This is a genomic window from Psychroserpens mesophilus (genome assembly GCF_000826645.1).
In the GTDB taxonomy this organism is placed as follows: domain Bacteria; phylum Bacteroidota; class Bacteroidia; order Flavobacteriales; family Flavobacteriaceae; genus Psychroserpens; species Psychroserpens mesophilus.
In genome coordinates this window covers 1-57,671 of record NZ_JXJP01000003.1, presented here as the reverse complement: position 1 = coordinate 57,671, position 57,671 = coordinate 1, and the positions used below count along the sequence as shown (strand labels likewise).

Sequence of the window (57,671 nt, the reverse complement as noted above, 5' to 3'; positions counted from 1 at the left end):
AGCTAATAACGCTATGAAATCTAAAGGAAACAGACCATATAATAAAAGCATGTCCCTCGTTAAAATAGAAAATTAAATAAATTACTAAGGCCCAATTTTATTTTTAATAATGCCCAAGTTAAAAATGGAATTAAAAAAATTAAGTATCATGAAAAGACCTACATTTTCTAGAATCGCCATAATCGTTATGCTATTATGTTTTGGCCTTCAATCACATTCGCAGAACTATGAACCGTTCACACCTAGATTTAATCAGGATTTAAAAGGAGATATTATCCTTATTGGTAATAATATTCTCGGACCAGACAATAATGCATTTAATGACAATTCAGTATATAATCATAATGTAAATATGACCTATATTGATATTGATGGTGATGCATCTACGTTTAGTTCTTCTAGTGCAGATTTAGATATTCCAAATCCAAATTGCTACCGAATTATTTATGCTGGACTATATTGGGGCGCTGTTAATCCAGGAAATGAACCTATAACTGATGTAAAGTTTAAAGGACCAATTGGTGGTTATAATGACATCTCAGGAACTATAATCTATGATGCAAATGGAACAACCGTCGATGGTGGAGATAGCTTTTCTTATGCATGTTTCGCAGATGTTACTGACATTGTAACTAGTTTCGGTTCTGGTACAGATTTAGGTACTTATACTGTAGCAAATGTGTCTTCTGGTGAGGGAGAAACTGCAAATTTCACACCTTATAACGGAACAGGGCAATCTGCTGGATGGTCACTTTTTGTTGTTTATGAGGATCCGACATTACCTGGAAAATCGATTACAAGTTTTGATGGGTTTAGTGCCATTAGTGTTGCAGGTGGAAATCCGAATTTAGACATTCCTGTGAATGGTTTTAGAACCGTTCCTGCTCCTGCTCCAGTACGTGCTAATTTTGCTTTTGCAACTTTAGAAGGTGACAGTCCGATTTTAGGTGACAGATTACGACTTAATGGTATTAGTTTATCAACTGCAGACCGACCAGCTTCAAACTTTTTTAATAGTTCGGTAACGCAGTTAAGCGCTATGCCAGTTAATAACAGAGTTCCGAATAGCACAAATACGTTAGGGTTTGATACAGGAGTCATGGCGATTCCTAATCCTGGAAATTCTGTGATCGCAAATGATGCAACTTCAGGAACCATCCGATTAGAAACCAGTGGAGATACGTATTTTCCTTACTTCTTCGCTTTTGCTGTTGATATTATAGAGCCAAATATCGTCCTTACAAAAATTGTTGAAGACGATGCAGGTAATAATATTGGAGGTGAAACTGTTGAATTGGGTGCATCATTAAACTATGTTATAGGTTTTCAGAATACAGGAAATGATAATGCGACTAACTTCCAGATTAGAGACATTCTTCCTGTGAATATTATCTTCAGTTATCCAGATGATTTAATACTTCCTCCTGGTGTAACGGTGAGCAGTTATAATCCAGTAACACGAGAACTTATTTTTGATGTAGAAAATTATCTTGTAGAGGAAAATGATCCTGTTTACGAAATCCGTATCGAAGCGCAAGTGGTTGATGGATGTAATCAACTAGCTGATGCTTGTTCAAATATTATTAGCAATCAAGCATTTGCTTCTTATAATGGTTTCTTTAATCCGACTTTTCAAATTACAGACGATCCAAGTTTAAGCAGTAATACTGGGTGTTTATTATCGCCTCAAGCTACCAATTTCTTAGCTGAACTTGACTGTGTTTTTACCGAAGAGATTGTTTTATGTGGTGATAGCGTAGATTTAACAGCTGCTGATGGTTATGATTCATATTCATGGTCAACGAGTGCGAGTGGAACACCTGTTATAGGAACGACACAAACCATTACTGTAACGAGTACTGGAACATATTATTCATTCAATACTGCAATTGCGCCATGTCAGTCAATTGAACAGGAATATGTAGTTGAATTATTTGGTTCTACGGTTGAAAATCCGGTAATCCCTTATGCAGATGAGGTTGTAACTTGTCCGAACGATGGAAAGCTGTTACCTAACATCTTTTTGTGTGGTGCCAATGATACGCGGTTTATTGAAACCAATATTGCTAGTGCAACTTCAATTATTTGGGAACAATTAGATGAAAGCAGTTGTGCTGCGGTTTCAAATTCAGATTGTGCTAATGAAGACAATTCTTGTACATGGAATGAAGTTGGAAATGGACCAGACTTTTTAGTCGATACTGCAGGTCAATTCAGATTAACCATCAATTATGAAGGTGGTTGTTTTGTTCAGTTTTATTTCAACGTTTATCAAAATTTACTGGAGCCATCAGTTATTGCCACAGATATTATTTGTACTACTCCAGGTTCAATAACGGTTTATGATGTTCCATCGGGTTATGAATATAGTTTAGACAATGTGAATTTCCAGACCAGCAATGTATTCACGGTAACTACAGCTGGAAATTACACTGTTTACGTAAGACAAATAGGTGTACCTACTAATCCATGTGTATTTACTGTTTTAGATGTTCTGATTAGAGATCGAGATTTTACAGTTTCGACAACAATTCTACAACCACTTTGTCATGGCGATTTGGGAAGCATTCAATTAGCTGCAAATGATGTTGATCCTCAATATTCATATGCGCTATATCAAGGAGCAACATTAGTTAATAGTGTTGGACCAATTGTAGAAAATACCTATATTTTTGAAAACTTAAATCCAGGAACATACACAGCAACCGTTGAAACTGAAAATGGCTGTACATTCTCTGAAGACATCACTATTATCGAACCTCCTTTACTAACAGTTACGGCTGCTATTACAGTTCCGTTAACATGTTCTGATGGTGAAATAACGGTGTATCCTGAAGGTGGAACGCCTCCTTATTTCTATTTTATTAATGGGTCAACAGATTTTCAAACCGTTCCTGAAATCGTAGTAACTACAGCTGGAATTTATGATATTACTGTTGTAGATTCGAATAACTGTAGCGCAAGCACAACAATTACAGTTGACGCTATTCCAGAACCTGTATTCAATATTACAACAACAGATATTACCTGTGCTGATGCAGGAAATTCTGGAGCAATTACCATAAATGTAACTGCTACAAACGGATTTAATTTAGAGTATAGCATTGATGGAGGTCTGACTTTCTTCAATTACAATACATTTAACGGACTTACAGCAGGAGATTATGATGTGGTCGTTCAGTATTCAACAAGTTCAACTATTTGTACTAGTATTCCTGAAACAGTAACTATTCTTGCTGGCGATGCTATTTCTGGAACAGCTGAACTTACATCAGATTTTACTTGTAATGGAACAGGTACAATAACAGTGACTGGTGTTACTGGTGGAGATGCTCCATATATGTATAGTATTGATGGTGTGAACTTTCAAACTAGTAACATTTTTACTAACCTAACCGCTGGAACATATACCATAACCATTCAAGATGCAAATATTTGTACATCTGTAACAAATGACATTACAATTGATGCTTTAAATCCACCAACAGATTTAGCATTTGATAACACACCTATTACTTGTCCGACAAACACTAGTACTGTCACTATTACTGGTGTAACAGGAGGAACTGGAGCTGTAGAGTATCAAATCATTGCTCCAGCAGCAAGTGCTACAGCGTATCAAACTTCAAATGTGTTTTCTGGATTAGAACCAGGCACTTACACGTTTCAGGTAAGAGATGAAAATGATTGTGTTTACAGTGAATCGTATACCATAGACCCTATACCAACGCCTACTGTCAATGTTATTCTAACAGAAGATTTAAATTGTACGGCGTCTCCTGATGCTGTTATAAACGGAACGATTACTGGACCTTCGCCTTATACGTATGCAGTATCAATTAATGGTAGTGCTTACAGTTCATTAGGAGCAACTGGAGCAACATTTAATTATACAACAGCAACAGCTGGCACCTATCAATTTGAAATTACTGATGCCAATGGTTGTACTGCTGAGTCTTCAGTGATTACGGTAAATCCAATTTCATTTCCAGACTTAAGTCTAATCGTTCAAACACAAAACATACAATGTCATGGTGATGCAACTGGAGCACTTGAAATTACAATTGACACTTCTGTAGGTACACCTCCTTTTGTAATTAATATTAATAATGATACTACTGCGACAAACTACGGAACACAAACTTCGGGTTTACCAGCAGGAACATATACGGTTACTGTAACTGATGCTAAATCGTGTACAGCAACCGAAATTATCACTATAGATGAGCCTGACCCAATAGTTTTAGATTACACAACTGTAGATATTACGTGTACTACAGGTGGTGTTTCTCAAGGTTCTGTGATTATAAATTCTGTAACTGGCGGAACTGCACCTTATAATTATTTTGTTACAGGAACAAATGGGTATTCAAATTCTGAATTAAATAATGCAGGATCAACTTCTGTAAGTTTTGATGTCGTTGATTTTGGTTTATATGAAATCAATGTGGTAGATGCTAATGGTTGTTCTGTATTGGTTCAGGATGTACTGGTTGCCTCTCCTCCAACAGATTTAGATATTATAATTACGTCATCAGTAGATTGTCTTACTGGTGGTGAAGCGGTTGTAAGTATAGGCTCTTCATTAAGTAGTGCTGGACCTTTCTATTTTGATATCTATCAAGGATTTATACCTCCTCCACCTCCAGGTGGCACATGGATTCCTGAAGATGCACCAAATAGTGAAACAGCTACTTTTACTGGTTTAACTCCAGGAATTACTTACACGTTTATAGTGTATGATGCATCAACAAATTGCACCTATTATGAGCCTGCAACTACGCCAATTCCAACAAATTCAACATTAACACTAAGTGCTGTAAGTTCAAATAATATTACTTGTACAGGTAGTGCTGATGGTAATGTTACCTTTACTATAAATAGTGTTTACGGAACTCCTGTTAATGTAGATTACGAAATATTTGATTCATTAACCCTAAATTCAACAGGTATTACTGGCTCAGGAGTTGTTCCTGCTGGTGGATCACTTGTAGTTTCAGATTTAGGTCCGTTACCATTTGGAAACTATTTTGTTTCTATTTCTGAAACATCAGGTCCAAACTCAGGTTGTGGTGTCGTAACGAGTCCGTTTAATATTACGGAATCTGCATTTCTTTTAGACATGACAGTTTCTATAGATCAAAATGCCAATTGTAATGCAAACTCAGGTGTCATTAGTGCTGTAGCACAAAATGGTATAGCGCCTTATTTATATCAGGTTACAACTACTCCTGGAGCTCCTTTAGCAACTGATGCAAACTGGGCTTCTGCAAGTGTTTTTAATTTAGATTCTGGAAACTATTATGTACATGTCATTGATGCTTATGGGTGTATTCAAAGTAGTCCTGTTGTGGTTTTATCAATGGATCCTACGCCTGTAATTTCAGCTACCGTTGATAATTTATGTACAACAACCGAAGGGAACTTTGAAATAGAAGTTGCATTAGATACTGCAGGTGTTGGACCATATAGTTTTAGCATCAATGGTGGAGCTTTCCAAACACAAACAGCTCCTTTTACAATTTCTAACTTATTTTCTGGAACACATACCATCGAAATTCAAGATGTTAATGGTTGTGGAAATTTAGTTTCAGTTGACGTTGCTGCTCCAATAGAAATTTCAGCAGACATTACTGCACAAACAACCTGTAGTGATGATGATGGTGAAATAACAGTTATTGGAAGTAATGGTTCTGGTTCATATACTTACAGTATTAATCCGAATCCAGCTTCTATCAACTTAACTGGTAACATCTTTACTGGAGTACCATCTGGAATATATACGATAACAATTACAGATACTGTAACGTCTTGTACAAACGAAGTGACTATCTCGTTACCGGAAGCTATACCTCCTACAGTTTCAATAAGTTCAACATCAGTGACATGCTTTGGTGATAACTCTGGATCGTTTGAAATGAATGTTAATGGCTATTCTGGTACTTACACCTATGAAGTATTTGATAGCTTAGGTAGTTCTGTAACTGGAGTTGTAAATGCTAACACATCAACAAATCCTTTAACTGTTACAGGAATGTCTGCAGGAAGCTATTCTGTTGTCATTACAGAAACTGATAATCCGTTTTGTTCTGTAACATCAAGTGTTATCATCTCATCACCAAACGAAGCTTTAACTTTAATAGCTTCTGAAACTTCTAACGTAACTTGTGATAACAGCGAAGGTACAATTTCGGCAGTTGCAAGTGGAGGTTGGGGAACTTATGAATATGAATTAACTGGAGATGCTTCAGTTGGATATTCCTCTAATGGAACATTTACGGATTTGTCGGCTGGTAACTATACTGTGAATGTTAGAGATGCTGAAGGTTGTATCGCTTCAGTAGATGTTGTTTTAGTTGCACCTACTCCTATTGATGCAACATTTGTTCCGAGTACTACACTTTTACCTTGTTTTGGTGATCAAAATGCTTCAATAACAGTTACTAATGTTTCTGGCGGACAAGGAACTGAGTATTTATATACCTTAAATACTATTTTACCTACAGTTAGTTCTTCAGGACCACAGACCTCAAACGTATTTACTGATTTAGGAGCTGGAACATATTCTGTAACGATAACTGATAGTTTAGAATGTTCATTAACTTCAGTAGAAATTGTGATTGCTGAGCCTACACCTATTGAGGCAAATTTAGTAGCTGCAACAACACAAACATGTTTAACTGAATCGACCTTAACCTTAAGTGCTTCAGGAGGAACCGGACCTTATACGTATAGTGCAGATAGTACATTCACTACTGTTTTAGGGACTTTTACTTCATCCACAACATTTTCGGTGCCTTCTGGAACGTATCAATATTACATTAGAGATGTGAACGGTTGTATAGCTAATGTGTCTAACGAGATTACTATTGATCCACTTCCTTCATTAATCATCAATTTAGAATCTACAAATCCATCAATAAACTGTAATGGTGATAATAATGGAACTATTATAGCAACTGCTGAAGGCGGATTAGGAAATTATGTTTATTTCTTAGAAGATTCTGCAGGAAACACAATACCTGCAACGCAAAACAGTCCTGGAATTTTCACAGAATTAGTAGCAGGAACGTATATCGTAAATGTGGTAAGTGGTGATTGTGAAACGGCTTCTGCACCAATTACTATTACACAACCAACTGCGCCTCTTGAAGTTGAATTTACAGTTAATAATATCACGTGTAGCGGTAATGATGATGGTGTTTTAATAATTAATGCTACTGGAGGAACAGGAGCCATTCAATATGCTATTTCACCACAGTTAAATCAGTTTTTTGAAACAAACGTTTTTGAAAATCTAGCTGCTGGAACTTATGATGTGATTGTTCAGGATCTACTAGGTTGTTACGTCACTTTCAATTTTACGATTACAAATCCAGAACAAGTTATTTTGAGTATTGTTCCAAATTCAATGTTTGAAGAAACCTGTGATGGCGAATTAAATGGAGAATTTAGCATCGATATTTCTGGCGGAACTTTACCATATAGTGTGAGTCTTGATACCTACGATGGTCCTTATACTACTGGAGCAATGAATCAAACCAACTTCGATTTCAACGGATTAGCTGGTGGAGATCATATTGTTTATGTACGTGATGCAGAAGGCTGTGAAACTGAATGGAATATTTCATTCCCGAATTCCGTGGTTATAAATCCTGAAGTTGAAATTGAATATTTATGTGAAAATAATACGCTGACTAATATCGTTACTGTAACTATTAATGAAGATGAAACTGATCTTTCACAATTAGACTATTCTCTCGATGGAGGACCTTTCCAGATAAGTAATGTCTTTACAAATGTGGTTTCTGGAGTTGATCATTACATTGATGTTCGTCATACCAATGGTTGTATTGTAACAACAGCATTATTCGATATTGAAGATTATGAGCCGATTTCCCTAATTCTTACTGAAGGTGATGAACCAGGTGAGATAATTGCTGAAGCTATTGGAGGAACTGGTAATTATACCTTCTATTTTAACGGTCAAGACTATGGTGATACCAATACATTTATTGTTACTACGGAAGGCGTTTACACCATTAGAGTTGAAGATAGTGCTGGTTGTGAGGCTGTTGCCAGTATTAACATTACCATTTTAGGACCTTGTATTCCAAATTATTTTACACCTAATGGAGATGGCACAACAGATACTTGGGCACCAGGTTGTGTTGAAGATTTCCCGAATCTTACCTTCGATATTTTTGATAGATATGGACGTAAAGTAGCCACTTATAACGTTGGTGAATACTGGGATGGAAGATATAACGGAACAGAATTACCAACAGGAGATTACTGGTATGTTGTTAACCCTAACAGTCCGATTTTAAAGAGACAGTATGTTGGACATTTTACACTTTACAGGTAATTGTACCTAAAGAATTATAAACTACAATGAAATGAAAAAAATTACACTATATATTCTTTTTTTGGTCTTTACTTCTAGTTATGGACAAGAATTAAATTTACCCGTTTGGACTCAATATCTGGCTGATAACGATTTTGTTATTTCCCCTACTTATGCTGGTATTGGAGATAATCTAAAAATTAGAGCTAACGGATTAACACAATGGGTTGGAATTAAAAACGCTCCAGACAACCAGTCGGTTTATTCAGATTTTAGAATTGCAAGTCGGTCAGGTGTTGGAATTTCAGCATACAATGACAGAAATGGAAATACACGTCAGAAAGGTGTGAAATTCTCGTATGCGCATCATCTTATTTTAGATTATACCTCGAAACAGTTTTTATCTTTCGGAATATCATATAACATTAACAGTTTCAGAATTGATATAGAAAATTTCCGTCCAACTGAAGAAATCCCAATTGTTGATCCGAGCATTACTGATGATAGAGCAATTTCAAACAATAACTTTGATGTTGGTTTCCTGTATCGTTATAAAGATTTCTATTTCAGTTTTAATGCGAATAACTTCTTGAGTAAAGACCTTGATGACTTTATAGGCTTAGAGCCTAGCAAACTATTAAACTACCAAGTATATACAGGTTATGTGTATTCTCCAAAACGAAATAATAGTGTGGAGTTTGAACCTTCGGTATTTTTTCAAATGTTTGACAGTGACAACCGTTCAAGTACTGATGTTAATTTTAAATATAGAAAATTTAATAGAGATGGCGATTACTATTGGATTGGAGCGTCTTATCGCTTTTTAAACGATCAATTTTTTAAACCTCTTAATGTTGGTCCGATGGCTGGAATTATGCATAACGGCCTCTATTTTGCCTATGCCTATCAAATGACGATGAATGATCTTTCCGGTTTTAATTCAGGAACACATGTGATTACTATTGGAATCGATTTATTACAGGGGATTAGCGAATGTGCTTGTACTAGAGGAACTAGTTACAGAAAGCATAGAAATAATGGAACAAACAGATAAGTATTACGATTATTAACTTATAAATATTCTGAAGTTAACTCTTCAACCCGTAAACCATCTTCCAATGCTAATATGAGTCCTTCAGCCGCACGTTGTCCAGATAACATGGCAGCATTTAGTGAACCGTTTAGCTGTTGATCACCTGCAAGAAATATGGTAGGTTTTAATTGGGTTTCCGTAGGCGAACAATCATATTGAAGATTATTTAGTTCTGGTAAAGCTTTTGTGATCTGATAACGTTTTAAAAAATGTGTATTTGAAATACCGCATAATTTTTCTAATTCAATCTGAACATTTTCAATAAGACGTTTTTCGTCAAGATTATGATTTTTAACAATCGTTACAGAAAGTAATTCTCGTTCAGTTTCCGAAGCTGTATTTAGGCTACTATGAAAAAACAGATTATTAATGAGTGCATTCCTGTCGGATATCAGTCCGATAATTGGTTTATCAATGGCTCTAGTTTCCATCGTAAAATACAAGTTATCACAAGACTTCCATTTCGTAGTTTGTTTTAAATTAGGAATAAGATGGCTTGCTTCTGTGGCGATAATTGAAAAATGAGTACGGATTTTATCACCATTCTCTAGAACCAAATGATCATCATTTACAGCAGTCACCTTTGTATTAAAACGAATTGATGTTTGCTTCAATTGTTTTTGTAGATATCTTGGTATTGCTTCAATGCCTGCTTTTGGTAAGACGGCATGACCTTCTCCAAACATTTTATAGACAAATTTGAACATCCGACTAGATGTATTCAATTGTGGTTCTAAAAAAATACCAGCAAAAAAAGGTTTATAAAACTTGTTAATAATATCCTCAGAAAATCCTTTAGATTCTAAATAACTTAAAGTTGTAGTTTCAGGAGAAGAAAAGATAGTTTCAATAGAAATCTTCTTTAAGGTCGAATTTAATTTTAAGATTTTAAGCTTATCACCAATAGTACCAATAGACGAGGATAATGTTGAAAATAGTAACGACCAGTCTCTCAAAGGATCACCAATTGTACTTCTTTTTCCATCAGTGAAAATAGTTGCACCTGGCACAAATTTCTGCAATTCCAATGCATTAAAATCAAGATACTTTTGCGCTTGTGGATAAGCATCTAATAACACTTGAAAGCCATGATCAAGCTGATAACCATCGATGACATCAGTTTTAACGCGACCTCCTACTCGATTTGAGGCCTCAATAATGATTGGATGATATCCGTTATCTTCTAGGACCTTAGCAGCTATTAGACCACTCACGCCTGCTCCAATAATATGAATTTTATAGCTTTTCTTTTCCATTTTGTAAAGATAATATATAATCTATTCAGAAGTAAGGGATGTACGATTTATCAAACGAAACTAAAAAATAGTATCACTAATAAGCTACCTAGTGGAAACCACTCCTGAATATCGAATAGGCGTACGAGTTGAACTGTTTAATAAGATCGAAGTATTGAGATTTGGAAATATCGTAATGGTAAACCAAAGTAACTCTGTTTGCGTTTTGGCATCAAATGAAATGATATAACTATGATCTTTAGAATTTGCTTCAACACTGTAATTCTGTAACATAGTTTCCATATTTATTGAAGTATCAGAACCATTATACCCAGCATTCATTCGACGTTCACCAAAATAAGGCAGTTCGGCATAAATACTGTCTCCTACAATTCGTAAGTAATTAACATTTCCAATTAAATTAATCTGATTAATAGTGCTTCCCTGAGGAAGTATACCAGAATTCTGAAGTGAAGCCATACCACTAGTTACTTGAGGATAAGCCCTATCTGACACTATTTCAAAATGTTTGTCATTAACCAATTCTGCAAGTTGATTTAGTTGTTCTGGAGTTACTTTTGTTTTGCTTGAACCACAAGAACTCAAAAGACTAAAACCAAAAACAATCAACACACAGAAACCTTTGTATATGAATTTCATGTGTTAAGAATTATGAATGTTAAAATTACCATTTTTATCATGGCTTAACTATTTTTAATGGTTGGATTTCAGGCTTAATCTTTTTATAGACCTGCATTTGGATTCTGGTCAAAATGTCATTCATGTCTAAAGTTTCTTGCGCTTGTAATTCTACTAATGCTGTGAGCTGCTTACGTCCTTCATACTTAGATTCAATGTTTTGCTTTCTTAATAAATAGTCTTCAACTTTAAGTTTAAACAATGCTTTTTGTTTTGCAGTCATAGACAGTTCTCTATCATAAGCATCAGTTATAGAATCTGCCTTAGCTTCAACTTTAAGGCTCCCATCATTAATTGGTGGATATTGTTGAGCAAAACCCAAGGTTAAACTTAATAACAGTAATAGTGTGGTGATTTTTGTTTTCATAGTAATTGTTATGTAATTGATTTATAATAATTTAAAAAACACAACCGACAAACGCAAGTGCTTTAAATAAACCTTAACAATTCATGATAAAAAAAATCAGCTACTAAGAATAGCAGCTGATTTTAATATCAATTAAAAACTTTACACTAGTCTTTATAACCACGTCCAGGAGTGTATCCTGCACCAGAAGCAATTAGTTTGTCCTCAAGTTGTTTAATATCTACATTATAAACAGCTTCAACTTTTTTCTTAATAGCACTTATTTCACGCTTAGCTATTGCAAAACTATTTTTGTGAGTTTCAGTAGGCGCTGAGGTTGAATATTTCTGCTCATAGCTAATGATTCCAATTCTATTTGCAGGTGATTGTGGCTGACTCACATCCAAACTACTTTTTACAGGATCGCCATACAATTCAACACTTATATTTTCAAGTTTATCTTCAATAGCCATTACTGAAGCTGTTAAAGTTTCAAAAGGTTGTTCTGAACGTTTAATCGCAGCTTTGATGTAACGCAATTTATTGTACGTTTCATTCATAATGGTTTGTGTTGCGGCATAATCGGCTTCAAGTTGTGAAACTCCTTTCTGAAAAGCTACTTTAGCTGCTCTGTCTTCCGCAGGCATAACTGTATTTTTAAGTGCTTTTACTGTAAACGATTTAGGAGCAACCAATGCGGTCATTGAACCATCCTTAAACAAATCCATTTGTACAGTGTATGTACCTGGTTCAACTAAAGTCCCTTCATCTATTGGTTCCCAAGGATTGTAAAATGAAGACGTACTTAAATTAATCGGATTTGGCAAAGTATACCTTAAATTCCAATGGAAACGTTGCACACCTTCTTTAGGGGTTTGGAACTCTTTTTTAACCACAGTACCAGAACTATTTTTAATGGTAAAAACCAATTGTGGGTCTTCCTCGCTACGTTCAGCTTTTAATTGATCATAATTAGGGTAAGGTGTGTCCTTTCTATTTTTAATCAGTTCTTTTTCTTTTTCTGAACGCTTGTCTTTTAAGGATTCGTAAGTTTCATTGTAGTAGTAAGTAATCATCGCTTCAGGACCTAAATTTTCAGAAGTATAAAAATTATCACCTTGGAATGCTTTTCCTGGCAAACCTAATGGCGAACTACGCTCCCAACTTAAGGCTTCACGAATAGGAAACAAAATTGCTGTTTCTGAAGGCTTACTGTTTTCAATAGTACGTAATGCTGAATAATCATCAAGCACATAAAAACCTCGTCCGAATGTTCCCAAAACCAGATCGTTTTCACGTTCTTGAATTGTCATATCTCTGACTGCAATTGTTGGTAATCCAGCCGATAATTCTTTCCAACGTTGTCCTTGATTCGGAGAGAAGAAAGCACCATATTCTGTTCCACAGAAAATTAAATTTTTGTCCACATGATCTTCTTCAATTGCATACACACTTCCTTTTGGTAAGTTATTGCTAATGTTTGTCCATGTTGCGCCTTTGTTTGAAGACATAAATATATACGGTTTAAAATCGCCATACTTATGATGATTAAAAGCCACATATATTACATTCACATCGTGTTTTGATAAATACACTGAATTGACATACGACTGATTTGGCGCTCCAGGAATATTAGAAATTTCCTTCCAAGAGTCTCCTCCATTTTCAGAAATATGAACCAGTCCGTCATCTGTACCAACAGCTAATAAGTTTTCATCAATTGGAGATTCAGACAATGCTACAACAGCTCCAAACAATGAGGTTGATCCGTTTTTAGCAACTGCATCAATACTCACGACACGATCATAAACTTTTAAAGTATTACGGTTAATTTGTTTCGATAAATCATCACTAATCACATTCCAGCTGTTTCCATAATCATCAGAACGAAATACTTTATTTCCGGCAAAATATAAGCGTCCGGATTTGTGTTTACTTACCGCTAAAGGTGAATCCCAGTTAAAACGATATGCATCTTCTCCATCACGTTCTGCTGGCTGAATACCTACAATTTCTCCACTTAATTTATCAAAACGTACTAAGAATCCGTTTTGCGATTGTGCATAAACGATGTTTGGATTTTCAGGATCAATTTGAGATTCGAAACCATCACCTCCATTGGTAATGAACCAGTCGAAATTTGTGATTCCGTGATTTGTCAACACCCTCGAAGGTCCACCAATACTAAAATTATCTTGAGTACCTCCATAGACGTTATAAAACGGATAATCATTATCGACAGCCACTTTATAAAATTGGGTTACAGGAATATTTTCTTTAAAATCCCAAGTTGCAGCAGCATCAAAGGTTTCATACATACCACCATCACAACCTACAAGCCAATGCTTATTATTATTAGGATTTATCCACATACAATGGTTATCGACATGTTTAAACACTTCTCCTACACCTTCAAATGTTCGTCCACCATCATGACTCACTGACATCCATGTATCCATAGAATAAATGGTATGAGGATCTACGGGATCTGCAATTATTTCTTGATAGTAATTACCACTGGTAACATGAGAGCTTCGTTTTTCCCAACTTGCGCCTCTGTTCGTAGATGCGAAAAAACCTCCTTTTCCGTCTGCTGCTTCTACAATAGCATAAATAATTTCTGGATCTGCAGGAGAAATAGATAAGCCAATTCTTCCTAATTCAACACTAGGCAAACCATTTTGACTTTTTGACCATGTTTTACCACCATCTGTACTTTTATGAAGACCAGAACCTGGTCCACCTCCAACATATGTGTATACATGACGTCTGCGTTGAAATGTAGACGCATAAAGCACATCAGGATTATTTAAATCCATAACCACATCATTAACACCAGTATGTTCGTCAACTGTTAAAACAGCTTCCCAAGTTTCACCTCCATTAGTTGTTTTATATAAACCACGATCTCCTCCTTTACTCCATAACGGACCAATTGCAGCAACAAATACAACATTAGAATCGTCGGGATGCACAATGATTTTACCAATATGCTCCGACATTTTTAATCCCATGTGTTTCCAGGTGGTACCACCATCTATAGATTTATAAATACCATCTCCATAGGACACAGACCGCTGGTTATTATTTTCTCCTGTGCCAACCCAAATCACATTGGGATTATTAGGATCAATAGTGATACATCCAATTGAATACGAACCTTCATTATCAAAAATTGGTGTGAATGTTACTCCTGAATTTGTCGTTTTCCACACGCCTCCAGCAGAAGCTGCCACATAGTATTCGAATGGATTGTTAGGATTTACAGCAACATCTGAAATTCGGCCTGAGGTTAATGATGGTCCGATACTTCGCCATTTTAATCCATTAATTTTTATGTCATCTAAAGGTTGTTTATCTTCTTTTTTCTCTTTTTGAGCAACGACAGATTGCAAACAAAACAATGTACAAAGAAGATAGAGGAAAGTTGTTTTTTTCATTTTAAAAATTAGTTTTTAATAAGTCTTTAAAGATAAGAAAGTAATTTGGTTTTAAAACCAAAAAAGCAGCTTCAAAATGAAGCTGCTTTTTACTTAAAGATGTCTTTAAATTACATTTTTATTTCTTCAGGCTTTTCATAATTGAAGAGGTAATCAATATCCATTTCTTGAACCTTACCTAATTTTTTAAGCGCTTGAAAATCAATATCTTTTTTGTTTCCAATAACCATAACGTTATAGTTTTCTCCTTTGATATTTGAATTAAAGAAATCGCGTAAATCGTCAATAGTCATATCTTTTATAGCATTGTACATTTCCTCTCTGTTATCATTGTCAATACCCAATTTCTTTAGACCTTCATACGTCCAGAAAATATTAGACTTTGTGATTCGTTGAGCAGCCAATTTCTTAAGTGTTGCTTCTTTAGCGGCATTAAATTGTTCTTCTGCTTCAGGCATATCAGACATTAAATCCATCATGGCATCAACAGCCTGTGGCATTTTATTAGCTTGCGTTCCAATATAAGCCATAACATAATTTGAATCCTCTTTCTTACTCGCTGTACTATAATTTGACCAAGCTGAATATGCTAAAGACTTTGACTCTCTAATTTCTTGGAATACAATTGACGACAAACCACTACCAAAGTATGTATTGAACAATCTTGAAGCAGCCATATTTTCGACTTTAAATGGATCACCTTTTGCTAAGAAAAGCATTTCAGATTGCACCATATCATAATCTACAAAATACACATTTCCACCAGTTTCCTTTTCTACATATGCCATAGCTTCAGGATAAGAATTTAATTGCTCAGGAAGTTTATGATGCTCGTTTAGTGCAGCAACTGCAGCGTCAGCATCTTTTCCATAATAAAAAATGCGTTGATTATAGTCTTTCATACTTTTAATGATATCTACTAATTCCTGAGGGTTCATTGCCTCCAACTCACTAATTTGATAAATATTTCTTAAACGAGAATTTTCTCCGTATTGGCCATAACTCATCAAACCACTGTAAAGAATATTTCCTTTTTGAGTTTTGTTATCTTGACGACCTTTAGCTATAGATTGTACGTATTTATTATAAGCTTCTTCATCAGGAACTGCATTATTCCATAAATGTTCTAACAATTCTAATCCTTTAGGCAAGTTTTCTTTTAAACCATTTAAACCAACATAAGTTGTTTCAGCACCAGCACTAACATAATAGTTGATCCCTAATTTATAAAATTCTTTCTTGAGTTCTTCAGCTGAATACTTATCGGTTCCAAGATATTCCATGTAACCAGCTGCAAGTCCTAATTTTTTATCATTGTCGCTTCCCATATCGAAAATGATATTCATATCAAATAAATCGTTTAAGTCATTTTTGATATAAGACACCTCAAGACCATTATCCATTTTAGTCGTTTTAATGGCCTCTTTATAATCTACATATTTTGGCTGAAGTGGTTCTGCTTCTTTATTGTTGAAATTAGTCAGGAATTCTGAACTTTTATCTCTGTTAACATTTACGGGTGTAATTCCAGGGTTTTGAACTTTTACAATCGACGTATCTTCACCTTGTCTTTTATAAGTTATGACATAATTATCTTTGTAAAATCCTTTAGCAAAATCAACTAATTCTTGCTTTGATATGGATTTTAGATCTTCCAAAAATTTCACACGATTATTCCAGTCTTCATGCTTAATAAATGCGTCAACATACATATTTGCTAATGCTGTACTATTTTCATATTGACGCGTCTGGTTAAGTTTTAAATCGTTAACAACAGCATCAATCATCCAGTCATCAAACTCTCCATTTTTCAATTTTTCAATTTGAGCTAACAGTAACAATTTAACTTCATCTAATGTTTGTCCGTCTTTTGGAGTACCATTAAAAGTATGATATCCGTATTCTTTTAAAATAGTTGGAGAACAGCCTGCTCTTTGCACAAGTTGCTGCTGATTAAGGTTTAGGTCGATTAAACCTGCATTTCCGTTAGCTAAAATCATATCACAAAGTGTGATTAATTTTTCTTGTTCGGTACCAGCGCCTTCAGTTCTGAATGCTATCGATACATTTTCAGCAGTTGGACCAAATACTTCTTTAACTACTGGAGAGGTGATTGGTTCTTCTTTTGGTAAGGTTGGATGCACAACATCTTTACTTTCTAATTTTCCGAAGGTATCATTCACCTTTTTAATAGTTTCGTCAAAATCAAAATCTCCAACTAAAACCATTGCCATATTATTTGGCACATAATATTTGTCAAAATAATTATGGATATCTACCATTGAAGGATTTTTTAAATGTTCTCCAGTACCAATGGTAGTTTGTTGTCCGTAAGGATGATTAGGAAATAAACCATCAAGCATTGCAGCATACATCTTTCTAAAGTCGTTATCCTGACCTCTATTAAACTCTTCGAAAACTGCTTCTAATTCGGTATGAAAAAGACGCAACACCAATTGACCGAAACGTTCTCCTTCAACCATTAACCACTTGTCTAATTCGTTGGTTGGAATTTTATTGGTGTATACAGTTTGTTCAAACCATGTGTAAGCGTTAGTACCAGTTGCACCTAATGAACTGATCATTTTATCATATTCATTCGCCACTGCATAATTGGAAGCCTCAAGAGACACTTCATCAATTTTCTTGTAGATTTCTTTCTTTTTTTCTGGGTCAGTTTCAGCTCTGTGTTGTTCATATAAATCTGAAATTTGATCTAAATACGTTTTTTCTTTTTCCCAATCTAACGAACTTATCTCATCAGTACCTTTAAATACCATATGCTCAAGATAGTGTGCTAATCCTGTAGATTCTTTAGGATCGTAGTTTGATCCTGCTCTTACAGCAATGTAGGTTTGAATTTTTGGCTCTTCAATGTTTTTGCTTAAATATACTTTCAGACCATTGTCTAAAGTATACAATCGTAAACCTGTTGGATCGTTAGCAACTGTTTCATAAGAAAAACCACTAGCATCTTTTTGAGACTCGACGGTGTATGCCAAATCTTTGTTGCTGTTTTCGGTTTTACAACTGTAAGCAAAAGCTACAAATGCAACCAAAGCAAATAATTTAATGTACTTCATGTTTGTGTAATAATATTGATTAGTATGTAAAAAAAAATCCGTTAGCTAAAATAGAGCTAACGGAATGATAACGTGATGTTTTTATATATATTTTAACAGAGGATTAACTAATAACTTCTGCTACCTTTTTACCGATTTCAGCAGGAGAATCCACAACGTGAATACCACACTCTCTCATAATCGCTTTTTTAGCTTGAGCAGTATCATCACTTCCGCCAACAATGGCACCTGCGTGACCCATTGTGCGTCCAGCAGGAGCAGTTTCACCTGCTATAAATCCGACTACGGGTTTCTTACTACCACTATTTTGATACCATTTAGCTGCGTCAGCTTCCAATTGACCACCAATTTCACCTATCATAACCACACATTCAGTTTCTGGATCATTAATTAACAACTCAACAGCTTCTTTAGTTGTAGTTCCAATAATTGGATCGCCACCAATACCGATAGCAGTTGTAATTCCTAAGCCTTGTTTCACAACCTGATCAGCAGCTTCGTAAGTTAAAGTTCCAGATTTAGAAACAATACCTACTTTCCCTTTTTTGAATACGAAACCAGGCATGATCCCAACTTTTGCTTCTCCGGGTGTAATTACACCAGGGCAATTAGGACCAATTAAGCGACAATCTTTTCCTTTAATATAATTTGAGGCTTTAATCATATCTGCAACAGGAATGCCTTCTGTAATAGTAATAATCACTTTAATACCAGCTTCAGCTGCTTCCATTATGGCATCTGCAGCAAATGCAGGTGGAACAAAAATAATAGTCGTATCTGCTCCAACTTTATCTACAGCTTCTTGAACTGTATTAAAAACAGGCTTATCTAAGTGCATTTGACCTCCTTTTCCCGGAGTAACACCACCAACAACATTGGTTCCATAATCAATCATTTGACCAGCGTGAAATGTACCTTCACTACCTGTAAATCCTTGAACTATTATTTTTGAATCTTTGTTAACTAAAACGCTCATTTGTGTTTGATTTTTTTATTGAATTTTTAATTAGTAATTCGTTGTGCAAAAATAAGTTTTTTGATACTGATTAATAAACCTTTTTAAACTTTTATTTCTGCGTAAGAGTTTAAGCTTTCAGAACTAGCGTCAGCCAATTGACTTATCTCAAATCCTCTGAAGAGTTTATCATCTTTAACTTCCCAAATTGATATAAAATGGGCAATAGCATCTTCTTTTTCAGGTCGTTCAATGGTTGTAGCGTAAATCGTGTATCTAGACGTTACAACATTATTGTCTTCTAACAGATGGCTTACTCTAAATTTAAATGAGAGATATGATTTTTGAACACCAGAAAGCATATGCTCAACCCCTTTATAATCTAGTTTAGAGAATCCTTTACTACTATTCCAATTTAACTCACAATCGTTGTGAAAGAAATCCATTATAGACTCATCTATGGCTAAATCGGATTGATAAAATTTTCTAACAATATCTTTTGAACTCATTTTAATTTTTTTAGTTCTTCTAAAATTCTAGGAATTTGTTTAATCGAAGCTAAGCGTTTTAATTCCAAACGTGCTTCTTGTATAGGTGTTCCCCAATATACCTTTCCGCCTTCTATGGATTTAGTAACACCTGCTTGTGCTTGTACAACAGCTTTTGCACCTATAGTGATTCCACTAGCTGTGCCTACTTGTCCCCAAATTGTCACTTCATCTTCAATAACGACGCAACCAGCAATTCCAGTTTGAGAAGCGATTAGACATTTTTTTCCAATAATCGTATCGTGACCAACTTGAATCTGATTATCTAATTTTGTTCCATCTCCAATGGTTGTGTCACCAGTAACACCTTTATCAATTGTACAACAAGCACCAATATCGACATGATTACCAATAACAACTCGTCCGCCAGAAAGTAATTGATCATAACCTTCCGGACGTTTCTTGTAGTAAAATCCGTTAGCACCTAAAACAGTACCAGAATGAATGGTGACATTATTACCAATAACGGTATTATCATAAATACTTACATTAGAATGAATGATACAATTATCACCAATTATCACGTTGTTACCAACAAACGTATTCGGTTGAATAACTGTATGCTCACCAATTTTTGCTGAAGGAGAAATTGAGTTTTGAGAGGACTGAAATGGTCTAAAATATTGTGTGAGCTTGTTAAAATCTCTGAAAGGATCATCACTAATTAAAAGGGCTTTACCCTCTGGACACTCAACTTGTTTATTTATAAGAACAACTGTAGCTGCTGACTCTAATGCTTTATTGTAGTATTTTGGATGATCAACGAAAACAATATCTCCAGATTCAACCACATGAATTTCATTCATTCCTAGTACAGGAAAATCGTCAGTTCCTACAAATTCTGTAGAAATAATTGTTGCAATCTCTTTAAGTGTATACGGTTTAGGAAACTTCATTAGTCCTTGATACGTTCTTTATACGTTCCTTTTTCTGTTTCAATTTTTATTTTATCACCTTCATTAATAAATAAAGGCACATTAACTTCTGCTCCAGTTTCTACAGTAGCAGGTTTAGTTGCATTTGTTGCGGTATTCCCTTTAACTCCAGGTTCAGTTGCTGTAACTTCTAAAATTACTGTCGCTGGCATATCAACTGAAAGAGGCATGTTATCTTCAGTATTAATAAGAATTGTAACTACTTCACCTTCTTTCAGCAAATCAGTTCTATCAATAGCAGCTTCTAAGAGTCTAATTTGCGTGTAATCTGCTTCGTTCATAAAATGATAAAACTCACCATCGTTGTATAAGAATTGAAATTTATGAGTTTCAACTCGAACGTCATCAATTTTATGACCTGCAGAAAACGTATTATCTAAAACTTTACCAGTAGTAACACTTTTCATTTTAGTTCTTACAAATGCTGGTCCTTTACCTGGTTTTACATGAAGAAACTCTATAATTTTGTAAATATCGTTGTTGTATTTGATACACAATCCGTTTCTTATATCTGAAGTACTTGCCATTTTATTAGTGTTAAGTTGTTTATTCGTTAAGTAATGTGAGTTGTTCTAAAAATCGAAAGAAAACAGCTCTTATTTTATATTGTTAGTAATCAATTATTTATTAAATCTATTTAAACCTTTGCTTTAATTTGATTTAAAATAACCTTTCATGATTCCTCGATGAGAATTCTTTATAAACTGAAGAATTTCATCACGTTCAGGAGTGGCTTCCATTTCGGCTTCAATTAAATCGGAAGCTTGTGTATTATTATAATTTTTTTGATAGAGCATCCTGTAAATATCTTGGATTTCTCTAATCTTTTCTGTAGAAAATCCACGTCGACGTAAACCAACCGAATTGATACCTACATAAGATAACGGTTCACGACCAGCTTTTACAAAAGGTGGCACATCTTTTCTCACTAGGGAACCTCCTGTAACGAAAGCATGATTTCCTATAGAGCAAAACTGATGTACAGCTGTCATACCAGCTAAAACAACAAAATCTCCAACATTAATATGACCAGCTAATGTGCTGTTATTTGAAAAAATACAATTGTTTCCAACGATACAATCATGAGCGACATGGCAATATGCCATAATTAGACAATTATTACCTATAACTGTTTTCATCCTGTCGGTTGTCCCTCTGTTGATTGTTACACATTCTCTTATGGTAACATTATCACCAATAATAGTTAATGTATCTTCATCATTGTATTTTAAATCCTGAGGTACAGCAGAAATCACTGATCCAGGAAAGATATTACAATTTTTACCAATACGAGCACCTTCCATTATGGTTACGTTACTCCCAATCCAAGTACCTTCTCCAATTGTCACATTACTGTAAATTGTTGTAAAAGGTTCGATGACTACATTCTTGGCGATTTTTGCTCCAGGATGTACATATGCTAAAGGTTGGTTCATTTTATTTTACTTTTGAAATTTGTGCCATTAACTCAGCTTCTGCGCAAAGTTTTCCATTGGCATAAGCGTAACCTTGCATGTGACAAATACCTCGTCTTATAGGAGTAATTAAGTCACATTTAAATATGAGTGTGTCACCAGGAACAACTTTTTGTTTGAATTTTACTTTATCAATTTTCATAAAGAACGTTAAATAATTCTCAGGATCTGGTACAGTACTAAGCACGAGAATGCCTCCAGTTTGCGCCATTGCCTCAACAATAAGAACACCAGGCATTACAGGAGCTCCAGGAAAATGCCCTTTAAAAAACTCTTCATTCATGGTCACATTTTTCATGCCTATGACGTGAGAATCTGAAAGTTCAAATACTTTATCCAATAAGAGGAATGGTTGCCTGTGTGGTAACATATCCATAATTTGAATAATATCCATTAGAGGCTCTTGATTCAAATCTATTTGCGGCACGTTATTACGACGCTCATTTTTTATAATTTTAGAAATTTTCTTAGCAAACTGAGTATTGATATAATGCCCAGGTTTATTGGCTATTACTTTTCCTTTTATTCGAGTTCCAATCAATGCCAAATCGCCAACAACATCAAGTAATTTGTGTCTGGCAGCTTCATTAGGATGATGTAGTGTTAGATTATCTAAAATACCATTAGGTTTAATAGCAATAGAATCTTTTTTAAACGCTATTTTTAATTTCTCCATAGTATCAGGTGATAATTCTTTATCAACATATACTATTGCATTATTGAGATCGCCTCCTTTTATCAAACCATTTTCAAGCAAAGTTTCAAGCTCATGCAAAAAACTAAAGGTTCTTGAATCTGAAATATCTTCTTTAAAATCTGAAATATGATTTAGAGTTGCATTTTGAGTTCCGAGAACTTTGGTTCCGAAATCGACCATAGCAGTCACCTGATATTCTTTAGATGGCATCACGATAATTTCGCTGCCAGACTCTTCATCGGAGTAAGATATCACATCGGTTACAACATATTCTTCACGAAAATCGTCTTGTTCGGTAATACCTGCTTTTTCAAGAGCTTCAACAAAAAACTTGGAAGAACCATCCATAATTGGAGGTTCAGAAGCATCGAGTTCAACAATGGCGTTATCAATATCTAGACCAACCAATGCAGCTAAAACGTGTTCAGATGTTTGAATGGTAACCCCATTTTTTTCGAGACAAGTACCTCGTTGCGTATTTGTTACATAATTTGCATCTGCTTCAATAACAGGAGAACCCTCGAGATCTACGCGCTTAAAAGAAAACCCGTTATTTACTGGAGCAGGACAAAACGTAAGTTTCACATCTTTTCCAGTGTGTAAACCAACACCTGTTAGAGATACTTCTTTTTGTATCGTTCTTTGCTTAACGTCTGTTTTAATTATTGCCATTTACTTTCTTTTCTAAATCATTTATCGTTTTAACAATCTTTGGGAGATTTTTAAAATATACATAAGACTTGTTCCAATCTCCATAATTAAATGATGGTGAGCCTTGTAGAATTTCATTGTCTTTCACATGACGACCAATACCTGATTGCGCCTGTATTCTCACATTATTTCCAATAGTAAGATGACCAACGATTCCGACCTGACCACCTATTAAGCAGTTTTCACCTATTTTTGTAGAACCTGCAACACCTGTTTGGGCAGCTATAACTGTATTTTTACCGATTTCTACATTATGAGCAATCTGAATTTGATTGTCTAGTTTGACACCTTTTCTAATAATTGTTGAACCTAAGGTGGCTCTGTCAATTGTAGTTGCTGCTCCAATGTCTACATAATCTTCAATAATGACATTTCCAATTTGTGGTACTTTACTATATTCTCCATTTTCATCTGGAACAAAACCAAAACCATCAGCACCAACAATTACTCCAGAATTGATAACACAATGATGACCAATTAGTGATTCGGAATATATCTTAGCTCCAGCAAAAACGATGGTATGATCACCTATAGTTACATTATCGCCAATGTAAGCATTGGGAAAAATCTTAACATGGTTGCCAATACGCACATTATTACCAATGTAACTAAACGCACCAACGTACACATCATCTCCTAGAGTAGCTGAATCTGATATAAACGAAGGCTGTTCAACACCTTGCTTATTAAGCTTCACTTGGTTATAATATTCTAATAACTTCGAAAAAGATTTATAAGCATCTTCTACTTTTATTAAGGTCGTGCTTATCTCATGTTCTGGCTTGAACGTTTTATTAACAATGGTTATGGAAGCTTTGGTCGAATAAATAAATGAGGTGTACTTAGGATTTGACAGAAAGGTTAATGAGCCTTTTGTTCCTTCTTCTATCTTTGAAAGCTTAGAAACTTCAACATCAGGATTCCCTACAATGTCTCCTTCTAAGATTCCAGCTATCTGTTGTGCTGTAAACTTCATTCTCGCAAAAATAGAAAAAATGTATCACATATTTATAGTAGATATAGAGTAGTTTATATTTTAGAAACGGAAGATGCAAAGTTGTCAGTTGTTTAGCTTCATAATTTTCATCTAAATAGCAATTATATTTATTGTGAAATTACAACAAATCAATTCATTATATTTAAATAATACCTGACGAAATTTGAACTAGTCTTTTGGAAAGCAGATGTAATATTTTGTCACTGGTTTTGACAAAGCTTTTATATTAAATTGGTCTGAAGCCTTAACGATATCTACCACTTTTCCGGATTTTTGCAGAATTTTAATGGCTTGCATTTTTGATTGATACGCCTGATTAGAAATACTATCGATAAACACGAAATATTCGGCTTCTTCTCTAGTGATATTGTACTTTTCAATTAATTTCTGAAGATGGGAATTTAATAATTTTTGTGTTATAGGCTTATTTTTTAGCTTGATTTTTAAGAGATTTCTATTGATTATCATTTCGCATAACTGACTAAGTACAAAATCGTCATGGTATTGCCATTCTTTCATTGCTGAAATGATATCAGTATCGTCAAGCTTAGAAAAGGTTTCTAAAGTTTCATCATCAAAATTTTCTAAGGATACTTCATTCGTTAAAAAAAATTGTAAAGCTTTGCTTGACTGAAGTTGCACACCTTTATTCGTTAACTCTTTCGCACGTTTTAAAACTCTGGTTAATAATTGCTCTGCAACTAATCCCGTTTTATGTAAATAGACTTGCCAATACATGAAGCGTCTTGCCACCAAAAATTTTTCAACACTATAAATTCCTTTTTCTTCTACAACCAACCTGTCATTTTCAACATTTAACATGGTAATTAAACGCTCACTATTTACATTTCCTTCTGCAACTCCTGTGTAAAAACTATCACGTTTTAAATAATCTGCGCGATCCATATCTAACTGACTCGAAATTAACTCGCATAAAAACGGTCGCTCATACTCTCCCTTAAAAATTTTAATGGCAAGCGTTAAACTTCCGTTAAATTCCTTATTGAGTTTTTCCATAAATAACAGTGAAATTTCTTCATGCGATACACCATTAACAATGCTGTGCTCCATCGCATGAGAAAAAGGTCCGTGACCAATATCATGTAATAAAATAGCTGAATACAAAGCTTGTTCTTCTTCTTCAGAAATCGTAACCTCCTTAAAACGAAGCACATTGATTGCTTTTTGCATTAAATGCATACAACCAATGGCATGATGAAAACGCGTATGATTTGCGCCTGGATAGACTAAATAGGACAAACCCATTTGTGTGATCCGACGTAATCTCTGAAAATATTTATGTTCAATTAAATCGAAAATTTGAGAATTCGGAATCGTAATAAATCCGTAAATTGGATCGTTAAAGATTTTAAGTTTGTTACTTGTCATCAAACTTTAAAGTTTACATTAATTTTAAACAAATATACATGAACACTATAAATATTCTTTGGGTTGACGATGAAATCGATCTTTTAAAACCTCATATCCTCTTTTTAGAACAAAAACAATACAAGGTTACGACTTGCCAAAGCGGCACCGAAGCTCTAGAAATAATTGATGATTCTAATTTTGACATTGTTTTTTTAGACGAAAATATGCCAGGATTAACAGGATTAGAAACACTGAATGAAATTAAAGAAAGGCGAGCCAATCTTCCTGTGGTAATGATTACCAAGAGTGAAGAAGAATATATTATGGAAGAAGCTATTGGTAATAAAATTGCCGATTATCTCATAAAGCCTGTAAATCCGAATCAGATTTTGTTGAGTTTGAAAAAGAATCTCGATCATTCTCGATTGGTTTCTGAAAAGACAACATCAAACTATCAGCAGGAATTCAGAAAAATTGCGATGGATTTATCTATGGTGAATTCCTTTGAAGAATGGACCGATCTGTATCAAAAATTGGTGTATTGGGAATTACGGCTTGAAGATATTGAAGATGTTGGCATGACTGAAATTCTTGAGTCTCAGAAAAATGAAGCCAATCATCAATTCGGAAAATTTATTGAAAAAAATTATAAAGATTGGTTTGATCATAGAAACGAAGCACCAACCTTATCGCATACGCTTTTTAAAGACAAAGTTGTTCCTGAATTGAGTGATAAACAACCAACGCTTTTAGTAGTGATTGATAATTTACGTTATGACCAATGGAAAGCCTTTGAACCTATCGTTAACAATTATTATAAGAAAGTTTCTGAAACACCATTTTACAGTATTTTACCTACAGCAACTCAATATGCAAGAAATGCTATTTTTTCAGGCTTAATGCCAAGCGATATGGAGCGTTTACACCCAAAACTCTGGAAAAACGACACAGATGAAGGTGGTAAAAACCTGTATGAAGATGAGTTTTTGCAAGGCCAATTAAAACGTTTAGGACTTCAGAATTTAAAAACAGAATATCATAAAATCACCAATCTTAAATCTGGAAAGCGACTGGTTGAAAACTTCAAAACATTAAAGGATAATGACCTTTCAGTAATAGTTTACAATTTTGTAGATATGTTGTCGCATTCAAAAACAGAGATGGATGTTGTTAAAGAATTGGCTTCAAACGATAAAGCGTATCGATCATTGACCGTAAGTTGGTTTAAAAATTCACCATTATTAGAAATGATTCAGCAGGCGCAACAATTAGGCTTCAAATTAATTTTAACAACAGATCACGGAACCATAAACGTTAAGAATCCTTCAAAAGTAATTGGCGACAGAGATACAAGTTTAAATTTACGTTATAAAACTGGCCGAAGCCTTACCTATGAAGACAAAGAAGTTTTAGCTGTTAAAGATCCTGAAAGTATTTGTTTACCCAGTATTACAATGAGTAGTTCGTTTATTTTTGCAAAAAGTGATTACTTTTTAGCCTACCCGAACAATTATAATCACTACGTAAGCTATTACAGAAATACCTATCAACATGGTGGTGTATCTTTGGAAGAAATGATCATTCCATTTGTGGTGATGAATCCGAAGTAAAATATCTATGTACTGCAAAAAAATCCGTTGAAATACACTTTTTCCTAGTTTTTTTCAATTTTTATGCGTATCATTGCCTATAAATTTTTCTTAAAGAAGAGCTTTGAGTTAAAAAATTTAGCACAATACTGTGGAAATAGATTATAACATACATGAATTAGAGTCGGTAGCGACTCAGCTTTTGAAGCAAATCAATTCAAAAATTGTTTTGTTACAAGGCGACATGGGAGCTGGAAAAACAACACTCATAAAAGCCATTGTTAAGGCACTTGGTAGTTCAGATGATGTTACGAGTCCGACATTTTCTATAGTTAACGAATATCAAACTTCAAACGGAGTTAAGATTTTTCATTTTGATATGTATCGTATAGAAGATGAAATGGAAGCCTTAAACTTTGGTTTTGAAGACTATTTAAATTCAGAAAAAAACTGGTTATTTATTGAGTGGCCAGATAACGTGGTAAACTTACTTCCAGACGAGGTAAGTGAGATCACAATTATAGGAAACAATAAGACCTCAAGAACCCTCAAATTGAGCCAAAACGAATTATTAACCCAAAAACCTGCTTATGAGCGTTGCTAAATGCAATAATAAATAGACCACCTTACATCGCATAATTACTGGTAAGTACGGAAAAACCGTAACTATAAGTCGATTAATTGAGTTGTTTTTAACACTCGTTTTAACTGTTTAAAGTATAAGCCTATCTTATATTTGAACAATTAATTAATTAATCCCTTATATTATGAAAACAAAAAAGTATGTATTAGCCATTGCGATTTTCGGTGGAATGCTATTCACAGCTCAAGCAACTGATTTAATCGATCTAGATGGACAAATTAAAACAGAAATCGACAAAGCAAAAGTCAAAGTCCCTACTCACGGATAGTAGACTTAGCACTAAAAGTATAGCAAGCGGGAGTTTTGTAGGTGTATTAATCGCCTTAACTCCTGTTTTCTTTTATTCATATAATTACGTCCCTCAAGTGAAAGTTTGGGACACTTTTTTATTTACATATGATAGTGGCTTTTATGAAGACGCCAAAACTAGTGTTTGGATGATTTTCTCAAAAGTGACTCCATTGGCACTGTTATTTATTTGGTTTTTCACTTGCCGTCATTGGTGGTATCATGCCATATTAGTCCCAATTGCTATGTATATTTATCAAATTATTGGAACTGTTAATGATGATGTTCAATTCTTTGATAATTTTGATTTAATTTATATCGTGCCTATAATGGCCATTGTTATTCCTTCAATTTATTTAATCAGAGCTAAAATGTTTAATAAAATAATTGATGCTGATAAGACTATGGAAGAGTTAGAACAAGAATTCATGATCAAACCTACTACGTTTTGGGGAAAAGTGAAACAGTATTTTTAAACCATTCTTAATAAAACTTAATATAAGACACAGCTCATTAGGCTGTGTTTTTTTATGCAAATACTTTTAATTTAAATCAAAAATATAGAATATGTTCTACAATATCTATATATATCAGATAAAAAAATTACATTTGTATAAATTATAACATATAATTTACTCTTAATTAATCCCTATATACCCTATTTAATAATGAGTAAAACCATACATCGTATTATAGAACTTGTTTCTGAATTAAATTTAAGTGCTCGACAATTTGATATGTCTATTGGAACTGCCAATGGCTATATCTTACGTATGAAAAAAAACAATGCCTCAGTTGGTAGTGATGTCATTGAGCGCATCGTTAAAGAATATCCTCAAGTCAATTTAGTGTGGCTTATCACAGGTAAAGGTGATATGTTTATTACAGAACAAGCTAGACCTAAAACAAGAACAACTAAGGAAATTGAGGCTTATATTGACGACAGACTAAAATCTAAATGGACTGACGAAAAGAAAGCGCTTTTAGATGAGATTTTAAAAGAAATTTCAGATTCAAAATAATAAAATCAAATTGAAATTTGATCTCTTAAAGCTATGAGTTTAATCAAGTAATCTTTTTTACTTATCCCTTCTTTTTCTTTATTTAAATCTGATAGTTCTTTTTTAATCTTTGAATATACCTTTGGATGAATCATTGAAGTTTTAAGCATTTCATTACTAATTTCATCATTAATTTTTAGCCTATGAAATCTCTTATTATAACCCAATCTCCTAGACAATAAAAGTAAGAATATTGAAAAAGGAATGGAAATTAAAAAACTATTAGGAAAATCAAATTCATGTTTAAAACCATAGTCTACAACATAAAAATTAACACAAATTTTATAAATTTCAACATAAATAGGTATGAGTATTATCAACCTCCATCTATGTAAACACGTTAAAAACCAAATTGACAATATGGAAAGAGTTAAAAATTTAACACTTAATATCCAAAAATAGTATTCTACACTCTTATAAAAGCCTGAATCAATTTCAAACCAATTTGTTTTCCATATACTGATTTCAATAGGTGCAACATTGTATATAAAAAAAATAAATGGTAAAATCATTATTGAAATTAAAACCCAAATATCAGTTTTTAGAATTTTTGTTTTAACATACATCTTAATACTTGTTAAATTTTATAAAATTCATTTCTAAGAGAAATAAGTTCTTCTAAATATTTGACATCTTTAACATTGGTAGATTTTTCCTTTCTTAGCTCATTTAGCTTTTTATTTAACTGACATATTTCGTTGTTTTTATCTTCGTAAAGTTCAAAAAACAAGTGGTCAATTTCAACGTCCAAATGAAATTTCAAATCCTTAGCTAAATTATAATTACTTATTTTTTTTGATATAAATAATAATAACAGAATGATAGGTATTGTGATTGGTAAACTTGTTAAATACTCTATTCGATCAACATGAAATTGATTCGGATTGAAAATACTTATTAATTTAAGTAATTCAATAGTAATTATCACTAAAATAGATGATTTCCACCAATGTTTACAAGTGAAATACCAAACAAGACAAATTATAATAATTAGAATTTTCATTTTTGAATGGTAGATTAAGTTCTCTACGTCATAAAACTCAAACTTATTACCATCATAATCTAATATTAAATCATCTAAAAAATACCCAAAAGTTATACCTAATATTATAAATATTATTATTATATCTTTAAGTTTAAACTCTATCATAGTTATAGAAAATTATCTACATCTAATATATAAATTTTTATTTTAACAATTCAAATAATTATTTGTAATTTGAAGTTTCAATTTTTAGCTACATGAGTAAATCTAGATCTCCTTTTACTAAAGCACAATTACTTCCTCAGGAAGAAACCCTTGAAATTTTAAAACAAAAAGGCAATCTGTTTATAGGAATCCCTAAAGAAACCTATTTCCAGGAAAAACGTGTTTGCCTCACGCCAGATGCTGTCTCAGCATTAGTGACCAATGGCCATCGTGTGATGATTGAATCTGGTGCTGGTGAAGGTGCTAATTTTAAAGATAAGACTTACAGTGAAGCTGGTGCAGAAGTCACTAAAGACACAGCAAAAGTTTACTCCTGTCCTATTATTCTTAAAGTAGAACCACCATCTCTTGATGAAATTAAATTGATCAATCCGCAAACGCTGCTCATTTCTGCTTTACAATTAAAAACGCAACATAAATCTTATTTCCAAGCTCTGGCGTCCAAACGTATTACAGCTTTGGCTTTCGAATTCATTAAAGATGAAGATGGTGCTTATCCTGCTGTTCGTTCTTTGAGTGAAATTGCCGGAACTGCCTCTATACTCATTGCTTCAGAATTACTATCAAATGTTAATGGTGGTAACGGATTAATGTTTGGAAACATCAGTGGTGTACCTCCTGTTGAGGTTGTAATTATAGGTGCTGGAACTGTTGGCGAATTTGCTGCGCGCTCTGCCTTAGGCTTAGGCGCGAATGTTAAAGTATTTGATAATTCTATTACCAAATTACGGTGTATTCAATCTAATTTAGGTCGAACTATTTACACCTCAACTCTACAACCGAAAAATTTAATCAAAGCGTTAAAACGTTGTGACGTGGCTATTGGTGCTGTCCGAGGAAAGAACAGATCTCCTGTTATTGTTACAGAACCAATGGTTGACAGTATGAAAGCTGGTGCTGTGATTATCGATGTTAGTATAGATATGGGTGGCTGCTTTGAAACCAGCGAAGTTACTAATCACGATAAACCTACATTTGAATACAACGGTATCACCCATTATTGTGTTCCTAACATTCCTGCAAGATATTCACGATCGGCTTCCGTGTCGATTAGTAATATCTTTACACCTTATTTATTAAAAATTGCCGAAGATGGTGGCATAGAAAATGCCATCCGTTTTGATCGTGGTTTAAAAAATGGGTTGTATTTTTACCACGGAATTTTAACCAATAAATCGGTCGCAGATTGGTTTGACTTAGACTGCAGTGATGTGAATTTGTTGATTTTCTAAAAAACAGAAGATTTAAGCTTTATTATGAAATTAATACACCGAATTGGCTACTACTTAGGCGGCTTTTCTATCGGACTCGTAGTCCTTGCCTTTTTTCTCAGCGGAAAAAAAACATCATGCGATTATAGCCCAAACGCCAGAACCATCAAAAACATTTCCAAAAAAAAGAAAACATATACTGATGTTGCAATGGTAACCATGAATACTTACAGCTTAGATACATTAGACGTGAGCAACCTTATAAAAACAGGAGACGTTAATTTTTCAGAAAGCGACACTAAAACTGATGGCTGTAAAACTTACCTTATTGAAAACACCTACAAAAACAAAGACTTAGAGATGCTTGTCAAAAATTGTGATTCGACAGCAACAATTTTGTCTTTAGAATTTGTAAAGAATTAGTCAATTTTCCTCAATAAAAAATGCCAACACATTCTAAAGAATATATTGGCATAAGACTAACATAAATTAAAATTATCTTATCGGGATTTTCTTTAATAATTCTGTATCATCGTAAACTAATCTTACGATATAAATGCCTCTCGGAAATTGAGAACAGTCAATCTCTTTATCTAGAGACTGAGCACTCGTATTCGTTTTTATTTGCTCTCTATGAAGAACTTTTCCAGACATATCATATATTACAAGTTGATCTACGTCCACTCGATCCATACCTGAAATTTTAACTTTAAGTACATCGGCTGTTGTGTCCTGGAATATTAAAAAGTCGAATGCTTGTTCAACCTGAGGAATTTCTTCTGGTTCGCAATCATCAACAAATACCATCACTGTTGCCTCATCTGAAGATAATGCGTTATACACTAATACAGAATATTCGGTATCTTCACCAGGCGTTACATTAATACTTTGAGTCGTTTCACCTGTACTCCATAAGTATTCTTCTCCGCCATTTGCTGTAAGTGTTACAGTTTCATTTAGACAAACAAATACATCTTCACCAGCATAAGCTTCAACGGTTTCTACTACATTTACTGTTACCGATTTCTGATCTGAACAATTGTTAATGTAACCTGTTACCGAATAGATTGTTGATGCCGATGGACTAACTGCTATGTTAGGTTGTGTCGCACCATTATTCCACTCATAAGAATTAGCTCCACTAGCTGAAAGTGTTATAAATTCACCTTCCAAAATAGTGACCTCTCCACCATTCATAATAACAACATTCGGATTTAAATTTACAAAAACGGTAACATCATCTTGAGCTTGTTCATTACCTTCAAAAACAGTTACAGTATAAGTTTCTGAAGCCCAAGGATTCACTTCTATACTTTGAGTAGTTTCTCCTGTACTCCACAAATAGGCATCACCTTCAGAAGCCGTAAGTATTGTTGAAGTGCCTTCACATATAAATTGATCTTCACCTGCACTAGCTGTAAATATAATTGGTTCTACAGTTACTATAACCTCGTCAGTCGCTTCACAGCCATTTAAGAATCCTGTAACTGTGTAAAGTGTTGTTTGTAAAGGATTAACTACTATACTTTGAGCCGTTGCTCCTGTACTCCAAACATAGGAATCTGCTCCTGTTGCTGTAAGTGTTGTGCTTTCACCTTCTGTGATTGTAATATCAATGCCTGCATCGACACTTGGCAATGTATTTACAGTTACAGTAACATCATCGTTATCTGAAGCTGTGCCTAAACTGTTGAAAGCTGTGACTGAATATGTTGTTGTTGTATTCGGACTAACTTCGATACTCGGACTTGTTTCTCCTGTGCTCCACTGATACGTTGATCCTCCTGAAGCGGTTAAGGTTACTACTTCTCCTTCGCAAATGGTTTGATCTGCTCCTGCATTAGCAACTACAGTTTCAGTTTCTACTGTTACTGTAACCTCATCTGTTGCTTCACAGCCATTTGAAAATCCGGTTACAGAATAGGTGGTTGTACTCGTCGGATTTACTTCAATGCTTGGAGTTGTTTCTCCTGTATTCCACTGATATGTATCTGCTCCACTTACTGTAAGTGTTGTGCTTTCGCCTTCTGTGATTGTAATATCAATGCCTGCATCGACACTTGGCAATGCATTTACAGTTACGGTTACATCATCCGTATCTGAAGCTGTGCCTAAAGTGTTGAAAACTGTTACTGTATATGTTGTTGTTGTATTCGGACTAACCTCAATACTTGCAGTAGTTTCTCCTGTACTCCACTCGTAAGTTGATCCTCCTGAAGCGGTTAAAATTACTGCTTCACCTTCACAAATGGTTTGATCTGCTCCTGCATTAGCAACTACTGTTTCCGTTTCTACTGTTACTGTAACCTCATCTGTTGCTTCACAGCCATTTGAAAATCCTGTAACAGAATATGTTGTTGTACTCGTCGGATTCACTTCTATACTTGGAGCCGTTGCTCCTGTACTCCAAACATAGGAATCTGCTCCTGATGCTGTGAGTGTTGTGCTTTCGCCTTCTGTAATTGTGACATCAATGCCTGCATCTACACTTGGTAGTGCATTTACCGTTACTATTACATCATCGGTATCTGAAGCTGTGCCTAAGCTGTTGAAAACTGTTACTGTATATGTCGTAGTTGTATTCGGACTAACTTCGATACTCGGACTTGTATCTCCTGTGCTCCACTCGTAAGTTGATCCTCCTGAAGCGGTTAAAGTTATTGCTTCACCTTCACAAATGGTTTGATCTCCTCCAGCATTAGCAACTACTGTTTCCGTTTCTACTGTTACTGTAACCTCATCTGTTGCTTCACAGCCATTTGAAAATCCTGTGACGAAATATGTTGTTGTACTCGTCGGACTCACTTCGATAATTGGAGTTGTTGCTCCTGTATTCCACAGATAAGTATCTGCTCCACTTGCTGTAAGTGTTGTGCTTTCACCTTCTGTAATTGTGACATCAATGCCTGCATCTACACTTGGTAATGCATTTACAGTTACTGTAACTTCATCGGTATCTGAAGCTGTGCCTAAACCATTAAAAACCGTTACTGTATATGTTGTTGTTGTATTCGGACTAACCTCAATACTTGCAGTAGTTTCTCCTGTACTCCACTCGTAAGTTGATCCTCCTGAAGCGGTTAAGGTTACTACTTCTCCTTCGCAAATGGTTTGATCTGCTCCTGCATTAGCAACTACAGTTTCAGTTTCTACTGTTACTGTAACCTCATCTGTTGCTTCACAGCCATTTGAAAATCCGGTTACAGAATAGGTGGTTGTACTCGTCGGATTTACTTCAATGCTTGGAGTTGTTTCTCCTGTATTCCACAGATAAGTATCTGCTCCACTTGCTGTAAGTGTTGTGCTTTCGCCTTCTATAATCGTCACATCAATGCCTGCATCTACACTTGGCAATGTATTTACAGTTACAGTAACATCATCGTTATCTGAAGCTGTGCCTAAACTGTTGAAAACTGTTACTGTATATGTTGTTGTTGTATTCGGACTAACTTCGATACTCGGACTTGTATCTCCTGTGCTCCACTGATACGTTGATCCTCCTGAAGCGGTTAAGGTTACTACTTCTCCTTCGCAAATGGTTTGATCTGCTCCTGCATTAGCAACTACAGTTTCTGTTTCTACTGTTACTGTAACCTCATCTGTTGCTTCACAACCATTAGAAAATCCTGTGACGAAATATGTTGTTGTAATTGTTGGACTCACTTCGATAATTGGAGTTGTTGCTCCTGTATTCCACAGATATGTATCTGCTCCACTTGCTGTAAGTGTTGTGCTTTCACCTTCTGTAATCGATACATCAATTCCTGCATCTACACTAGGCAATGTATTTACCGTTACGGTTACATCATCGGTATCTGAAACGGTACCAGTACTATCAAAAGCTGTGACTGTGTAGGTTGTTGTATTTGACGGATTAACATTAATGCTCGCAGTGGTCTCTCCAGTGTTCCACACATAAGCAGCTCCTCCTGTAGCGGTTAATGTAATTTCTGATCCATTGCAAATCGTTTGATCCTCTCCTGCATTGGCAACTACTTCGTTGCCGATAAGAAAAACCGTTACCGAGTCTGTATTTTCGCAGGAGTCAATGGTACCTGTAACAGTATAAGTTGTTTCAATGGTTGGACTAACAGTAATACTCTGCGTAGTTTCACCAGTACTCCATACGTACGAATCTGCTCCCGTTGCTGTTAATTCAATAGAGTCGCCATAATTTATAGTGAGGTCTAATCCTGCATCAACATTAGGTAAAGGATTAACTGTAACTATTACTTCATCTAATTCACTTGAACAACCATTTTGGATGGCCTCTACACTATATGTACTCGTTGTATTAGGACTAACAGTGATACTTTCTGAAGTTTGTCCTGTACTCCACAAATAACTTGTACCACCAGAAGCTGTTATTGTCACTGACGCACCTTGACAGATTTCAACATCTGATCCTGCATTAGCCACTGGAAGTGCGTTAACTGTAACAACTACTGTATCGGTTGTAGTACTTCCGTCAGAATGATTTCCTGTAACTGTATAGGTCGTCGTGTTCGTTGGATTTACATCTACTGAAGCTCCAGTCATATTTCCTGGAGTCCATGTATAAGAATCAGCTTCAGAAGCAGTCAAAGTAGCTGTTTCACCTTCGCAAATAGTGATATCATCTCCAGCTTCTACTTGAAATACAATATTAGACTCCGTATCAGTTCCGTTTAAAAATTCTTCAATATTCGTATAACCATCACCATCTTCATCGCCATTAGCCGTTCTTGTTAAATTTCCGAAGGTATTAGTTTCCCAAAGATCTGCCATTCCATCATTATCTGTATCATAATTAGAAGGTCTTGAATTAAGTGGTAATGTAGGCATGGTCCAGTTTTTGTTAAAAGGATCTGAACTAACATTATTCTGCACATTGTTAATCTTTAAAACATCAAAACTATCTCTATACGTTCCATAACTTCCATCAGCATTTAAAAACTTATTGGCTCCTACGTTTGCTAATACATTATCATATGCTTCTTGTGCACTGGTAATTGTTGGGTTTTCAATTAATGGATGTATTGTCGTAGTAAAGTAAGCATTTGACAAGTTTGAATTAGTATAGAAATTTTGCCACAGATTTCTGTCATCTTCCTGTGGTATTGGATAATAAGTAGAATGATAATTATTAGCGGTATAAATGCTTGGTACAATATTTTGTACTTTGTTAGCACTACCATTTAATGTATGATTTCCTGGTTGTAAATAATTACCAATAAAATTGATTTCTGGGCTACTAGAATTTGCATTAGTTAAACGTGAGCCCCAATTAAAAAACACATTATTAATGATATCATACTGCAGGCCACCTCCTACATTTGGAGTTCTGTGTCCTTGATCAACAAATAAATTATTGATAGATGTCATATTTCCTGTAGGATAATTAGGATTTAAACCAACAATGATTCCTGTTGCATTTTCAGAAAACACACAATTTTGAATCGTGATATCTTGTAAAGGTCCCCAATCTCCACCCATAGCAATAGCTTGGTCATCACAAAAACTGAAAGAACAGTGATCAAATACTAATCCGTCACAACCTGATGATAGAAACCCATTGTGTTCTCTAACATCTGGCTGACCATTATATCGTCCGTTTCTAAAACGTACATATCTCCAGATAGCATTGTTGCATGGCTGAGCAGGTCTGTTATAACCGCCACCCATTTGAATAAGATGATTACTGATTGTGATTCCACCTTCAGGAGCTGTTTGTCCGGCAACAGTGAAGTTTGAGTTTTCCTCAATAAGCTCTATTGCAGATGTTAACACTATGGTTCCACTAACTTCAAATACAATAATTCGAGGCACTGTCATCATAAGTGCATTCCGCAAACTACCAGCACCGGAATTATTAAGGTTAGTCACTTTAACTACAATGCCACCTCGACCACCTGTAACGTAACTACCTGCACCTTGTACATTTGGAAATGCTTTCGTAGGCTGAGAGAAGCTTGAAAGTGCGATAAAAAATATGAAAAAGTAAGTTAGTTTTTTTACAATATTATTGCTAAAACCAAAAGTATGGTTAGCTAGATTTGGGGATTTCATAAGCTATTAATATTTGGGGCTATTAATTAATTGAGAGCAATCTATATATTATTTATGATATTTAACGTTTAAAGTATATATTATTCGATAAAGTGTAATTTTATTACATAATTTTCTTACAAATGTAATTGAACTGTACATTTTGGTAGTTTATCGATAATTTATATACGGGCTAAATAAGAATAAAGATGTCGAGCTCATAAAAAATAATGATGGCATTAAACATTTAAACTCATAAACAACTGATTATCTATTGCCTATATCAAAAAAAAAGAACTCAAATTCATTAAATTTTAGAATACTAATAAAATAAACCATAACTTTTGCCCTTAAAACCACTATATGCTTAAACCTCTATTTAATTGTGAGATAGAATTCTGTCCGTCTCCTCACCTTACTCAAATTTATGATGGCTTTGCAAGACTGAATAAGAAGGGACTCATCACATTGAAGTCCAAACGTATTAAGCTGGAGCATAGCAAACCTGTTATTAAAGTCATAGTTAATAATAAATACACGCTTATCTACGATACCTTAGATGGATTAAATTGGACAGACGGAAGCTTAGAAGAAAATCTTAATTACTTTACCTCTAATTTAGAATGTGATTTTTATTTTAAACGTAGTTTCAAACCAGAACTTCAAGACCATTTAAGAAAAGGCAAATTGTATCCTTTAGGCTTAAATTACCCATTTGATTATGAAGGTACTTATCCTTTGACTCTTCCAGAGAGAGTAAAAGCTTTTGTGAAACAAAACATTAAAAAGGACACCTTCAAACTACATACTTATGAATACCCTCCGTTTAAGAACCCTGACAATAAAATTTTATTTTTATGTGGTTTATGGAATCCTGATCAAGTTAATTCAGATGAATTAAAGGAACAAAGACGCCAAATTAATACGGATAGAATGAATTTTGTTCGCGCTTGTAAATCCGAATTTGGAGCGCAATTTACTGGAGGTATTCAAATTGACGAATATTCCCAGCGCATCGCTAAAGATATATTGGTTCCATTTAAAATTACCAAAAAACAAAACTTCTTAAATGCTATTAAGACGCATAACATTTGTATAGCAACTACAGGTCTACATAATTCTACAGGTTGGAAATTTGCCGAATATACAGCGGCATCAAGAGCTATTATTTCTGAACCACTTCATTATGGCTTACCTGGTGATTTCAAAAAGGATAAAAATTATTTAAGCTTTAGTAACACTGAAGAATTAATCGCTAATATTCATAGTCTGTTAAATGATAAAGTCAAAATGCAGGATATGATGTTTGAAAACTATAAATATTATAATAACTATGTAGATTCAGAAAAAATGATTTTGAATACCTTATTGAAAATTCATAATAGCTAAAAGCCTTTATTCTAAATTTAGTGAATATGTAAACCTTCCTCTGAAGACAATCAAAAGAAATAATGAAATACGTTTCAGTTAAAAATATGACATACACTTGTCATTCATACTATATATGAACCACTTTGTCTAAACTATTGTATTTGGTAAATGTAGATTTAAAAAAAAAATTAATTTAGCTCTGTCCTAAATTTAAAATAAACTAAAGCATTTAAATGTTGTTTTCAAAACCTAACAAATTTAACGCTCTGAGAAAAAAACTTGGTGGAGCTACGCTAACTAATATTATTACAGTTGGCCTTCTTACTCTTTTTGTTAAAGGACTTGGTTTTGGTAAGGAGATTATCATTGCTGAAAATTTTGGACTTTCAGAATTATTAGACACGTTTTACATTGCCATTCTCGTACCAAGCCTTATTTATAATGTGTTTCTTGGTTCATTTAAAAGTGTGTTTATTCCCAATTATGTAAGTACACTTAAACTTAATAAATTACTTGTTGGAAGTTTTCAAAGTACCAGTTTTCTTGTTACACTCGGTGTCGCTGTACTATTTTTTATTCTTGCCTTATTATTTACTGATGTCTATTTAGAAGTCTTTTTTAAAGGTCATACCGAACATTATTATGAACTGGTTAAAAAGCAGTTTTATTACATTGCGCCTTGTATTCTGTTCTGGGGATTTTCTTCTATTATTAACAGTTTACTTACTATAGATGACGAATTCAGATATTCATCTTTAAGTTCGGTATTTACACCAATTGCAATTATTGTTTGCCTGCTTTGTTTTAAAGAATATCTTGGAGATCTCGTCCTGGCAATAGGTACATTAATTGGAAGCATTTTAGGGTTTGTATTTGTTGCTATTATTGCTTTCAACCGAAAATTAATTCAATTACACAAACCAGATTTTACATCAGCAGGTATTAAAACATTGTTTGTTCAGTTACCAGCAAAATTATCTTCTAGTCTGCTTGTTGGAATTAATCCTTTTGTCGATCAATATTTTTCAGCTCAACTGGTTGTTGGATCGATTGCTGCTCTTAACTATGGTATTAAAATCCCAGCCTTTGCTATTGGTATTGTGGGCATTGCTGTTGGTAATGTTATTCTTCCTTATTTTTCAAAACAAGCTGTTGAAGATCTCTTAAACACGTTTAATAAATTACAGAAAATGCTAAAACAACTTATCATTTTTAGCTTAATCATTACCATCATCTTATTTGTATTTTCTTCAACTATTATCAGTTTATTTTTTGAAAGAGACGCGTTTACTAGTTCTGACACTGTTATTGTTTCCAGAATCCAACAAATGTATCTACTCCAGATTCCGTCTTATATAACAGGTTTAATTATGGTTAAATTTTTAACCTCAATAAATAAAAATAACTTTATGGTGTTGACTTCGGTGATTAGTCTGATACTCAATATTTGTTTAAACTTTATTCTTATTGAACAATTAGGCGTTTATGGTTTAGCACTTGCCACATCTATTGTGTCACTTGTTAACAGTGTAATTTTATATCTATATATTTACCAATTAAAGAAGCAACATGTTTAATATTATAACGCCTACATATAATAGACAACATCTTATACATCGTGTGTATGAGTCATTATCTCAGCAAACATACAAAGGGTTTAACTGGATTGTGATTGATGATGCCAGCACTGATAACACAAAGGCGCTTATACAACAATGGCAAAAGGAAACAACAGATTTTGAAATTGAATATTATTGTTTGCCTCATAATCAAGGAAAACCTGAAGCTGTTAATTTTGGGCTTACCAAATGCAATGATAAATATATCATTATTGCAGATAGTGATGACACTTTCGTTTCGAATGCCTTAGCAGATATTAAATCGATTTGGGATGACATCAATGCTCAAAATAAAACTAATATCGCTGCCGTTTGGACTCTTGTTGTCGATGAACAAGACCAAATTAAAGGAGATAAATTTCCTGAAGACAAATGGCAGGTTGGCTTTAAAGAGCGTGTCCTTGATATTAATAAAGAAATAACTGGCGACAAATGGACATCCTGGCGTGCTGATATATTAAAAGCGCATCCGCTTTATGCTGATTCAAAATCGCATGTTGAAGAAAGTCAGACCTGGAACAGAATCAATAAAAAATATGATTTTCTTTGCGTAAATCAGGCTTTTTTAAAAGCGCATGTATCACCAAACAGCTTGATAACTTCAAAAAAATCCAGAAAACAAATTTCCAGAGCTGGCTATTACAGTGCTTTTTACGCTTTAAAGGATGTTAAGACTTCTGATATAATTAAATACAAATACTTCAGAACACAAGCTTTTAATTACTTTAAATCTTGGTTATTTTATTCAGATAATAAATTGAAGCTTAGCTTTCCAAAGTTATTGATGTGCTTTGTTATATTTATAGTTTACATGTTCAAACGCTTAATTAGGAAACTGATATGAAACTTGTAAAATACTTGGCATTGATACTTGTACTTTGGGGCATTCCTAGTTTCTTTTCCTATGATGAAGCTATAGGAAGTGTGTTCAGTTTACTGATGGTTTGTGCTTTGGCATTTTACTATTTTATTAGTGAAAAACGAAGCTTTCTTCTTCCTTTTATCATTCTCGGACTGCTTTACTTTTTGATTAGCGGACTTGTGATGGTTTATGGTGATCCAAAGTATTTCAGAAACGATTTAATAAAGTATTTTGTTTTAATCATTTGTGGCGCCGAATTAGCCAGAGATACAACTAAAAAAGAGTTATTTGTTATACTTACTCTTGGTGCTTCAAGTATATTGGTTCACGCTTTATTTTTTCAAGGTGGTTTTGGTCGCTATAGTGGTTTATATCTCGATCCAAACGGAGCAGGCTTTGTGTGTATCATGGCCTATTGTTTGAGTTTTAATATTAAACCTAAATATCTTAAAAATATGGGTCAGTTTTTGGTCACCTTTGCTGGCTTACTAACCTTTTCAAGAACCTTTATTATTCTCTGGTTACTGGTAAGTTTGATTGCTGTTGTTTCTGACCGAAAAAACTCTTTAAATTTCGGCTTAGGAATTGGCGCATTAATTATTATACTTACCGTTGGTTCCTTGTTAAAAGTAGATGTTAATCGATTTAATGCCTTAGAGAGTATTTTTAATGACAACCAAACAACACAAGTATCTGTGATTAAAGAAGATAGTCGAACAGATACATGGGCAAGATATTATGATGATATTTTAGACAGTCCAATCTTTGGAAACGGTTACAGGCAATTAAGTGGCTATGATGATACGACGCCTGGTGTTCATAACTCTTATTTAATGGTGATTGGAGAAGCAGGCATATTTCCGTTTTTGGTTTTCATCGGAATTTATCTCTTTATGTTATTTAAAAATGTAGCCAGATACAAAACAGAAGTTTTTAAAATCATGTTTGCGACAACGCTTTTTATTTTATTAATGACGACTCATAATTATTTTGATAACTTCCTTTTAATTTTTGTTTCCGTTTGGCTATTTATTCAAACTACGGAAACAGTTTCAGATGAAAATGAAATTGAAGATTTAGACTCAACTGAAACCGAACTCTTAAATAAAACACTTTGACTATAATTCACTTAACAAGTACTTTAGGAGGTGGTGGTGCAGAACAAATGGTGCTTCAATTAGCGAAGCAAAGCAACGCTGTTCATAAAACTGTTGTTGTGTCCTTGTCAAATACTTTAATTGCTTTAGAAAAACGATTTAAAGATCATGATATCGAGTATCATCTTCTTGGTGTTAATTCATTTAAAAATAAGTCTCTTGTTAATGGACTTAAAGAATTTAAATCCATCATAGACAGTTTAGATGATGTGGTGATTCATTGTCATATGTATCATGCTGCACTCTTCGGAATGCTCTACAAATTAAGACACCCAAAGTCGAAATTGGTTTTTACGCTTCATTCCAATATGTTAGAATTTGCTAGCAGACGACTTATATTATTTTTTACGAAACCACTAAGATTTAGAGATATTATATTCAGTCCGAAGGGCAAAAAATGGTATCTGAAACGAAATGCTGAAATCATTGCTAATGGTGTTGATTTTAAAGAGTTTGATTTTGGCGAAAGAAGTAACACCTTTTCAGTATTTAACTTTTTATTTATAGGACGAATCAGCCATGAAAAGAGTCCGCATCGACTCATCGAATGTGCGCAGCAACTTTTAGAACATAACATAACCAATTTTAAAATTCATTTTGTAGGTGATGGTATTCTGAAAGAAGCCATACTCGAAGATGCAAAAAACAGAAACTTAGAAAATCATGTCACATTACATGGCTTTCAACACGATATCAAACCTTTTTTAGCTGAAGCGCATTGTCTGGTGCTTCCTTCGTTATGGGAAGGCATGCCTGTTGTGATTATTGAAGCTGCAGCATCAAAATTACCTGTGATTGCAACACCTGTAGGAAGTATTCCTGATTTTTTAAACACCACTAATGCTTATGTTTCCGTATTGGATACCTTTGATCAATCTATGAAAAGTGTCTATGAAAATTACGATCTTGCTTTACAAAAATCGACGAAATTGTATCATGAAATTGAATCGCAATTTGAAATTAAAAACGTATTCGCTAAACATTTAAGTGTCTATAAAGAAAGCTTAAAAAACTAGTAAAAATTATGTGTGGAATATACGGAACAACCATAACATACTCTGAAAACCAAGTCAAGGATAAACTGAAGCGAACTGCTTTTAGAGGTCCTGACAAAATGGGTTGGCAATCGTACACTAAAAACGATAACACCATTACGTTTGGACATAACAGATTATCGATTATCGATTTAGATCCAAGATCAGATCAACCGTTTACCTATTATGATCATATCCATATTGTGTTTAATGGTGAAGTCTATAATTTCAGAAATTTAAAAACGACTTTAATTGAAAAAGGTTACACCTTTAGAACATCTAGTGATACTGAGGTTTTGTGTGCTGCCTATTTAGAATATGGTGAACAATGTGTCAATCATTTCAATGGCATGTTTGCCTTCGTGATTTACGATGAAAAAAAACAAATACTTTTTGGAGCTCGTGACCGATTAGGACAAAAACCATTTTACTACTATCATAATGGAACCGATTTTGAATTTTCAAGCCAGTTATCATCCATTCAGATGTATAATGATAACTTATCCATTTCTAAAAAAGCGATTGGTTATTATCTAACTTGGGGACATATTCCAGATCCGTATTCGATACTAAACGAAGTACAAAAATTAAAGGCTGGACATACATTTACATATACGATTTCTAATGGTAAACTCTCAACAAATTGCTATTGGGATATTGATTACAAAGGCGAAACTAAATACAAAGGAAGTTACGATGAGGCCAAAGAAACTTTAGATGGCTTACTTCACAGTGCTGTCTCAATGCGTTTATTTGCAGACGTTCCTGTTGGCGTATTTTTATCTGGAGGCATCGATTCATCAGCAGTTGCTGCAGTTGCAACTAAAAGTTCTAATGCTAAAGTTAAAACGTTTTCTGTCAAATTTAATGATGCTGAATATGATGAAAGTCAATATGCGCAAGCCGTTGCAGACCACTTAGAAACCGATCATAATGTCATTCATTGTGATTATAATGAAGGCTTAAATCTTATTGAAAACTTTTCGCATTACTATGATGAACCGTTTGCCGATTCATCAGCAATACCTTCTATGTTGCTTGCCAAACACACAAAAGAACAAGTCACTGTGGCGCTTTCAGGTGATGGTGGTGATGAAAGTTTCTTAGGTTATAGTCGATACAATTGGGCTAGAACTAAAAGTAAATTGTACGACATTCCGTATCCAATCCGAAAGTTATCTTCAAATATTTTAAAACATGTTCCGAATTATAAATTAAAAATTGTTGCTGAAGGACTTAAAGCCAAGAATAGAAATCTCGCTTATTTAAGCGTAATGACTGGCATTAATTTGTCTTATGTAAAGGATGCTGAACAATTCAGAGATATTGATGATAAATTTTATTTAGATCATTCTCATAAGAATCTGCTGGAACGCATTTCAGACTTTGACCTAAAAACCTATTTAAATTACGACATTAATACTAAAGTCGATCGTGCAACAATGGCGTATTCTTTGGAAGCCAGATCGCCTTTAATGGATTTTAACATTGTTGAATTCGCCAGATCTTTGCCAACTGATTACAAATTTCAAGGCAACAATCAAAAGCGAATTTTAAAAGATGTGCTTTATAAATATGCACCTAAAGAATTCTTCGACAGACCGAAAGCAGGTTTTGCAATCCCTTTTTCAAGGTGGTTTCGAGAGGATTTAAAAGATTATGTTTTAAGTGAACTTGATGATGAGAGCCTTAAAAATATTCCGAATATTAATATTGAAAATGTAAAATTCATGATCAAACAGCACATGGATGGTTCATGGAACAGATATCCTTTAATCTGGAAATTAATCGTGCTTAAACAATGGTTGAATGTACAGGGAAAAGGCTTAACAATTAAATAGAAAGTTATGTGCGGAATAAATGGCATATTATACAAATCGTCTAAAGATGATCAGGCTGTAAAACAGGCACTCACTAAAATGAATAATCTTATCATTCACAGAGGTCCTGATGAAGATGGTACATTTAGTTTCTCAGGTACAAACTTCGCATTAGGAATGGCAATGAGACGTTTATCTATTATAGATTTAAGCTCAGGTCAGCAGCCCATTTATTCAAAAGACAAGTCCATCGTTATTGTTTTTAATGGAGAGATTTATAATTACAAACTTCTCAGAGAGCAGTTAATCATTGATGGTGTTGAATTACATACCAACAGCGATACCGAAGTCATTTTAAAACTATACGAACAAAAAGGTGTTGAGGCTTTCAAACTTTTAGATGGAATGTTCGCATTTAGCATTTATGATGCAAATATGAATAAAGTCTTTATTGCTCGTGATTTCTTTGGCGAAAAGCCTTTGTACTACACAGACAATAAAGATAAACTATGTTGGGCTTCAGAATTAAAATCGCTCGTAAATCAATTAGATTATAAGCCAGAAATATCTAAAAAAGGTTTAAACCTGTATTTCAAACTCACTTATATTCCAGCTCCTTTTACCATTTATGAAGGCGTAAATAAACTTGAAGCCAATAAGTATATCGTTTATGACACTCAAACCTTTGAACTTAACATAGAAACGATTCATAAGGAAAAACCAAAAACGACTTCTAATGTATCTTTTAATGATGCTAAAAAGGAAGTAAGACAACGTGTTTTTGATAGCGTGGCGTCTCGATCAATTGCTGATGTGCCTTTAGGAACATTTTTATCTGGAGGTGTTGATTCTTCAGTCGTGTCGTTTTGTTTGTCTGAAATCAATGATTCAAAAATTGAAACGTTTTCCATTGGGTTTGAAAAAGCATCTTATGATGAAACGGATAAATCAAGAGTTGTAGCAAATCAAATTGGAAGCAATCATCACGAGTTTATTATTAACGAAAATGATTTAAAGCACAATATCAACGACATTCTTTTAAATTTCGATGAACCCTTTGCCGATTCGTCTTCACTCCCAACCTATTTGGTTTCAAATAAAACGAGATCCAATGTCACAGTGGCTCTAACTGGTGATGGTGGTGACGAAGTTTTTGGTGGCTATAATAAATATTACGTCGGAAAACTAAATCAGAAGTACACTAATGTCGTTCCAAAAGTGCTTCATAATCAAATTGATAAATTTTCAGATTCGTTCCTGAAACGGAAAGATGATAACAGAGGTTTTAAATACAAACTCAATAAATTAATCAAAACCATTAGCTATGATGACGATTATTATTGGGGAATTATTTCTCTCGGATTTCAAAATGATGAGATTAACCAATACTTAAATACCGATTTTCAAAGTCCTTCAGTTTTTGACTATTACAAAGCTGAAACGAAAATCAGTTCACCAAAATCGCTTAATGATTTTAGAACGATAGACAGGCACATCAGTTTAGAAGGCGATATGCTAGTAAAAGTAGACAGAACTAGCATGATGAATTCTCTAGAATGCAGAGCTCCTTTTTTAAATCGAGAACTGTTTGAATTCACGATGACTTTACCTGAAGAGTATTTAATCAAAAAATGGAGTAAAAAACACATTTTAAAGGAAGCCTTTAAAGACGATTTTCCTGAAGGTTTTTTAGAAAAATCTAAGCAAGGTTTCGGAGTTCCGGTTGGAGATTGGCTTCGTGAAGGATTAAGACAAGAATTGGAACGTTACATTGATTTGAGCTTTTTAAAACAACAAGCTATTTTTAATTCTGATACAATTGTTAATCTGGTTAAAAATCATTTATCAGGTAAGCAAGATAACACGTTTAAAGTTTGGACGTATTTCTGTTTTCAAAAATGGTACACGTATACCTACAACATTTAAAGATGCTTTATTTAATTGCTATTTTTTATTTACATTTGGCAACGTGTTTTTTCACATATCCCTCGCTCAAACATCAAAATATAGCTGATATAAATTACAGTTTTTTATCAGTTGTTGATGTTCCTCAAAATATCAAAATAGTAAACGCTATTCATGACCATGAATGAAAAGAAAATAAAAATATGTTTTGTTTTGCCCGCTCTAAATGCTGGAGGAGCGCAACGCATCATGTCGTTCTTATCGCAGAATATGAGCAAAGACAAATTTGATTGTACACTACTAGTCATTGCTAAAGCCGAATCAACAGATTTTGATGTATCGCATGCTAAGGTTCATTATTTTGACAAAGATCGTTTGTTGTTAGTCGCAAGGCCTCTGTTTTTATACTTTTTAAAGCACAAGCCAGATATTGTGATGGGATCTATTGGCCATGTGAATAAACTTCATGCACTCTACTCCTTCTTTTTAAGAAAAACAACATTCATAGCCAGAGAAGCTAGCATCAATAGTATTATGTCTCAATACAACCGAAGTACACATGTTACCGGTTTTGTATGGTTATTTAAAAACTATAGAAAATTTTTAAATCGTATTGTTTGTCAGTCAGAACAAATGGCGACATATATGCATGAAGATCATGGCATTCCAAAAGAACGTATCCATATCATCAACAATCCATTAACAGTTGAAGCTAAAGTAAAAACGCCTTTAAACAATGAAGTTAAACAATTAATTACAGTTGGCAGACTCAGTCCTGAAAAAGGTCATGAACGAATATTAAATATTTTGTCGAAATTAAACACCGACTGGCATTATACCATTATTGGTGAAGGCAATCAGTATGAAATCCTGATGGAGCAAATAAAAACCCTTCATTTTGAGGATAAGGTAACTTACATTAAATATACAAGTCATGTGTCTGATTACTTAAGCAAAAGCGATGTCTTTATTCAAGGGTCATATGTTGAAGGCTTCCCAAATGCAGTTATGGAAAGTTGCGCTGTAGGAACACCAGTTGTTGCTTTTGTTGCGCCTGGCGGAACAAAAGAAATTATTCAAAATGGCATCAACGGATTCATTGCTAATGATGAAGAAGAATATCTAAATCACCTGAATGAAGCCTTATATAAAAAACAATGGAATCCCGAGATTGTAAGCAAATCTATAACCGATAAATTTGATAAAAAGATTATTCTGAGTAAATATGAAGATTTGTTTTCAGACATTGCACAATCTAACTAAGAGCAAATGACAATAGTACACTTAAATATTGGTTTAGGAGGTGGAGGTGCCGAACATATGATTCTTGAAATGGCTAAGAAAAGTCATGAAGACGGAATTGATACTGTTGTGTTAGCTATCACAAATAACGACCAGATTGCATATAAGTTTGCTGAAAACAATTTAAAATACCACTTCTTAGGAATCAACTCTCCTAAAGGTTTCTTTAATGGAATAAAACAAATGAAGCAGGTTTTATCTTCCTATGATAATATCGTTTTGCATTGCCACATGTTTCATGCATTAGTCATCGGAATTTACTTTAAATTATTTGTTAGAAAAGTCCCGATTGTATTTACACTTCATAATATTCTGGTGGAAGAAATCTACAGACGATGGTTCTTGTTTTTCACTAAAGCCTTCCGAAAAATCGATATAAATTTTAGTGAAGATGCTACCAAATGGTATTTAAAAAAAATACAAGTTATTGCTAATGGTGTAGACTTCGAGAAATTTAAGTTAGATAAAGAGCGAACATTCAGTACTTCTGAAACATTCAAATTTCTGTACTTAGGTCGTATTGAAGAGCAAAAAAACCCATTAGTTCTTCCTAAGTTAGCCAAACAACTACTGAATGAAGGCATCACAAATTTCGAAATACGTGTCGCTGGAAATGGTGATATGAAAGACGAATTAGAATCTCTAATCAAAACCGATAATCTCGAAAAGTATATTAAACTTTTAGGGTTTCAAAAAAATGTCAAACAGCAATTGTTTAATGCGCATTGTATGATTATGCCTTCACTTTGGGAAGGATTACCAATTTCGCTAATTGAGGCTTCAGCAACCAAACTTCCCATTATTACAACACCTGTTGGTAGCATTCCGAAGTTTTTTAAACCTTCTAATTGTTTTGTTCCAGAGATTGAAAATTTTCATGCAGCCATGGTTTCAGTCATGGAAGATTATGATAATGCAACCAAAAAAGCAAATCAGCTTTACGAAGACAACAAAAGTGTATTTGATATCAATTCAGTTTATAAAAAACATTTAAAATTATACCAGTCGGTCATTAGCAACTAATGCAAAAACTCATTCGCATAACAACAGTTCCGTCATCCTTAAGAACACTTTTAAAAGGACAATCTCGATTTATGAGTAATCATTTCGAAGTCATTGGTGTATCAGGAGATGGAGATGCATTAGCCGAAGTAAGACAAAATGAAGGCATTAAAACGCATGTCGTTGAAATGACACGAACGATAACGCCTTTTAAAGATTTGAAAGCTGTGTATCAGTTATACAAGTTTTTCAGAAAAGAGAAACCGTTCATTGTTCACACTCATACACCAAAAGCAGGAACAGTTGGTATGCTTGCTGCAAAATTAGCTGGAGTTCCGCATCGTTTGCACACTATTGCTGGTTTACCATTATTGGAAGCTACAGGAAAAAAGCGCAAGCTGTTAAATGCAGTTGAAAAATTCACCTACAGTTGTGCGACGCTTATTCTTCCGAATTCGTTTGGTTTAGAGGAAATCATTTTAGATCAAAAATTCACCAAACCCAGTAAATTAAAGGTGATTGGTAACGGAAGTTCAAACGGAATTAACACCGAACACTACGATGCTGCTTTGGTTTCAGGAGAAGTTAGAAATAATCTAAGAAACGAATTAAATATCGCTGAAGAAGATATCGTTTTTATATTTATAGGACGTATCGTAAGAGATAAAGGTATTAATGAATTGGTTGCAGCTTTCGATACGCTTTCAGAAAGAAATAAAAATTGCAAACTCTTATTGGTTGGTCCTCGAGAAAACCATTTAGATCCACTTTTGCCAGAAACGGAAGCCTTAATAAAAGGAAATAAACAAATTATTGCTGTTGGAGTTCAAAAAGATATTAGACCTTACGTCGCCATCTCTCATGTGCTTACATTTCCTAGTTATCGTGAAGGATTTCCAAATGTTGTGTTACAAGGAAGTTGTATGGAATTACCTTGTATCGTTGGAAATATAAATGGTTGCAATGAAATTATTGAACATAATGTAAATGGCTTGATTATTCCTGTAAAAGATGCCAAGGCTATCGAAAATGCTATGCAGTTTATGATCGATTATCCTGAAAAGCGTCAAGCTATGATTGCACATTCAAGAAGCCGAATTATAGAACGTTATAAACAAGAATTTGTCTGGAATGAAATTTTAAAAACCTATCAAACTCTAAACTAATGAAACTCTACAGAAACGTCATAAAACGTCTATTGGACTTTATTGCTGCCAGCATTGGTTTTATCTTATTGTTTCCTGTTTTTGCTGTGACGTGGTTGATTTTGATGATTAAAAATAATGGATCTGCTTTCTTTTTTCAGGAACGACCAGGAAAAAACGAACGTATTTTCAAAATCATAAAATTCAAAACCATGAATGATAAAAAAGATGCTAATGGAGAACTGCTTCCGCCTGGTGAACGCCTTACCAAAACTGGCATCTTTGTACGAAAATATTCTTTAGATGAAATTCCGCAGTTATTAAATGTCATTAAAGGTGATATGAGTCTTATTGGTCCAAGACCATTATTAATTCGATATTTGCCGAGATACAATGCATTTCAAAAACAACGCCATAATATCAAACCAGGCATTACAGGTTGGGCTCAGGTAAACGGAAGAAATGCCATTAGCTGGGAACAAAAATTTGAGTACGATGTTTGGTATGTGAACAATCTTTCTTTTGCATTAGATTTAAAAATTCTATTTTTAACCATCTATAAAGTCTTTAAAAAAGACGGAATTTATAGTGTAGATAATGATATCGTACCAGATTTTACTGGCACAGAACCAAACCAAAATACATAAATGAGTATCAACTTACTTTTTACTTGTGCAGGACGACGTAATTATTTAATCAATTACTTTAAAGAAGCTATAAAAGATCAGGGCAAAATATTTGCAGCAGATATGAGTCCCTCTGCTCCTGCTATGGTAGATGCAGATGTTGCTATTATTGTTCCTGGAATTTATGACTCGACTTATATTTCAGCCTTAAAAACGATAGTTAATGAACATCAAATTGATGCCATTATATCATTAAATGATTTAGAGTTACCTATATTATCTAAGCATAAAAATGATCTTGAGAGCACTGGAGTTAAGGTTATTATCTCTAATGAAGATGTGATTGACATTGCATTTGATAAAATGAAAACCTTCGATTTCATATCAAAAATTGGTTTAAAAACACCACAAACTTATACGTCTCTTAATAAAGCTAAAGAAGACATCTATAACGGAACACTTAAATTTCCTTTAGTAGTTAAACCTCGTTGGGGAAGCGCTTCAATAGGAATTGATTTTCCTGAAACTGAAGAAGAATTAGATTTAGCGTTTAGGCTTCAGCATATAAAATTGAAAAAATCTATTCTCAATACAGCTAGTGAAGACGATTTAGACAATGCGATTCTCATTCAGGAGAAAATGAATGGTCAGGAATTTGGAATGGACATTGTGAATGATTTTGAGGGTAATTATTTTGGAACATTCGTCAGAAAAAAATTAAACATGCGTTCTGGCGAAACCGATAAAGCGGTGTCGGTTATCGATGAAAAATTTGAAGCGCTTGGCAAAGTCATCTCTAAAAATTTAAAGCATGTTGGAAACTTAGATTGTGATGTTTTTGTTTCAGGAGACGAACTTTATTTATTGGAGTTAAATCCAAGATTTGGAGGAGGTTATCCGTTTTCACATGAAGCAGGAGTTGATACTACAGCTATTTATATAGAATGGTTAAAAGGCAATACTGATGTGACGAAATACAACCAATATGTCGCTGGAAAATTATTTTCTAAATGCGATAGAATGCTCGAAATAGAATCGCCTACTTTAACGTAATTCGTTGTGCTTTTTTAGATCCTGAAATCACATACTCTTTAGCATTTTCAGAAGTCTTGTAAACCTTTATATTGTCAATAGGTTCCGGATTTGCGAAAGCAAACGTATAGACATATTGTTGTAAATAACTGTACGTTTCTATATTGTAATCAATAGGCAGATAATGGCCGGAATTTGCTTCAAAACCATCTAGTTTTTCAAATTTAATCGCTTCATATTCAAAAGACTCTTCAGGTTTCCCTTGCAATAAAAACTTAGCTTTTCTATAAAGTTCATTAACCTTTTTACGTCGTAAATAAAGTTTGGTTTTGAAAAAGGTTTCAACTAGATTGGCTGTAAGTGTTGATATGATTGATTTTGAATCGTATAAAATATGGTAATTAAAATCATAGATTAGATTACTCCATTTATGCTTATAATCGAAATCGCCTTTAGAGAAATCTGATATGCTATAGTTATTTTCAAAACACCATTCTAACAATTTAATGATAGATGTTTTTCCAACACTGAATTTGTAGTAATCAGGATCAAAAACTGTAATGGTTTCAAATAAAATAGCTTCCGAATGAAAATTTAAAGTCACACCTATTGGAGTGTCATCTCTGTATATAATCAATAGTGAAGCTTTTTTCTCTTGCAACATCACATAGACTAGTTCTTTATAATAATTCCATTTTTCAGGACTCAAATGATGATAATTTACCTGTTTACCCGCAAAACGTTTATTTAAAAGACTGTAGAAACTATCAAATACCTCGATAAAATCAGACTCATTGATTTCTCCATGCAGAAAAGAATATTTAATATTAAAACACTCTTCCAATCGCCTTTGATTGGACCTGAACTCTCTTCGGTTTTTTGAACTAAATTGCGCATTAATGTATTCATCTTGATTTGTATAAGATGAAATATCCATTAGAAATCCTTGATATTGGAACACTTTTTTTAAACGAAGTGACGATGGGTTATCCCTTGCTAGTTCTCTTACATTAAAATAGTCTGGAACATCATAAATTAAGAATGTTTTTCCTTTATAATCTGTAATTGACGTATGCAACTCATAAAAGATACCCTTAGTTAAGTTTTTTCCAATATTAATATAAAGTGGTAGAATTGAATGCTTTAAAAACTGCACACCTGAAATAAAATCGAAGGATTTTGATAACTTAGATCCATTAAAGTGTTTAGACCACACAGTAACAAAACTGGTTGATGTAAATGGATTTTGTTTCATTAATTAAATCTAGCTTTCATTCATAATACAGGACAAATGTAATATAATGTATATATTTTTACTTGTGGAATAAAAACAATTTTAAAAAATTTAAAAAGAACACGAAAATAGGGCCAATATTTTTTATTCAAATAAGGTCATAATGACATATATATCGTATAAACTTGCTATTTATCGTGATAATTTGGTTAGTGAAAGTGGATTGATGCATCTTTATCAATGAATGTTCTTGTGTACACCTGAACTTTCAAACCCAAATCCCTCACTTAACAATAATATTGAATAGTAATTAATTTACTACTTAACAATTTGATTATGGATTCTAAAATATGGTTGTCATCTCCACATATGGGTGGAAAAGAACAATCTTATGTCAACAATGCTTTTGAGACCAATTGGATTGCTCCTCTGGGACCTCATGTTAATGGTTTTGAAAGCGACCTTCAAAATTATCTTAAAGAAGATTCTCATGTTGCTGTTTTAAGTTCAGGAACTGCTGCACTTCACCTTGCTCTTATTTTATTAAATGTGAAAGAAGGCGACGAAGTGATATGCCAGAGTAAAACATTTTCAGCTTCAGCCAATCCTATAGTATATCAAGGCGCTACTCCTATTTTCGTTGATAGTGAAGCAGACACATGGAATATGTGTCCGGAAACCCTTGAAATTGCTATACAAGACAGAATTAAAAAAGGAAAAAAACCGAAAGCTATAATAGCGGTTCATCTGTATGGAATGCCATATAAGGCTGATGAAATTCACAATATTGCTAAAAATTTTAATATTCCTGTAATTGAAGATAGCGCTGAAGCACTAGGAAGCTCTTACAAGAACCAGAAATGTGGAACATTTGGTGATATTGCTATTCTTTCATTTAATGGAAACAAAATCATAACAACTTCAGGTGGTGGAGCTTTAGTAACTAAAAACGAATCCATAAAGCAGAAAGCTGTATTTTTATCTACTCAAGCCAGAGATAATGCTGTTGAATATTTACATTCTTCAATTGGTTACAATTACAGATTATCTAATGTTTTAGCAGGAATTGGCAGAGGACAAATGGAAGTCTTAGATGATCGTGTTGAAGCAAGACGATACAATTTTGAAACTTACAAAACGCAATTAAGCGCTATAGATGAAATTTCATTTTTGAATGAACCTGAAGGGTTTTACTCTAACCGATGGTTGAGTTGTATCTTAACACCTTCAGAAACTATTCGAGAAGGTCTAAGATTAAAACTTTTAGAGTACAATATAGAATCAAGACCACTTTGGAAACCTATGCATCAACAGCCTGTTTTTAAGTCGTGCCCTAGTTATTTGAACGGTGTTTCAGATGACTTATTCAAAAAAGGCTTATGTTTGCCTAGTGGATCAAACTTAACTGAAAATGAATTGAATAGAGTGATTTCTGCAATAAAAACGTATTTTAGAGCATGATTAAACGTCAACTTCAAAACATATCGCAAAAATATGCTTCCAAATGGCTGGTAATGCTATTCGATCTTATCGTTGTAGCGTTTACGTTTGTCGTTGCCTATATCATCCGTTTTAACTTTAAGATTGACTTTGATATTGAAGTCATGCTAAAACAAATTCCGTTTGTTTTTCTTGCAGCATTTATAAGCTTTTTATTAGTTGGTTCATACAAAGGCGTAGTACGATTTACAGGGTTCAAAGATGTTGTAAATATTATTATTGGAGTAAATATCTTAGCAACGATTCTTATTGTTTCAACGTTTCTAAGTAGAAAACTTAATTACGAAAGCATTTTCAACATTTCCGGATCAGTGATTTACATTCACTTAATGCTCAATATCTTATTTATTATTGGCTTTAAACTCTTTATAAAATCTATGTATAACCACGTAATGCAAGATTTTAAAAACAAAAAAAGAGTGATGATTTATGGTGCAGGAAGTTCAGGTATGCTTACGTATGATGCCATCACCAATGACCCAAAAAACAGTCATGAAGTTGTTGCCTTTATTGATGATAATGATCGAAAGGTTGGAAAAAAAATAAACACCTTATACGTTTACAGTTTAAAAAAGATAACTCCAGATTTTATAGAAAAACAAGCTATCGAAGAAGTTGTTATTTCTATACAGAATATTGAACCAGGCAGATTACTTGAAATTTCCAGTATTTTATTTGAATTAGGTTTAAAAGTTAAAATCGTTCCTCCTGTTCAAACATGGATTGATGGTGATTTGAGTGTCGGACAAATAAAAGATGTTAAAATTGAAGATCTTCTGGGAAGAGAACCAATTTCTATTATTAATCCGGCTTTAGTTCACGAATACGAAAATCAAATTATTTTTATCACTGGAGCTGCTGGATCTATTGGTAGTGAAATTGCTCGAAAAGCAACAAACTACGCTTATAAGAAATTAATTCTCATTGACACTGCTGAATCTGCGCTGTATGAACTTCAACAAGAGTTTATCCAAAAAGGCATTAAAAACTTTATTGCTATTGTTGCAGATGTTCGTGATAAAGTGAGAATGGAAAGTTTGTTTAATATCTACAGACCAAAAATCATCTTTCACGCTGCTGCCTATAAGCATGTGCCATTAATGGAAAACAATCCTTACGAAGCTGTAAGTGTTAATATTCGAGGCACAAGAAATATGGCTAATCTGGCTGTAAAACATGGTGTCAATAAATTTGTACTTATTTCAACAGATAAGGCAGTGAACCCAACAAATGTAATGGGAGCAACCAAACGTATTGCTGAGCTTTACGTGAATTGCCTTCAAGGAAAAGGCCAAACAAAATTTATAACCACACGATTTGGAAATGTATTGGGTTCCAACGGATCGGTAATTCCTTTATTCAAAAAACAAATTGATGCTGGAGGTCCTTTAACCGTAACTCACGAAGATATAACAAGATACTTTATGACGATTTCTGAAGCGTGTCAATTAGTTTTAGAAGCTGCAACAATGGGTAATGGTGGTGAAATTTTCGTTTTTGACATGGGAGAATCTGTTAAGATTTTCGACCTAGCAAAAAACATGATTATTTTATCTGGCCTGCGTTATCCTGAAGATATAGATATTAAAATAACTGGCTTACGACCAGGAGAAAAAATATATGAAGAACTTTTAGCTGATGGTGAAAAAACAAGACCTACCTATCATGAAAAAATCATGATTGCTAAAACCAAAGCCATTGATGCAGAAGATATTTCAGATAAAATTGCCAATCTATGCTTGGTAAACTCAAAAGTGCAAAACTTAGAAGTTGTATCTTTAATTAAACAAATACTACCAGAATATATTTCTAATAATTCTAAATTTGAAGTGTTAGATTCAAAAAAATAATCAATCTTATCAATAAATTATGACCTACAATACAAAGCCTTTACATTATTTAATACTAGTCGTGACATTAGTCTTATTGTCGTCATGTGGCAGCAGAAAAGAACTTGTTTATTTTCAGGATGAGCCAATCACTAGTGATAACCAAAGTGAATTGAGTAATGATTTTGATATTCGATATAAACCTAATGATTTATTAACCATAGATGTTTCAGCTGAAGTATCAGAATCGGTTGCAGCTTTTAATCTTCCAG

41 protein-coding genes and 1 pseudogene (1 of these 42 running past the window's edge) are annotated in these 57,671 nt (G+C 33.9%); 25 read left to right on the top strand and 17 right to left on the bottom strand.

All coding sequences use genetic code 11. The features are described from left to right. The 3 genes from TD18_RS04120 to TD18_RS04110 all read left to right on the top strand — a co-directional run. Window positions 1-76: the final stretch of a PorP/SprF family type IX secretion system membrane protein gene (locus tag TD18_RS04120; protein WP_040248912.1), read on the top strand. The gene continues 2,402 nt to the left of window position 1, outside the view; 76 of the gene's 2,478 nt are visible here — the last part of the coding sequence; its start codon lies off the left edge, out of view; its stop codon occupies window positions 74-76. 72 nt (window positions 77-148) lie between these two features. Beyond that, window positions 149-8,368, top strand: coding sequence for a T9SS type B sorting domain-containing protein (locus TD18_RS04115; protein WP_040249725.1), 8,220 nt, complete (start codon window positions 149-151; stop codon window positions 8,366-8,368). A gap of 31 nt (window positions 8,369-8,399) precedes the next feature. Then, on the top strand, window positions 8,400-9,401 hold the full coding sequence (locus TD18_RS04110; RefSeq protein ID WP_040248909.1) for a PorP/SprF family type IX secretion system membrane protein: 1,002 nt from the start codon (window positions 8,400-8,402) through the stop codon (window positions 9,399-9,401). Between the two features lie 17 nt (window positions 9,402-9,418). On the opposite strand, the gene TD18_RS04105 is transcribed toward TD18_RS04110, so the two are convergent. The 13 genes from TD18_RS04105 to TD18_RS04045 form a co-directional block, all read right to left on the bottom strand. Beyond that, window positions 9,419-10,696, bottom strand: a complete 1,278-nt coding sequence (locus TD18_RS04105) for an NAD(P)/FAD-dependent oxidoreductase (protein WP_040248906.1) — start codon at window positions 10,694-10,696, stop codon at window positions 9,419-9,421. 84 nt (window positions 10,697-10,780) lie between these two features. Continuing rightward, entirely contained in the window at window positions 10,781-11,335 is a 555-nt protein-coding gene (locus tag TD18_RS04100; protein ID WP_040248902.1) for a DUF4251 domain-containing protein, read from the bottom strand. 37 nt (window positions 11,336-11,372) lie between these two features. Next, window positions 11,373-11,741, bottom strand: coding sequence for a hypothetical protein (locus TD18_RS04095; protein WP_040248899.1), 369 nt, complete (start codon window positions 11,739-11,741; stop codon window positions 11,373-11,375). Window positions 11,742-11,887: 146 nt separating this feature from the next. Beyond that, entirely contained in the window at window positions 11,888-15,160 is a 3,273-nt protein-coding gene (locus tag TD18_RS04090) for a glycosyl hydrolase (RefSeq protein ID WP_040248897.1), read from the bottom strand. 110 nt (window positions 15,161-15,270) lie between these two features. Continuing rightward, entirely contained in the window at window positions 15,271-18,243 is a 2,973-nt protein-coding gene (locus TD18_RS04085; RefSeq protein WP_040248893.1) for a M16 family metallopeptidase, read from the bottom strand. A gap of 103 nt (window positions 18,244-18,346) precedes the next feature. Continuing rightward, the gene (gene sucD / locus TD18_RS04080; protein ID WP_040248890.1) at window positions 18,347-19,219 is read right to left on the bottom strand and encodes a succinate--CoA ligase subunit alpha; all 873 of its coding nucleotides are present in this window, start codon (window positions 19,217-19,219) and stop codon (window positions 18,347-18,349) included. Window positions 19,220-19,302: 83 nt separating this feature from the next. Next, window positions 19,303-19,707: a nuclear transport factor 2 family protein gene (locus TD18_RS04075; protein WP_040248887.1), complete on the bottom strand. Its 405-nt coding sequence runs from the start codon at window positions 19,705-19,707 to the stop codon at window positions 19,303-19,305. After that, window positions 19,704-20,642 (bottom strand): UDP-3-O-(3-hydroxymyristoyl)glucosamine N-acyltransferase, encoded by a 939-nt coding sequence (locus TD18_RS04070; RefSeq protein WP_040248885.1) that lies wholly within the window; start codon window positions 20,640-20,642, stop codon window positions 19,704-19,706. Before TD18_RS04070 ends, TD18_RS04075 begins: the two co-directional genes overlap by 4 nt. Next, on the bottom strand, window positions 20,642-21,208 hold the full coding sequence (gene efp, locus TD18_RS04065) for an elongation factor P (RefSeq protein ID WP_040248882.1): 567 nt from the start codon (window positions 21,206-21,208) through the stop codon (window positions 20,642-20,644). The genes TD18_RS04070 and efp overlap by 1 nt, the downstream gene beginning before the upstream one ends. Before the next feature lie 123 nt (window positions 21,209-21,331). After that, the gene (gene lpxA, locus TD18_RS04060; protein WP_040248879.1) at window positions 21,332-22,117 is read right to left on the bottom strand and encodes an acyl-ACP--UDP-N-acetylglucosamine O-acyltransferase; all 786 of its coding nucleotides are present in this window, start codon (window positions 22,115-22,117) and stop codon (window positions 21,332-21,334) included. A gap of 1 nt (window position 22,118) precedes the next feature. Continuing rightward, a complete protein-coding gene (locus TD18_RS04055; protein ID WP_040248876.1) occupies window positions 22,119-23,525 on the bottom strand; it encodes a bifunctional UDP-3-O-[3-hydroxymyristoyl] N-acetylglucosamine deacetylase/3-hydroxyacyl-ACP dehydratase in 1,407 nt (468 codons plus the stop codon). Beyond that, window positions 23,512-24,540: a UDP-3-O-(3-hydroxymyristoyl)glucosamine N-acyltransferase gene (gene lpxD / locus TD18_RS04050; RefSeq protein WP_040248875.1), complete on the bottom strand. Its 1,029-nt coding sequence runs from the start codon at window positions 24,538-24,540 to the stop codon at window positions 23,512-23,514. The genes TD18_RS04055 and lpxD overlap by 14 nt, the downstream gene beginning before the upstream one ends. 189 nt (window positions 24,541-24,729) lie before the next feature. Beyond that, on the bottom strand, window positions 24,730-25,953 hold the full coding sequence (locus tag TD18_RS04045; protein ID WP_040248872.1) for an HD domain-containing protein: 1,224 nt from the start codon (window positions 25,951-25,953) through the stop codon (window positions 24,730-24,732). A gap of 35 nt (window positions 25,954-25,988) precedes the next feature. On the opposite strand from TD18_RS04045, the gene porX reads away from it, so the two are divergent. The 5 genes from porX to TD18_RS04025 all read left to right on the top strand — a co-directional run bounded on the left by porX (window position 25,989) and on the right by TD18_RS04025 (window position 29,474). Then, complete coding sequence (gene porX, locus TD18_RS04040; protein WP_040248869.1) at window positions 25,989-27,542, top strand: T9SS response regulator signal transducer PorX; 1,554 nt, start codon at window positions 25,989-25,991, stop codon at window positions 27,540-27,542. Window positions 27,543-27,672: 130 nt separating this feature from the next. After that, window positions 27,673-28,125 (top strand): tRNA (adenosine(37)-N6)-threonylcarbamoyltransferase complex ATPase subunit type 1 TsaE, encoded by a 453-nt coding sequence (gene tsaE, locus TD18_RS04035; protein WP_040248866.1) that lies wholly within the window; start codon window positions 27,673-27,675, stop codon window positions 28,123-28,125. 163 nt (window positions 28,126-28,288) lie between these two features. After that, window positions 28,289-28,432, top strand: a complete 144-nt coding sequence (locus TD18_RS17365; protein ID WP_162835788.1) for a hypothetical protein — start codon at window positions 28,289-28,291, stop codon at window positions 28,430-28,432. 97 nt (window positions 28,433-28,529) lie between these two features. Continuing rightward, window positions 28,530-28,928 (top strand): hypothetical protein, encoded by a 399-nt coding sequence (locus TD18_RS04030; protein ID WP_241480638.1) that lies wholly within the window; start codon window positions 28,530-28,532, stop codon window positions 28,926-28,928. 192 nt (window positions 28,929-29,120) lie between these two features. Then, the gene (locus TD18_RS04025) at window positions 29,121-29,474 is read left to right on the top strand and encodes a hypothetical protein (RefSeq protein WP_040248860.1); all 354 of its coding nucleotides are present in this window, start codon (window positions 29,121-29,123) and stop codon (window positions 29,472-29,474) included. A 5-nt stretch (window positions 29,475-29,479) separates the two neighbouring features. Here TD18_RS04025 and TD18_RS04020 read toward each other — a convergent pair whose 3' ends face one another. Both TD18_RS04020 and TD18_RS04015 read right to left on the bottom strand, forming a co-directional pair. Next, a complete protein-coding gene (locus TD18_RS04020) occupies window positions 29,480-30,079 on the bottom strand; it encodes a hypothetical protein (RefSeq protein ID WP_040248857.1) in 600 nt (199 codons plus the stop codon). An 11-nt stretch (window positions 30,080-30,090) separates the two neighbouring features. Then, window positions 30,091-30,663 (bottom strand): hypothetical protein, encoded by a 573-nt coding sequence (locus TD18_RS04015; RefSeq protein ID WP_040248854.1) that lies wholly within the window; start codon window positions 30,661-30,663, stop codon window positions 30,091-30,093. 92 nt (window positions 30,664-30,755) lie between these two features. Here TD18_RS04015 and TD18_RS04010 point away from each other — a divergent pair, with 92 nt between their 5' ends. Next, entirely contained in the window at window positions 30,756-31,955 is a 1,200-nt protein-coding gene (locus TD18_RS04010) for an alanine dehydrogenase (RefSeq protein WP_040248851.1), read from the top strand. Window positions 31,956-31,979: 24 nt separating this feature from the next. Further along, window positions 31,980-32,357 (top strand): DUF4258 domain-containing protein, encoded by a 378-nt coding sequence (locus TD18_RS04005; protein ID WP_040248848.1) that lies wholly within the window; start codon window positions 31,980-31,982, stop codon window positions 32,355-32,357. 72 nt (window positions 32,358-32,429) lie between these two features. Here the strand turns inward: TD18_RS04005 and TD18_RS04000 are convergent, their stop codons facing one another. Continuing rightward, complete coding sequence (locus TD18_RS04000) at window positions 32,430-37,982, bottom strand: T9SS type A sorting domain-containing protein (protein ID WP_040248845.1); 5,553 nt, start codon at window positions 37,980-37,982, stop codon at window positions 32,430-32,432. A gap of 342 nt (window positions 37,983-38,324) precedes the next feature. Here TD18_RS04000 and TD18_RS03995 point away from each other — a divergent pair, with 342 nt between their 5' ends. From TD18_RS03995 to TD18_RS03940, 12 genes are all read left to right on the top strand, one after another. Continuing rightward, window positions 38,325-39,350, top strand: a complete 1,026-nt coding sequence (locus TD18_RS03995) for a hypothetical protein (protein ID WP_040248843.1) — start codon at window positions 38,325-38,327, stop codon at window positions 39,348-39,350. A gap of 215 nt (window positions 39,351-39,565) precedes the next feature. After that, window positions 39,566-40,909: a murein biosynthesis integral membrane protein MurJ gene (murJ, locus tag TD18_RS03990; RefSeq protein ID WP_052461035.1), complete on the top strand. Its 1,344-nt coding sequence runs from the start codon at window positions 39,566-39,568 to the stop codon at window positions 40,907-40,909. Beyond that, window positions 40,902-41,795, top strand: a complete 894-nt coding sequence (locus TD18_RS16560; protein ID WP_052461034.1) for a glycosyltransferase family 2 protein — start codon at window positions 40,902-40,904, stop codon at window positions 41,793-41,795. The genes murJ and TD18_RS16560 overlap by 8 nt, the downstream gene beginning before the upstream one ends. Beyond that, window positions 41,792-42,931: an O-antigen ligase family protein gene (locus TD18_RS03980; protein WP_040248840.1), complete on the top strand. Its 1,140-nt coding sequence runs from the start codon at window positions 41,792-41,794 to the stop codon at window positions 42,929-42,931. The genes TD18_RS16560 and TD18_RS03980 overlap by 4 nt, the downstream gene beginning before the upstream one ends. Then, window positions 42,928-43,986, top strand: a complete 1,059-nt coding sequence (locus TD18_RS03975) for a glycosyltransferase (RefSeq protein ID WP_040248837.1) — start codon at window positions 42,928-42,930, stop codon at window positions 43,984-43,986. The genes TD18_RS03980 and TD18_RS03975 overlap by 4 nt, the downstream gene beginning before the upstream one ends. 8 nt (window positions 43,987-43,994) lie before the next feature. Continuing rightward, window positions 43,995-45,845 (top strand): asparagine synthase (glutamine-hydrolyzing), encoded by a 1,851-nt coding sequence (gene asnB / locus TD18_RS03970; protein ID WP_040248834.1) that lies wholly within the window; start codon window positions 43,995-43,997, stop codon window positions 45,843-45,845. Between the two features lie 6 nt (window positions 45,846-45,851). Then, window positions 45,852-47,750 carry an asparagine synthase (glutamine-hydrolyzing) gene (gene asnB / locus TD18_RS03965; protein WP_040248831.1) on the top strand — a complete coding sequence of 633 codons (1,899 nt, stop codon included), beginning with the start codon at window positions 45,852-45,854 and terminating at the stop codon, window positions 47,748-47,750. Window positions 47,751-47,909: 159 nt separating this feature from the next. Beyond that, complete coding sequence (locus tag TD18_RS03960; RefSeq protein ID WP_040249716.1) at window positions 47,910-48,992, top strand: glycosyltransferase; 1,083 nt, start codon at window positions 47,910-47,912, stop codon at window positions 48,990-48,992. A gap of 6 nt (window positions 48,993-48,998) precedes the next feature. After that, window positions 48,999-50,054, top strand: coding sequence for a glycosyltransferase (locus TD18_RS03955; protein ID WP_040248828.1), 1,056 nt, complete (start codon window positions 48,999-49,001; stop codon window positions 50,052-50,054). Continuing rightward, window positions 50,054-51,199 (top strand): glycosyltransferase family 4 protein, encoded by a 1,146-nt coding sequence (locus TD18_RS03950; RefSeq protein ID WP_040248825.1) that lies wholly within the window; start codon window positions 50,054-50,056, stop codon window positions 51,197-51,199. The genes TD18_RS03955 and TD18_RS03950 overlap by 1 nt, the downstream gene beginning before the upstream one ends. Beyond that, the gene (locus TD18_RS03945) at window positions 51,199-51,825 is read left to right on the top strand and encodes a sugar transferase (RefSeq protein ID WP_040248822.1); all 627 of its coding nucleotides are present in this window, start codon (window positions 51,199-51,201) and stop codon (window positions 51,823-51,825) included. Before TD18_RS03950 ends, TD18_RS03945 begins: the two co-directional genes overlap by 1 nt. Continuing rightward, window positions 51,826-52,857, top strand: a complete 1,032-nt coding sequence (locus tag TD18_RS03940; protein WP_040248817.1) for an ATP-grasp domain-containing protein — start codon at window positions 51,826-51,828, stop codon at window positions 52,855-52,857. On the opposite strand, the gene TD18_RS03935 is transcribed toward TD18_RS03940, so the two are convergent. Then, window positions 52,844-54,091, bottom strand: coding sequence for a GNAT family N-acetyltransferase (locus TD18_RS03935; RefSeq protein ID WP_052461033.1), 1,248 nt, complete (start codon window positions 54,089-54,091; stop codon window positions 52,844-52,846). The two genes, TD18_RS03940 and TD18_RS03935, sit on opposite strands and share 14 nt — an antisense overlap. A gap of 315 nt (window positions 54,092-54,406) precedes the next feature. Between TD18_RS03935 and TD18_RS03930 the strand changes: the two genes are divergently transcribed. From TD18_RS03930 to TD18_RS03920, 3 genes and pseudogenes are all read left to right on the top strand, one after another. Beyond that, on the top strand, window positions 54,407-55,531 hold the full coding sequence (locus TD18_RS03930; RefSeq protein ID WP_040248814.1) for a DegT/DnrJ/EryC1/StrS family aminotransferase: 1,125 nt from the start codon (window positions 54,407-54,409) through the stop codon (window positions 55,529-55,531). Continuing rightward, entirely contained in the window at window positions 55,528-57,420 is a 1,893-nt protein-coding gene (locus TD18_RS03925; RefSeq protein ID WP_040248811.1) for a polysaccharide biosynthesis protein, read from the top strand. Before TD18_RS03930 ends, TD18_RS03925 begins: the two co-directional genes overlap by 4 nt. Before the next feature lie 19 nt (window positions 57,421-57,439). After that, window positions 57,440-57,671, top strand: a pseudogene (locus TD18_RS03920) (polysaccharide biosynthesis/export family protein); the annotation flags it as partial.

Excerpts from the sequence above, each read along its gene's own strand:
- TD18_RS03945 (WP_040248822.1), top strand. The coding sequence starts at position 51,199 with ATGAAACTCTACAGAAACGTCATAAAACGTCTATTGGACTTTATTGCT.
- TD18_RS04100 (WP_040248902.1), bottom strand. The coding sequence starts at position 11,335 with ATGAAATTCATATACAAAGGTTTCTGTGTGTTGATTGTTTTTGGTTTT.
- TD18_RS03955 (WP_040248828.1), top strand. The coding sequence starts at position 48,999 with ATGACAATAGTACACTTAAATATTGGTTTAGGAGGTGGAGGTGCCGAA.
- TD18_RS04090 (WP_040248897.1), bottom strand. The coding sequence starts at position 15,160 with ATGAAAAAAACAACTTTCCTCTATCTTCTTTGTACATTGTTTTGTTTG.
- TD18_RS04020 (WP_040248857.1), bottom strand. The coding sequence starts at position 30,079 with ATGTATGTTAAAACAAAAATTCTAAAAACTGATATTTGGGTTTTAATT.
- TD18_RS04000 (WP_040248845.1), bottom strand. The coding sequence starts at position 37,982 with ATGAAATCCCCAAATCTAGCTAACCATACTTTTGGTTTTAGCAATAAT.
- TD18_RS04025 (WP_040248860.1), top strand. The coding sequence starts at position 29,121 with ATGAGTAAAACCATACATCGTATTATAGAACTTGTTTCTGAATTAAAT.
- sucD (WP_040248890.1), bottom strand. The coding sequence starts at position 19,219 with ATGAGCGTTTTAGTTAACAAAGATTCAAAAATAATAGTTCAAGGATTT.
- TD18_RS03930 (WP_040248814.1), top strand. The coding sequence starts at position 54,407 with ATGGATTCTAAAATATGGTTGTCATCTCCACATATGGGTGGAAAAGAA.
- TD18_RS04010 (WP_040248851.1), top strand. The coding sequence starts at position 30,756 with ATGAGTAAATCTAGATCTCCTTTTACTAAAGCACAATTACTTCCTCAG.
- TD18_RS04095 (WP_040248899.1), bottom strand. The coding sequence starts at position 11,741 with ATGAAAACAAAAATCACCACACTATTACTGTTATTAAGTTTAACCTTG.
- TD18_RS04075 (WP_040248887.1), bottom strand. The coding sequence starts at position 19,707 with ATGAGTTCAAAAGATATTGTTAGAAAATTTTATCAATCCGATTTAGCC.
- TD18_RS03935 (WP_052461033.1), bottom strand. The coding sequence starts at position 54,091 with ATGAAACAAAATCCATTTACATCAACCAGTTTTGTTACTGTGTGGTCT.
- lpxD (WP_040248875.1), bottom strand. The coding sequence starts at position 24,540 with ATGAAGTTTACAGCACAACAGATAGCTGGAATCTTAGAAGGAGACATT.
- asnB (WP_040248834.1), top strand. The coding sequence starts at position 43,995 with ATGTGTGGAATATACGGAACAACCATAACATACTCTGAAAACCAAGTC.
- TD18_RS03995 (WP_040248843.1), top strand. The coding sequence starts at position 38,325 with ATGCTTAAACCTCTATTTAATTGTGAGATAGAATTCTGTCCGTCTCCT.
- TD18_RS03960 (WP_040249716.1), top strand. The coding sequence starts at position 47,910 with ATGAATGAAAAGAAAATAAAAATATGTTTTGTTTTGCCCGCTCTAAAT.
- asnB (WP_040248831.1), top strand. The coding sequence starts at position 45,852 with ATGTGCGGAATAAATGGCATATTATACAAATCGTCTAAAGATGATCAG.
- TD18_RS04070 (WP_040248885.1), bottom strand. The coding sequence starts at position 20,642 with ATGAAGTTTCCTAAACCGTATACACTTAAAGAGATTGCAACAATTATT.
- TD18_RS04110 (WP_040248909.1), top strand. The coding sequence starts at position 8,400 with ATGAAAAAAATTACACTATATATTCTTTTTTTGGTCTTTACTTCTAGT.
- TD18_RS04005 (WP_040248848.1), top strand. The coding sequence starts at position 31,980 with ATGAAATTAATACACCGAATTGGCTACTACTTAGGCGGCTTTTCTATC.
- TD18_RS03980 (WP_040248840.1), top strand. The coding sequence starts at position 41,792 with ATGAAACTTGTAAAATACTTGGCATTGATACTTGTACTTTGGGGCATT.
- murJ (WP_052461035.1), top strand. The coding sequence starts at position 39,566 with ATGTTGTTTTCAAAACCTAACAAATTTAACGCTCTGAGAAAAAAACTT.
- lpxA (WP_040248879.1), bottom strand. The coding sequence starts at position 22,117 with ATGAACCAACCTTTAGCATATGTACATCCTGGAGCAAAAATCGCCAAG.
- TD18_RS03925 (WP_040248811.1), top strand. The coding sequence starts at position 55,528 with ATGATTAAACGTCAACTTCAAAACATATCGCAAAAATATGCTTCCAAA.
- TD18_RS04055 (WP_040248876.1), bottom strand. The coding sequence starts at position 23,525 with ATGGCAATAATTAAAACAGACGTTAAGCAAAGAACGATACAAAAAGAA.
- TD18_RS04105 (WP_040248906.1), bottom strand. The coding sequence starts at position 10,696 with ATGGAAAAGAAAAGCTATAAAATTCATATTATTGGAGCAGGCGTGAGT.
- TD18_RS04115 (WP_040249725.1), top strand. The coding sequence starts at position 149 with ATGAAAAGACCTACATTTTCTAGAATCGCCATAATCGTTATGCTATTA.
- TD18_RS16560 (WP_052461034.1), top strand. The coding sequence starts at position 40,902 with ATGTTTAATATTATAACGCCTACATATAATAGACAACATCTTATACAT.
- efp (WP_040248882.1), bottom strand. The coding sequence starts at position 21,208 with ATGGCAAGTACTTCAGATATAAGAAACGGATTGTGTATCAAATACAAC.
- TD18_RS03940 (WP_040248817.1), top strand. The coding sequence starts at position 51,826 with ATGAGTATCAACTTACTTTTTACTTGTGCAGGACGACGTAATTATTTA.
- TD18_RS04085 (WP_040248893.1), bottom strand. The coding sequence starts at position 18,243 with ATGAAGTACATTAAATTATTTGCTTTGGTTGCATTTGTAGCTTTTGCT.
- porX (WP_040248869.1), top strand. The coding sequence starts at position 25,989 with ATGAACACTATAAATATTCTTTGGGTTGACGATGAAATCGATCTTTTA.
- TD18_RS04015 (WP_040248854.1), bottom strand. The coding sequence starts at position 30,663 with ATGATAGAGTTTAAACTTAAAGATATAATAATAATATTTATAATATTA.
- TD18_RS17365 (WP_162835788.1), top strand. The coding sequence starts at position 28,289 with ATGAAAACAAAAAAGTATGTATTAGCCATTGCGATTTTCGGTGGAATG.
- TD18_RS03950 (WP_040248825.1), top strand. The coding sequence starts at position 50,054 with ATGCAAAAACTCATTCGCATAACAACAGTTCCGTCATCCTTAAGAACA.